59 protein-coding genes and 2 pseudogenes (2 of these 61 running past the window's edge) are annotated in these 53,905 nt (G+C 63.2%); 20 read left to right on the top strand and 41 right to left on the bottom strand.

What is annotated here, in order from left to right:
• Positions 1-679 carry the 3' portion of an inorganic phosphate transporter gene (locus LGQ10_RS27065; protein WP_226523729.1) on the top strand. The gene continues 932 nt to the left of window position 1, outside the view, so the window shows 679 of its 1,611 coding nt (coding positions 933-1,611); the start codon falls outside the window, past its left edge; the stop codon is at positions 677-679.
• 208 nt (positions 680-887) lie between these two features.
• Here LGQ10_RS27065 and LGQ10_RS27060 read toward each other — a convergent pair whose 3' ends face one another.
• From LGQ10_RS27060 to LGQ10_RS27040, 5 genes are all read right to left on the bottom strand, one after another.
• The gene (locus LGQ10_RS27060; protein ID WP_058436241.1) at positions 888-1,862 is read right to left on the bottom strand and encodes a biotin-dependent carboxyltransferase family protein; all 975 of its coding nucleotides are present in this window, start codon (positions 1,860-1,862) and stop codon (positions 888-890) included.
• Complete coding sequence (locus LGQ10_RS27055) at positions 1,859-2,731, bottom strand: 5-oxoprolinase subunit B family protein (protein WP_058436242.1); 873 nt, start codon at positions 2,729-2,731, stop codon at positions 1,859-1,861. The genes LGQ10_RS27060 and LGQ10_RS27055 overlap by 4 nt, the downstream gene beginning before the upstream one ends.
• Positions 2,728-4,101 (bottom strand): acetyl-CoA carboxylase biotin carboxylase subunit, encoded by a 1,374-nt coding sequence (locus LGQ10_RS27050; protein WP_226523728.1) that lies wholly within the window; start codon positions 4,099-4,101, stop codon positions 2,728-2,730. Before LGQ10_RS27050 ends, LGQ10_RS27055 begins: the two co-directional genes overlap by 4 nt.
• A 10-nt stretch (positions 4,102-4,111) precedes the next feature.
• Complete coding sequence (locus LGQ10_RS27045) at positions 4,112-4,354, bottom strand: acetyl-CoA carboxylase (RefSeq protein ID WP_058436244.1); 243 nt, start codon at positions 4,352-4,354, stop codon at positions 4,112-4,114.
• Between the two features lie 91 nt (positions 4,355-4,445).
• Positions 4,446-5,204, bottom strand: coding sequence for a 5-oxoprolinase subunit PxpA (locus LGQ10_RS27040; protein WP_226523727.1), 759 nt, complete (start codon positions 5,202-5,204; stop codon positions 4,446-4,448).
• Positions 5,205-5,322: 118 nt separating this feature from the next.
• On the opposite strand from LGQ10_RS27040, the gene LGQ10_RS27035 reads away from it, so the two are divergent.
• Entirely contained in the window at positions 5,323-6,240 is a 918-nt protein-coding gene (locus LGQ10_RS27035; RefSeq protein WP_058434968.1) for a LysR family transcriptional regulator, read from the top strand.
• Positions 6,241-6,348: 108 nt separating this feature from the next.
• Here LGQ10_RS27035 and LGQ10_RS27030 read toward each other — a convergent pair whose 3' ends face one another.
• Genes LGQ10_RS27030 through LGQ10_RS27015 form a run of 4 tightly spaced genes read right to left on the bottom strand, consistent with a single transcriptional unit; the run spans position 6,349 to position 9,833 of the window.
• On the bottom strand, positions 6,349-6,930 hold the full coding sequence (locus LGQ10_RS27030) for a membrane integrity-associated transporter subunit PqiC (RefSeq protein WP_226523726.1): 582 nt from the start codon (positions 6,928-6,930) through the stop codon (positions 6,349-6,351).
• Entirely contained in the window at positions 6,927-8,618 is a 1,692-nt protein-coding gene (locus LGQ10_RS27025; protein WP_058434970.1) for an intermembrane transport protein PqiB, read from the bottom strand. Before LGQ10_RS27025 ends, LGQ10_RS27030 begins: the two co-directional genes overlap by 4 nt.
• Positions 8,611-9,225: a paraquat-inducible protein A gene (locus LGQ10_RS27020; RefSeq protein WP_058434971.1), complete on the bottom strand. Its 615-nt coding sequence runs from the start codon at positions 9,223-9,225 to the stop codon at positions 8,611-8,613. The genes LGQ10_RS27025 and LGQ10_RS27020 overlap by 8 nt, the downstream gene beginning before the upstream one ends.
• On the bottom strand, positions 9,225-9,833 hold the full coding sequence (locus tag LGQ10_RS27015; RefSeq protein ID WP_058434972.1) for a paraquat-inducible protein A: 609 nt from the start codon (positions 9,831-9,833) through the stop codon (positions 9,225-9,227). Before LGQ10_RS27015 ends, LGQ10_RS27020 begins: the two co-directional genes overlap by 1 nt.
• Before the next feature lie 152 nt (positions 9,834-9,985).
• On the opposite strand from LGQ10_RS27015, the gene LGQ10_RS27010 reads away from it, so the two are divergent.
• Positions 9,986-10,633, top strand: coding sequence for a TetR/AcrR family transcriptional regulator (locus tag LGQ10_RS27010; RefSeq protein WP_058434973.1), 648 nt, complete (start codon positions 9,986-9,988; stop codon positions 10,631-10,633).
• An 8-nt stretch (positions 10,634-10,641) separates the two neighbouring features.
• Here the strand turns inward: LGQ10_RS27010 and LGQ10_RS27005 are convergent, their stop codons facing one another.
• Entirely contained in the window at positions 10,642-11,076 is a 435-nt protein-coding gene (locus LGQ10_RS27005) for a multidrug/biocide efflux PACE transporter (RefSeq protein WP_226523725.1), read from the bottom strand.
• 89 nt (positions 11,077-11,165) lie between these two features.
• On the opposite strand from LGQ10_RS27005, the gene LGQ10_RS27000 reads away from it, so the two are divergent.
• A complete protein-coding gene (locus LGQ10_RS27000) occupies positions 11,166-12,020 on the top strand; it encodes a LysR family transcriptional regulator (RefSeq protein WP_226523724.1) in 855 nt (284 codons plus the stop codon).
• A 6-nt stretch (positions 12,021-12,026) separates the two neighbouring features.
• Here the strand turns inward: LGQ10_RS27000 and LGQ10_RS26995 are convergent, their stop codons facing one another.
• From LGQ10_RS26995 to LGQ10_RS26975, 5 genes are all read right to left on the bottom strand, one after another.
• Entirely contained in the window at positions 12,027-13,268 is a 1,242-nt protein-coding gene (locus tag LGQ10_RS26995) for an RNA polymerase sigma factor (RefSeq protein WP_058433314.1), read from the bottom strand.
• Positions 13,268-13,759 (bottom strand): SRPBCC family protein, encoded by a 492-nt coding sequence (locus LGQ10_RS26990; protein ID WP_058433315.1) that lies wholly within the window; start codon positions 13,757-13,759, stop codon positions 13,268-13,270. The genes LGQ10_RS26995 and LGQ10_RS26990 overlap by 1 nt, the downstream gene beginning before the upstream one ends.
• Before the next feature lie 26 nt (positions 13,760-13,785).
• A complete protein-coding gene (locus tag LGQ10_RS26985) occupies positions 13,786-14,130 on the bottom strand; it encodes a YciI family protein (RefSeq protein WP_058433316.1) in 345 nt (114 codons plus the stop codon).
• A 67-nt stretch (positions 14,131-14,197) separates the two neighbouring features.
• Positions 14,198-14,632: a YybH family protein gene (locus tag LGQ10_RS26980; RefSeq protein WP_226523723.1), complete on the bottom strand. Its 435-nt coding sequence runs from the start codon at positions 14,630-14,632 to the stop codon at positions 14,198-14,200.
• A 238-nt stretch (positions 14,633-14,870) separates the two neighbouring features.
• Positions 14,871-15,368, bottom strand: coding sequence for a GNAT family N-acetyltransferase (locus tag LGQ10_RS26975; protein ID WP_226523722.1), 498 nt, complete (start codon positions 15,366-15,368; stop codon positions 14,871-14,873).
• Between the two features lie 206 nt (positions 15,369-15,574).
• Between LGQ10_RS26975 and LGQ10_RS26970 the strand changes: the two genes are divergently transcribed.
• On the top strand, positions 15,575-15,727 hold the full coding sequence (locus LGQ10_RS26970; RefSeq protein WP_226523721.1) for a hypothetical protein: 153 nt from the start codon (positions 15,575-15,577) through the stop codon (positions 15,725-15,727).
• Between the two features lie 60 nt (positions 15,728-15,787).
• On the opposite strand, the gene LGQ10_RS26965 is transcribed toward LGQ10_RS26970, so the two are convergent.
• A complete protein-coding gene (locus LGQ10_RS26965) occupies positions 15,788-16,276 on the bottom strand; it encodes a GyrI-like domain-containing protein (RefSeq protein WP_058433319.1) in 489 nt (162 codons plus the stop codon).
• Between the two features lie 68 nt (positions 16,277-16,344).
• Positions 16,345-17,007 carry a LysE family translocator gene (locus tag LGQ10_RS26960; RefSeq protein ID WP_226526207.1) on the bottom strand — a complete coding sequence of 221 codons (663 nt, stop codon included), beginning with the start codon at positions 17,005-17,007 and terminating at the stop codon, positions 16,345-16,347.
• 280 nt (positions 17,008-17,287) lie between these two features.
• Between LGQ10_RS26960 and alaC the strand changes: the two genes are divergently transcribed.
• Positions 17,288-18,502: an alanine transaminase gene (gene alaC, locus LGQ10_RS26955; RefSeq protein WP_058433321.1), complete on the top strand. Its 1,215-nt coding sequence runs from the start codon at positions 17,288-17,290 to the stop codon at positions 18,500-18,502.
• Positions 18,503-18,678: 176 nt separating this feature from the next.
• On the opposite strand, the gene LGQ10_RS26950 is transcribed toward alaC, so the two are convergent.
• Together LGQ10_RS26950 and LGQ10_RS26945 are read right to left on the bottom strand one after the other, a co-directional pair.
• A complete protein-coding gene (locus LGQ10_RS26950; protein ID WP_058433322.1) occupies positions 18,679-20,031 on the bottom strand; it encodes a GntP family permease in 1,353 nt (450 codons plus the stop codon).
• An 84-nt stretch (positions 20,032-20,115) separates the two neighbouring features.
• A complete protein-coding gene (locus LGQ10_RS26945) occupies positions 20,116-20,649 on the bottom strand; it encodes a gluconokinase (RefSeq protein ID WP_226523720.1) in 534 nt (177 codons plus the stop codon).
• Between the two features lie 216 nt (positions 20,650-20,865).
• Between LGQ10_RS26945 and LGQ10_RS26940 the strand changes: the two genes are divergently transcribed.
• A complete protein-coding gene (locus tag LGQ10_RS26940) occupies positions 20,866-21,897 on the top strand; it encodes a LacI family DNA-binding transcriptional regulator (RefSeq protein ID WP_058433324.1) in 1,032 nt (343 codons plus the stop codon).
• Positions 21,898-21,903: 6 nt separating this feature from the next.
• Here LGQ10_RS26940 and LGQ10_RS26935 read toward each other — a convergent pair whose 3' ends face one another.
• Positions 21,904-22,524, bottom strand: coding sequence for a LysE family transporter (locus LGQ10_RS26935; RefSeq protein ID WP_226523719.1), 621 nt, complete (start codon positions 22,522-22,524; stop codon positions 21,904-21,906).
• A gap of 66 nt (positions 22,525-22,590) precedes the next feature.
• Here LGQ10_RS26935 and LGQ10_RS26930 point away from each other — a divergent pair, with 66 nt between their 5' ends.
• On the top strand, positions 22,591-23,520 hold the full coding sequence (locus LGQ10_RS26930; protein ID WP_226523718.1) for a LysR family transcriptional regulator: 930 nt from the start codon (positions 22,591-22,593) through the stop codon (positions 23,518-23,520).
• On the opposite strand, the gene LGQ10_RS26925 is transcribed toward LGQ10_RS26930, so the two are convergent.
• A complete protein-coding gene (locus LGQ10_RS26925; RefSeq protein WP_058436496.1) occupies positions 23,497-24,435 on the bottom strand; it encodes a LysR family transcriptional regulator in 939 nt (312 codons plus the stop codon). The two genes, LGQ10_RS26930 and LGQ10_RS26925, sit on opposite strands and share 24 nt — an antisense overlap.
• Positions 24,436-24,555: 120 nt before the next feature.
• Between LGQ10_RS26925 and LGQ10_RS26920 the strand changes: the two genes are divergently transcribed.
• The 4 genes from LGQ10_RS26920 (at position 24,556) to LGQ10_RS26905 (ending at position 27,203) form a co-directional block, all read left to right on the top strand.
• A complete protein-coding gene (locus LGQ10_RS26920) occupies positions 24,556-24,987 on the top strand; it encodes a PACE efflux transporter (RefSeq protein WP_058436495.1) in 432 nt (143 codons plus the stop codon).
• A 98-nt stretch (positions 24,988-25,085) separates the two neighbouring features.
• Positions 25,086-25,718 carry a glutathione S-transferase family protein gene (locus LGQ10_RS26915; RefSeq protein WP_226523717.1) on the top strand — a complete coding sequence of 211 codons (633 nt, stop codon included), beginning with the start codon at positions 25,086-25,088 and terminating at the stop codon, positions 25,716-25,718.
• Between the two features lie 46 nt (positions 25,719-25,764).
• Positions 25,765-26,508 (top strand): NAD-dependent epimerase/dehydratase family protein, encoded by a 744-nt coding sequence (locus LGQ10_RS26910; RefSeq protein WP_058436493.1) that lies wholly within the window; start codon positions 25,765-25,767, stop codon positions 26,506-26,508.
• Positions 26,509-26,687: 179 nt separating this feature from the next.
• Positions 26,688-27,203, top strand: coding sequence for a hypothetical protein (locus tag LGQ10_RS26905; protein WP_226523716.1), 516 nt, complete (start codon positions 26,688-26,690; stop codon positions 27,201-27,203).
• A 63-nt stretch (positions 27,204-27,266) separates the two neighbouring features.
• Here LGQ10_RS26905 and LGQ10_RS31690 read toward each other — a convergent pair.
• The 3 genes and pseudogenes from LGQ10_RS31690 to LGQ10_RS26890 form a co-directional block, all read right to left on the bottom strand.
• Positions 27,267-27,686: pseudogene (locus LGQ10_RS31690) on the bottom strand (methyl-accepting chemotaxis protein); the annotation flags it as partial.
• 126 nt (positions 27,687-27,812) lie between these two features.
• Positions 27,813-28,481 (bottom strand): annotated as a pseudogene (locus LGQ10_RS31685) (PAS domain-containing protein); the annotation flags it as partial.
• A gap of 640 nt (positions 28,482-29,121) precedes the next feature.
• The gene (locus tag LGQ10_RS26890; protein ID WP_226523715.1) at positions 29,122-29,982 is read right to left on the bottom strand and encodes a LysR family transcriptional regulator; all 861 of its coding nucleotides are present in this window, start codon (positions 29,980-29,982) and stop codon (positions 29,122-29,124) included.
• A gap of 97 nt (positions 29,983-30,079) precedes the next feature.
• Between LGQ10_RS26890 and gstA the strand changes: the two genes are divergently transcribed.
• Complete coding sequence (gene gstA, locus LGQ10_RS26885) at positions 30,080-30,682, top strand: glutathione transferase GstA (RefSeq protein WP_058436439.1); 603 nt, start codon at positions 30,080-30,082, stop codon at positions 30,680-30,682.
• A 140-nt stretch (positions 30,683-30,822) separates the two neighbouring features.
• Positions 30,823-31,245 carry a GNAT family N-acetyltransferase gene (locus tag LGQ10_RS26880; protein ID WP_226523714.1) on the top strand — a complete coding sequence of 141 codons (423 nt, stop codon included), beginning with the start codon at positions 30,823-30,825 and terminating at the stop codon, positions 31,243-31,245.
• A 9-nt stretch (positions 31,246-31,254) separates the two neighbouring features.
• Here the strand turns inward: LGQ10_RS26880 and def are convergent, their stop codons facing one another.
• The 3 genes from def to LGQ10_RS26865 all read right to left on the bottom strand — a co-directional run bounded on the left by def (position 31,255) and on the right by LGQ10_RS26865 (position 33,108).
• Entirely contained in the window at positions 31,255-31,794 is a 540-nt protein-coding gene (def, locus tag LGQ10_RS26875; RefSeq protein ID WP_058436441.1) for a peptide deformylase, read from the bottom strand.
• A 2-nt stretch (positions 31,795-31,796) separates the two neighbouring features.
• Positions 31,797-32,741, bottom strand: coding sequence for a YihY/virulence factor BrkB family protein (locus LGQ10_RS26870; protein WP_058436442.1), 945 nt, complete (start codon positions 32,739-32,741; stop codon positions 31,797-31,799).
• A 175-nt stretch (positions 32,742-32,916) separates the two neighbouring features.
• A complete protein-coding gene (locus LGQ10_RS26865; protein WP_058436443.1) occupies positions 32,917-33,108 on the bottom strand; it encodes a CsbD family protein in 192 nt (63 codons plus the stop codon).
• Positions 33,109-33,318: 210 nt separating this feature from the next.
• Between LGQ10_RS26865 and LGQ10_RS26860 the strand changes: the two genes are divergently transcribed.
• Positions 33,319-33,696 (top strand): hypothetical protein, encoded by a 378-nt coding sequence (locus tag LGQ10_RS26860; RefSeq protein WP_058436444.1) that lies wholly within the window; start codon positions 33,319-33,321, stop codon positions 33,694-33,696.
• A 66-nt stretch (positions 33,697-33,762) separates the two neighbouring features.
• Here the strand turns inward: LGQ10_RS26860 and fadD1 are convergent, their stop codons facing one another.
• Together fadD1 and fadD2 are read right to left on the bottom strand one after the other, a co-directional pair.
• A complete protein-coding gene (gene fadD1 / locus LGQ10_RS26855) occupies positions 33,763-35,454 on the bottom strand; it encodes a long-chain-fatty-acid--CoA ligase FadD1 (protein WP_226523713.1) in 1,692 nt (563 codons plus the stop codon).
• 340 nt (positions 35,455-35,794) lie between these two features.
• A complete protein-coding gene (gene fadD2, locus LGQ10_RS26850; RefSeq protein WP_058435115.1) occupies positions 35,795-37,483 on the bottom strand; it encodes a long-chain-fatty-acid--CoA ligase FadD2 in 1,689 nt (562 codons plus the stop codon).
• A gap of 214 nt (positions 37,484-37,697) precedes the next feature.
• On the opposite strand from fadD2, the gene LGQ10_RS26845 reads away from it, so the two are divergent.
• Both LGQ10_RS26845 and LGQ10_RS26840 read left to right on the top strand, forming a co-directional pair.
• On the top strand, positions 37,698-38,642 hold the full coding sequence (locus tag LGQ10_RS26845; protein WP_058435116.1) for an alpha/beta hydrolase: 945 nt from the start codon (positions 37,698-37,700) through the stop codon (positions 38,640-38,642).
• A 45-nt stretch (positions 38,643-38,687) separates the two neighbouring features.
• Entirely contained in the window at positions 38,688-39,158 is a 471-nt protein-coding gene (locus LGQ10_RS26840) for a MaoC family dehydratase (protein ID WP_058435117.1), read from the top strand.
• Positions 39,159-39,224: 66 nt separating this feature from the next.
• Here LGQ10_RS26840 and LGQ10_RS26835 read toward each other — a convergent pair whose 3' ends face one another.
• The 4 genes from LGQ10_RS26835 to LGQ10_RS26820 form a co-directional block, all read right to left on the bottom strand.
• The gene (locus LGQ10_RS26835; RefSeq protein WP_058435118.1) at positions 39,225-40,091 is read right to left on the bottom strand and encodes an HlyD family secretion protein; all 867 of its coding nucleotides are present in this window, start codon (positions 40,089-40,091) and stop codon (positions 39,225-39,227) included.
• A gap of 10 nt (positions 40,092-40,101) precedes the next feature.
• Complete coding sequence (locus LGQ10_RS26830) at positions 40,102-40,308, bottom strand: DUF1656 domain-containing protein (protein ID WP_058435119.1); 207 nt, start codon at positions 40,306-40,308, stop codon at positions 40,102-40,104.
• The gene (locus tag LGQ10_RS26825; protein ID WP_226523712.1) at positions 40,295-42,283 is read right to left on the bottom strand and encodes an FUSC family protein; all 1,989 of its coding nucleotides are present in this window, start codon (positions 42,281-42,283) and stop codon (positions 40,295-40,297) included. Before LGQ10_RS26825 ends, LGQ10_RS26830 begins: the two co-directional genes overlap by 14 nt.
• Positions 42,284-42,440: 157 nt before the next feature.
• The gene (locus tag LGQ10_RS26820) at positions 42,441-42,908 is read right to left on the bottom strand and encodes a ferritin-like domain-containing protein (RefSeq protein WP_058435121.1); all 468 of its coding nucleotides are present in this window, start codon (positions 42,906-42,908) and stop codon (positions 42,441-42,443) included.
• Between the two features lie 230 nt (positions 42,909-43,138).
• On the opposite strand from LGQ10_RS26820, the gene LGQ10_RS26815 reads away from it, so the two are divergent.
• Both LGQ10_RS26815 and LGQ10_RS26810 read left to right on the top strand, forming a co-directional pair.
• Positions 43,139-43,375, top strand: a complete 237-nt coding sequence (locus LGQ10_RS26815) for a DUF3820 family protein (protein ID WP_015636734.1) — start codon at positions 43,139-43,141, stop codon at positions 43,373-43,375.
• Positions 43,376-43,421: 46 nt separating this feature from the next.
• Positions 43,422-44,612: an aminotransferase class V-fold PLP-dependent enzyme gene (locus LGQ10_RS26810; protein WP_058435122.1), complete on the top strand. Its 1,191-nt coding sequence runs from the start codon at positions 43,422-43,424 to the stop codon at positions 44,610-44,612.
• 159 nt (positions 44,613-44,771) lie between these two features.
• On the opposite strand, the gene LGQ10_RS26805 is transcribed toward LGQ10_RS26810, so the two are convergent.
• From LGQ10_RS26805 to zwf, 3 genes are read right to left on the bottom strand one after another with little or no spacing between them, the layout of a single operon-like run.
• Positions 44,772-45,437, bottom strand: coding sequence for a bifunctional 4-hydroxy-2-oxoglutarate aldolase/2-dehydro-3-deoxy-phosphogluconate aldolase (locus LGQ10_RS26805; RefSeq protein ID WP_058435123.1), 666 nt, complete (start codon positions 45,435-45,437; stop codon positions 44,772-44,774).
• 17 nt (positions 45,438-45,454) lie between these two features.
• Complete coding sequence (gene pgl, locus LGQ10_RS26800; protein ID WP_058435124.1) at positions 45,455-46,168, bottom strand: 6-phosphogluconolactonase; 714 nt, start codon at positions 46,166-46,168, stop codon at positions 45,455-45,457.
• Entirely contained in the window at positions 46,155-47,624 is a 1,470-nt protein-coding gene (zwf, locus tag LGQ10_RS26795) for a glucose-6-phosphate dehydrogenase (RefSeq protein WP_226523711.1), read from the bottom strand. The genes pgl and zwf overlap by 14 nt, the downstream gene beginning before the upstream one ends.
• Positions 47,625-47,935: 311 nt before the next feature.
• On the opposite strand from zwf, the gene hexR reads away from it, so the two are divergent.
• Positions 47,936-48,796 (top strand): DNA-binding transcriptional regulator HexR, encoded by an 861-nt coding sequence (hexR, locus tag LGQ10_RS26790; RefSeq protein WP_226526205.1) that lies wholly within the window; start codon positions 47,936-47,938, stop codon positions 48,794-48,796.
• A 50-nt stretch (positions 48,797-48,846) separates the two neighbouring features.
• Here the strand turns inward: hexR and LGQ10_RS26785 are convergent, their stop codons facing one another.
• The 5 genes from LGQ10_RS26785 to LGQ10_RS26765 all read right to left on the bottom strand — a co-directional run.
• The gene (locus LGQ10_RS26785) at positions 48,847-49,701 is read right to left on the bottom strand and encodes a D-hexose-6-phosphate mutarotase (protein ID WP_058435127.1); all 855 of its coding nucleotides are present in this window, start codon (positions 49,699-49,701) and stop codon (positions 48,847-48,849) included.
• Between the two features lie 132 nt (positions 49,702-49,833).
• Positions 49,834-51,183 carry a carbohydrate porin gene (locus tag LGQ10_RS26780; protein WP_226523710.1) on the bottom strand — a complete coding sequence of 450 codons (1,350 nt, stop codon included), beginning with the start codon at positions 51,181-51,183 and terminating at the stop codon, positions 49,834-49,836.
• A gap of 88 nt (positions 51,184-51,271) precedes the next feature.
• A complete protein-coding gene (locus LGQ10_RS26775) occupies positions 51,272-52,432 on the bottom strand; it encodes an ABC transporter ATP-binding protein (protein ID WP_226523709.1) in 1,161 nt (386 codons plus the stop codon).
• Between the two features lie 3 nt (positions 52,433-52,435).
• Positions 52,436-53,281: a carbohydrate ABC transporter permease gene (locus tag LGQ10_RS26770; RefSeq protein ID WP_058435618.1), complete on the bottom strand. Its 846-nt coding sequence runs from the start codon at positions 53,279-53,281 to the stop codon at positions 52,436-52,438.
• Positions 53,274-53,905: the 3' portion of a carbohydrate ABC transporter permease gene (locus LGQ10_RS26765; RefSeq protein WP_226523708.1), read on the bottom strand. It continues 277 nt past the right edge of the window; 632 of the gene's 909 nt are visible here — the last part of the coding sequence; the start codon falls outside the window, past its right edge — the gene reads right to left on this strand; the stop codon is at positions 53,274-53,276. Before LGQ10_RS26765 ends, LGQ10_RS26770 begins: the two co-directional genes overlap by 8 nt.

Raw genomic sequence — 53,905 nt, 5'->3', positions numbered from 1 at the left:
ACAGGCATTGGTCAAGAGCTACCCACAGGCGGCACCGGCCGACCCGCGCGCGGTGCTCTCGGAGTACATGCGCAGCAAGCAGGCGACGCCGGAACTGGTTCCGGCCCTGGCCGCCCTCACCGGCGCCATCGGCACCGAGGTCAAGGGCTACGGTTCGCTGGCCAAGGTGCCAGCCGAAGCCATGGGCAACGTGCGCAATGACATGTACCTGACCAGCGAAGCGATCCGCCTGATGGACAAGAACCAGGTGGGCCACTTCGACCAGGACACCCGGGACAAATTGCAGCTGTTCAAGCAACAGATCGACAACGCCACGCGCTTCATCCCGCTGTGGGTGAAGATCGCCGTGGCCATTGCCCTGGGCCTGGGCACCATGGTCGGCTGGAAACGCATCGTGGTGACCGTTGGTGAGAAGATCGGCAAGACCCACCTGACCTACGCCCAGGGCGCCTCGGCGGAGACCGTGGCGATGCTGACCATCGGCGCGGCGGACATGTTCGGCCTGCCGGTATCCACCACCCATGTGCTGTCCTCGGGGGTGGCCGGCACCATGGTGGCCAACGGCGGCGGCTTGCAGATGCGCACCATCCGCAACCTGGCCATGGCCTGGGTGCTGACCCTGCCAGCGGCAATCCTGCTGTCCGGCAGCCTGTACTGGCTGTTCACCCAACTGTTCTAGCCGGTAATCCCCAGCGGCTCATACCGAGCCGTACGCAGCCTGCGGCAGCGGCTACACGAAGCAGCAGCCCTATCTGCTGTAGCCGCTGTCGAGCACCAGCGAGGCTGCGCACGGGGCGCAGCCCCGCAGAACCTGACGGCGAGTACCGAACCCTGCGCAGCCTGCGGCAGCGGCGACACAGTGCGTGAGCCGCTACGACTGGGGTGGATCAGGAGGGAAACAGCTTGGCCAGGCACGCCTGCTTTTTCTTGTAGGAACGCCGCGCCTCAAGCGCTTCATCCAGGGTCACCGCTACAAAACGCGCCTTCTGGTTGGGCTGCATCTGGCCGATCAGGTCGAGGTCGGCGCTGATCACCGTGCCGATCATCGCGTAGCCGCCCCCGGACACCGCATCCCGGTGCAGGACGATGGGTTCCAGCCCCGCCGGCACCTGGATCGAACCGATGGGGTAGCAGCTGTCGACGATGTTCGACGGATCGGAACCGGCACCGAACGGCTGCTCCCGGGGCTGGAAGCTCAGCGCGCTGCCGCCCTTGAAGCGATAGCCGATACGATCCGCCTCCGAGCCCACGGTCCAAGGTTCGGCGAAGAAGCTGGCCTTGGCCGCCTCGCTCAAGCGCTCGTAGTAAAGGCCCGGGACCACCCGCAAGGTGATTTCGCCCCCCAGGGACTGGCGCAGCGCCATGGGCAGGCTGGCCCCCGGGCGACTCTTGCCGCTGTCCACACCCACCGGCAATTCATCGCCAATGGCCAGGCGCCGCCCCTGGAAACCACCCAGGGCGCCAAGGGCATAGGTGGAACGGCTGCCCAGCACCAGCGGCACGTCGATGCCTCCGGCCACCGCCAGATAGGCCCGCGCCCCGGCCTTGGGAAAGTCGAAGCGCAGCACTTGCCCGGCCTTGACCGCAAAGGCGGTGTCCAGGTGCATGTCGACGCCATCGAGCTTGGGGGTCATGTGGGCACCGCAGACCGCCACCAGAGCATCGGCGCCGAACTCCAGTTCAGGCCCGAGCAAGGTGCACTCCAGCCCCGCCGCCCCCGGCGCGTTGCCCACCAGTTGGTTGGCGGCGCTCAGGGCGTACTGGTCCAGGGCCCCGGACGGCGGGATCCCCAGGTGATAGAAACCTTCGCGGCCCAGGTCCTGTACCGATGTGGCCAAGCCCGGTTTGATGACCTTGATCATGCCAGCACCTCCTGCAGCGACGTGGGATAACCGACCGGGTCGGCGAGAAAGGCATCCAGCGAAAACTCCACCTCGCGGATGCGCAAGTCGAAGCGCCCGGCCTCGACCTCGGCCACGGCCAGGTCATAGGCCTCGCGGTCGATGGGCTTGAACTGCACGATGTCTCCCGGGCGGAAGAACACCATGTGCTGCTTGAGGTAGGCCAGCTGTTGCTGCGGGTCGTAGATGGGCGCCGGGGTAACGCCGAACATCTGGTAGCCGCCGGCACCGCGCACCGAGTAGATGCAGCCAAAGCAGCCGCCGTGGCCCAGGGTCAGCTTCGGCGTGTCGGTACGCGGCCGCAGGTACTTGGGCACCTGCAACTGGCGCTCGCGCTCGACCATCTGGAACATGAACGGCAGGCCGGCGACGAAGCCCACCATGGAGACGAACCAGGGCGCGCCGCTATGGGCAGCGATGAAGGCGTCGACATCCGCCAGGCCGTTGATCCGCGCCGCGTATTCAAGATCGGTGGCGCTGGGGTCCTGGTGCCGGTCGCGAAAGCGCATCAGGGTTTCATGGGTCCAGGGGTCGTTGTAGAGCACCGGGATCTCGATGATCCGGGTGTTCAGGCTGCGCTCGGCCACCGCTCCGGCCTCGGCCTGTCGAACGGCTTCCAGCAGGGCGTGCGGGGCAATGCGGTCCGGGTCGAAACGGATCTGGAACGAAGCGTTGGCCAGGCACACATCCAGCACGCCATCCAGTTCCAGGCGCTCCACGGCGCGGGTCACCGCCATGCCCTTGAAGAAAGCCTCCAGGGACATGCTGTCGCTGACTTCGGCGAACAGGTGCTCGTCGGCACCAAAACTGTAGCGGATCGGCTGGTTCATGCGACACCTCCGGCGCGGCGCTCGGCCAGCCAGGTTTCCAGGGTTCCCGTGTGAAAGTCGGCCTGCTGCAACCAGGGTTCGGCCAACAGTTCGCGGTGCAGCGACAAGGTCGTGGCCATGCCGCTCAGGGTGGTGTGCTCCACGGCGATCCGTGCCCGGGCCAAGGCTTCGCCACGGTCGCGGCCGTGGACGATCAGCTTGGCCAGCAGCGAGTCGTAGTAAGGCGGCACGGCATAGCCCGGGTACAGGTGGCTATCGACTCGCACCCCGGCACCTTGCGGCCAGATCAATTGCTCGACCTTGCCCGGGCTGGGAAAGAAATCCCGCGCCGGATCTTCGGCGTTCAGACGCATCTGCAGGGCCGCGCCGTTGAGCCGGATATCGCTCTGGCACAGCCCCAGCGGTTCGCCGCCAGCGATACGCAGCATGGCCTGGACCAGATCGATGCCAGTGATCAGTTCGCTGATGGGATGCTCCACCTGGATCCGCGTATTCATCTCGATGAAGAAGAACTCGCCGGTACTGTCGTCATACAGGTATTCCAGGGTCCCGGCCCCCTGGTAGCCCAGGGCCTCGGTGAGGCGCACGGCACTGCTGCACAGTTGCTCGCGCTGGACGGCGTCGAGCACCGGCGACGGCGCCTCCTCGAAGATTTTCTGCCGCCGCCGTTGCAGCGAACATTCGCGTTCGAACAAATGCACTGCACGCTTGCCGTCTCCCAGCACCTGGACCTCGATATGCCGGGCCCGGCCGATAAAACGCTCCAGGTACAAGGCGCCATTGCCGAACGCCGCCTGGGCCTCGCGCTGCGCCCGGGGAAACTCCTCCACCAGTTGTGCGACGTCCTCGGCCAGGCGAATACCCCGCCCGCCCCCTCCGGCCGATGCCTTGATCAGCAGCGGGAAACCCACCGTCTCGGCGGCTTGCAGCGCCGCCTGCAGTTCGAACAACTCGCCGGCCGAACCCGGTACCACCGGTACCCCAGCAGCCTGGGCAGTAAGTCGGGCCTCGGCCTTGTCGCCCATGCGGCGGATGGTCCGGGCGTCGGGTCCGACAAAGATGGCGCCAGCCTGGACCACCGCTTCGGCAAACTCGGCATTCTCCGAAAGAAAGCCATACCCCGGGTGCACGGCATTGGCCCCGCTGGCCTTGAGCGCGCCCAGCAGCGCCTCGCTGTTCAGGTAGCTCTTGTCGGCCCGGGCCGGGCCGATGACCTGCACTTCGTCGGCCAGGCGCGCGGCCATGGAGTCGGCGTCCGCCTCGCTGCAGGCAGCGACGGTAGGGATGCCCAGGGCCTTGGCGGCGCGGATGATGCGCACAGCGATCTCGCCACGGTTGGCGACCAGCAGCTTGCGGATGGAATCGGTCATGTCACAGCCCTCATTCGACCAGGATCGCGACGACCTGGCCCGGCTCCACCGGATCCCCGTCCTCGACCAGGAAAGCACCGACCTGGCCGGCGCTGCCGGCGGTCAATTCGGAAAACTGCTTCATGACTTCGATCAGGCCGATCACGGTATCGGCGCTGACACGGTCGCCGACCTCGACGAAGGGGGCCGACTCGGGAGTGGCCTTGCGGTAGAAGGTGCCCGGCAAAGGGGTGATGACGTTGTATTCGGCCATGTCTGTTTCTCTTGGAATAGTTGTCGAAAGGCAGGCAAAAAAGCAAAACCGTGTGAAATCGCGTCTGTGCGCGGTGCTTGGAAAAACCGCCTCAGCGTGGCGCTCGTACCTGGATGCCGGCCAGGTCCAGCGCCGCGCGGGTGGCCTCCACCAGGTCCAGCGCCCCCGGGGTATCGCTGTGCAGGCAGATGGAATCGAACTCGATGGCCAGGTCTTCACCCTCGACCGTGCGAACCACACCGTGCTGGCAGGCGCGCACCACCCTGGCAGCCACCGTATCCGGATCCAGGGCACGAACCTGGCGGGTGAAGACGATTGAACCACTGAGGTCGTAATCGCGATCGGCGTAGAACTCGCGGACCACTGGTTGCCCCAGCTCCTGGGCGATACGGCAGATCACCGAGCCGGGCATGCAGTACAACAACAGCTCGGGCTCGAGTTTCTGCAGATTTTCCACCAGCAAGCGCGCCGCCTCCTCGTCCCGGGCCAGGTGCATGTACAACGCGCCATGGGGCTTGATGTGCTGCAACGCGAGGCCCTGGACCCGGGCCATCTCGCGCAGGGCGCCGAGCTGGTAGAGCATGTCGTCCACCAGCTCCTGGGCAGGGGCGTTGATATGGCGCCGACCGAACCCCACCAGGTCGCGAAACCCCGGATGGGCGCCGATGGCCACGCCGCGCAACCTGGCCTGTTCGATGGTGCGGCGCATGGTGCCGGGGTCACCCGCATGAAAACCGGTGGCGACGTTGGCCGAACTGATGAAGCCCATCAGTTCGTTGTCCACGCCATCGCCGATGGTCCACGGGCCGAAGCTCTCGCCCATGTCCGAATTGAAATCCACTGCCTGCATCACTGTTGCTCCAACGTCCGTGACTCGTGCCATGGACGTTAGAGCGGCCTTGACCCCTTGGGAAGATCTATTATCAGATAGGGGTTGTTCTGAAAAACAGATACCCAAAGGGATAGAAATGTCGTTGACCCTGCGCCAGGTGCGGTACTTCGTGGCCACTGCCGAGATCGGCCAGATCTCCCAGGCAGCGATCCACCTGAACATCTCCCAATCTGCGGTGACCACGGCGATCAAGGAGCTGGAGGCGATGCTCGCCGTACAGTTGTTCGTGCGCTCGGCCCAGGGCATGAGCCTGACCGACGCTGGCCGGCACTTCCTCAACCGCGCCTACGTGATCCTGCGCAGCGTCGATGACGCGCTCAACAGCCCGATGCCCGATTACCGCGCCAGCGGCACCCTGCACCTGGCCGCCAGCTACACCGTGATCGGCTATTTCCTGCCGCACCATCTGCAGCGCCTGGGACACTGGCACCCGGACGTCACCATCGAGTTGCATGAGCAGGAGCGCCAGGCTATCGAACAGGGGCTGTTGGCCGGGCACTTCGACATGGCGGTGGTGCTCACCGCCAACCTGACCCATCCGGACATCGTGTCCGAAACCCTGTTCAACTCCGAGCGCCGGCTGTGGTTGCCGGCTCACCATCCGCTATGCGAACGGGCCAGCATCAGCCTGGCGGACGTGGCGGCAGAGCCTTTCATCCTGCTCACCGTGGATGAGGCGGAACAAAGCGCCATGCGCTATTGGGAACAGGCTGGCCAGCAGCCCAGGGTGCGGGTGCGGACCAGTTCGGTGGAGGCGGTGCGCAGCATGGTGGCCAACGGCAGCGGCGTGGCGATCCTCTCGGACCTGGTGCATCGTCCCTGGTCGCTGGAAGGCAAGCGCATCGAAACCCTGAGCCTGAGCGATGCGGTCACGCCCATGAGCGTCGGCCTGGCCTGGCACCGCGAACGAAGCTTCACCCCGGCGATGCAGGCGCTGCGCGATTACTTTCGCGACGCGTTCCTCGCGCCCCAGCAGTTGTCCGCACGTCGCTGAGCCCAGCCCATGACCTGTAGCCGCTGTCGAGCCCGCGAGGCTGCGACAAGGTCCGCAGGACCTTCAGCGATTGCGGCCGCTACGCGTCCGGGCGCAGCCTGCATTGGCTCAGGGGCAGGTCCAGCGCTGGGCGGCGCCCGCAATCTGCCCGGCCAGTTGGGCGATGGCCTGCTGGTGGGCCTGCACCAGGCTACCGAGCCCGACCCCCGATGGCTGGCGGATCTGGCTGCTGCAAGTCAGGCTGCGCGCCGGCTTGCCCTCGCTGCGCTGGCGCAGGCTCCAGACCACATCGATCAGCGCATAACGCCCAGGCAGGGACTCGAAGCGACGCACATCGGTCTGCAATGACAGGACCGGACGCCCTGGCTGTTTCGGCAGGCCTTCGAGATTGCGGGTGCCCAGCTTCGACTCCAGCTGGCTGGCCAGGGCGTCATGGAACTCATCCACCAGGGGTGCGCTCCAGCGCTGGGTTTCCAGGATCGCCAGGGTGCCACTGTCCTGGCGCACCACCAGTTGCGGCTGGTCCACCTGGACCGGGATCCGCACCGTGGACATCTCGAACTGCAGGCCCGATGCGACGGGTGCGGCGCCTTCGGCCACGGGCGGCATCAGGGTGTAGTAATGGGTCGGCGCGGAGCTGCACGCGGCAAGTCCCAGGGTCAGGCTCAACAACAGGGCACGGGTTTTCATGGCTGGGATTCCGGTACGGATTCGCGAACGGAGGAGGATGAAGACGAGTAGGCATCCGGTTGATTGTCCTTGAGGCGCCCACGAATCAGCGCCTCCGGATGACGACCGAGGAAGTCGGTCAGGACTCGTACCGAGCGCGCCGTGCGCTGCACCTCCTCCATGGCCTGGCCGAGTTTCTGGCGTTGCGGCGAGTCTTCGGAGAAGCTCTCGTTGGCGCTGGCCAGGGTCTTCTTCGACTGCTCCAGGGTCTCGCGCATCTGCGGCAATACCTGGCCGTTGACCTGCTTCAGGGTCTTGTTCATTTCCGCCAGGCTGGCGTCCAGGTTGGCCGCAATGGAGTCGATCGGCAGCTTGCTGATCTTGTCCATGGTCGCCTGCAGCTGCTCCTGCAACTTGTCCAGGCTGCCCGGGACGGTAGGGATCTCCAGCGGCCGGGCGCTGGGGTTGTAGGCCACGGGCTTGGCGTTGGGCACGAAGTCCAAGGAGATGAACAGCTGACCGGTCAGCAGGTTGCCGCTGCGCGCCTGGGCCCGCAGGCCATTGCGGACGAAGGCACCGATCAATTGCGCGGAGCGGGCGTCGTCTTCGCCACCAGCCTGCTTCACCAGTTTTTCATGGGCCTTGCCCAGGCGCTCGGGATAGATCACCGCGCCGACCAGGGTCGGGAAATACTTGCGCTGCTCGTCGTAGTCCAGGTCCATGGAGACCACCTTGCCGATGTTCACCCCGAGGAACTCCACCGGGGCGTTGATGGCCAGGCCACGCAGCGCCTGGTCGAAGCGCATGCGGATGTAGTACGGGGCACCGTCCGGTGGCGCCAGGGCCGTGTCCTGGTCGCCGAACAGGTTGTATTCGGCGTTTTCCTCGGCCGGCTTGGCGTTGGGGCTGTACTTGGGCTCGACGAAGGCAATGCCGCCGGCGAGGATCGACGACACCGACTCGGTGTTGACCTTCAGGCCATTGGCGCCGAGGGTCACATCCACGCCGCTGGCGTTCCAGAACCGGCTGTCGGTGGTCACGTACTTGTCGTTGGGCGCGTTGACGAAAATCTTCACATCCACACCCTTGCCGCTGTTGGCCAACTGGAAGGACACCACCTGGCCAACCTGGATGCGCCGGTAGTAGACCGGCGAGCCGATATCCAGGGACCCCAGGTCATCGGTGTGCAGGGTGAAGCGCTTGCCCTTCTGGCCATAGGTGATGGGCGGCGGGGTTTCCAGGCCCTTGAAGCTGTCCTTGCGCTTGTCCGAGCGGCCGGCATCGGCGCCGATGAAAGCCCCGGACAACAGGGTATCGATGCCGGAAACCCCGCTGGCGCCGATGCGCGGGCGCACCACCCAGAACATCGAGTCCTCGGCGGTGAAAGGCTCGGCGGACTGGTCCAGCTCGACCTTGGCCACCACCTTGCGCCGGTCATCGCTCAAGGCAATGGAGGTCACCTTGCCAATCACCACGTTCTTGTACTTGACCTGGGTCTTGTTGGCTTCCAGGCCCTCGGCGGTCTGGAAGCTGATGCTGATCTCCGGCCCGGCCGACATCGACTTGTGGACCACCATCGACAGCCCCACCAGGGCCGCGACAATGGGCACCAGCCAGACCAGCGAGACGTTGAAGCGCCGTGTACGCAGCGCCGGGGCACCAGGGGCGGGTTGGGGACTTGCTGCGTTGGAACCTGGATGATCAGACATCTTCAACCTCTACATCCCAGATGAGCCGGGGATCGAAACTCATGGCGGCGAACATCGTCAGCACCACCACCAAACCGAAAAACAGGATGCCCATGCGTGGATCGATGGAGCTCAGGGCGCGAAACTGCACCAGGGCCGCCACCAGGGCCACCACCAGCACATCGAGCATCGACCAGTAGCCGATCACCTCGACGAAACGATACAGCTTGGCACGCTCGCGCTGAGCCCAGCGCGAGCGGCGCTGGCAGGTCACCAACAGGATGCCGAGAACAAAGAACTTGATGCCCGGCACCACCACGCTGGCGACGAAGATCAGCAGCGCGATATCCCAGGAGCCGGCTTTCCAGAACTCCACCACGCCACTCATGATGGTGTTTTCGCTGGCGTTGCCAAAGATGTTGGTGTGCATCACCGGCAGCAGGTTGGCCGGGATGTAGAAGATCAGGCTGGCCAGGAGCAGTGCCCAGGTGCGCGACAGGCTGTTGGTCTTGCGCGCATGCACCACCGAGTCGCACCGCGGGCAGTAGTGGTCGGCCTGCTGGCAGACCTGGCCGCAGGTGTGGCACAGCTTGAGCTGGTGGTCCCGGGCATAGGGGGGCGCGCTCATCAGTAGCGACCCTCCAGGTCATCCCAGAGGTGGCGGATGTCCTTGCCGGAAATCAGGATGATCAGCACCGTCAGCATCGACAGGGCCCACAGCCCCAGCCCGGGATGCACGTCGAGCATGCCCGCCAGCTTGACGATGGCCACCAGGATTCCCAGCAGGCAGACCTCGAGCATGCTCCAGGGCCGCAGGTGCTCCAGGGCCCGCATGCTGGCCTTGAAGCCTGGCGCGGCGCGACCGAAATTGGCGAAGCCCAGCACCCAGCACAGCAGGGCGATCTGCAGGCCGGGGGCGAGGATGATGGTCAAGCCAGTGACGGCGGCGATCAGGCTGATGCGCCCCTGGGCCAGGGCTTCCACCGATTGCCAGAGCGTTGCTTCGTTGCTCAGGCCTTCGAGGCTGATCTTGATCACCGGGAAAAAGTTGGCGAAGACGAACAGCAACCCGGCCGTGATCGACAGGGCGAACAGCTGCTGCACGTTCAAGTGCCGGGCGCGGGCCAGCAGCGCTCCACAGCGCGAGCATTGCGCCGCCTGGCCTTTGCCCAGCGGCACGGACTCGTACAGTGAGTCGCAGTGTTCACAGATGATCCAGTTGCGGGAAATAGTCATGGTCTTCAGGACGTCGGAAGATCGGCAAGTACAGAGGCAGGCTCTCGCCGCCAGGTATTTTCAGCAAAAGTAGAGGGTGGTGTCTAGTTTTATCCGAGGACTCGATGCTGCCATCTACGCCATAATAGGCGCCCCGAAAAATTTCGCCGACCATGACCGATTCCACGCCCTCCTCCACCAGGCAACAGCGCACCCCCAAGCAGACTCGTGGCCACCTGCGGGTCACGGCCATCCTCGAGGCCTGCGCCCGGTTGCTGGTCCACCAGGGCGTATCGAACCTGACCATGCACGGCATTGCCCGAGAGGCTGGTACCTCCATCGGCTCGCTCTACCACTTTTTCAGCGACAAGCAGCAAGTGCTCGAAGCCCTGGCCCAGGGCCATGTTGCCGCCATGAGCGCGATTGCCGAACCGCTGGATGCCGTCGATGAGAGTCATTGGCGGAGCCTGAGTTCCCGGCAGGTGATCGAACAGATCGCCCTGCCGCTGCTGCAGTACATCGAGCAGCACCCGGACCTGCTGCAAATGCTCAACCCGGCCTACGCCCTGGGCCAGCTACAGGCCCCGGACCTGCACGCGCAGATGCAGAGCGCCTACGACCGGGTGCTGCGGGTGCGTCTGCCCCGGGCCAGCGTCCGGCAACGGCAAACCCATGTGCAGGCACTGCTCGGCCTGCCCCTGGGCCTGTTCCAGCGGGCCCAGGAACAGCAGGAGCTCAAGCGTGAGTTATTGCTGGAGGAAGTGCCCCGGGCCCTGGAGGCCTACCTGGCGGTCATCGAGGGCCTGTACCGCCAGGCCTGAGGCCGGACTCAATGGGCCAGGCGCGCCTGCAGCCACTTGTCGCGCAGGACGTCGTAGGCCCAGTGGTAGAGGTAGGTGTAGGGCAGGAAGAACAGCAGCACGCCGATGTCGAGGATCAATGCCTGCAACAGGCTGATTCCCAGCCACCAGGCGATCAACGGCACCGCGACCGCCACCAGCCCGCCTTCGAACAGCAGCGCATGCACCACTCGTGTCCAGCCACCATGGGCGATCCGCAGGCGCTTGAGCACCCGATCGAACAGGCTGTTGAACAGTACGTTCCAGGCCAGCGCCAGCAGGCCGATGCCCAGGGTGACCACGCCCATGTCGACCATGGGCCGGTCCATGATCCAGGACAGCAGCGGAGTACAGATCAGCAGCGCGAGCAATTCGAAGGCGACAGCCTGGGCAATGCGTTCGGTGAGGGACTTGTGAAGGCTCATGGCCTGGCTCCTGAAATGAAGACGCTGGCGATCTTCCAGGATACGATCGATACTTCATAACCAATAACCATCGATCATGGCGATACTTCATGGCATCCAACGAAGTGCTCCTGGCATTCGTCCAGGCCGCGACCCAGGGCTCGTTTTCCGCCGCCGCGCGCAAGCTCGGCAAAAGCCAGTCGACCATCAGCGCGGCGGTAGCCAGCCTGGAGATCGACCTTGATGTGCAACTGTTCGACCGCTCCAGCCGCAAGCCCGGCCTGACCCCCGCCGGGCATGTGCTGCTGCAGCGTGCCGAGGAAGTCCTCGCGGCTACCGGCCGCCTGGAAATGGCTGCCAGCCAACTGTCCCAGGGTATCGAGGCGAAACTCACCGTGGCCCTGTCCGACACCTACCAGTCGGATCTTTTCGAGAACTGCCTGAATGCGTTCGAGCAGCGGTACCCGGAACTGGAGCTGGAATGCCTGATCGCCGAATGCGACGACCTGATCGCCCTGGTGCAGGGCGGCCGAGCCCAACTGGGCTTCTCCGAGAGGCGGCCCGACTACCCCGCGGATCTGGAGCACCAGACCATGGACGAACGCGGCGAAGTATCGCTGTTCGTCTCGGGCCAGCACCCCCTGGCGAGGCTCGACCAGGTGGATCAGCAGGCCCTGCGTCAGCACCGCGAACTGCGCCTGGCGACCGTGCTCAACCCCTATGACAACCGGACCCAGGGCCGGGTCTGGTCGGCCCCCAGCTACCTGATGCTGATGGAAATGGCCCAGGGCGGCTTTGGCTGGGCGCCGCTGCCGCGCTGGCTGGTGGACAACTTTGGCGCCGGCAGGCTGCAGGAACTCAAGGTCCGGGGCTGGCCGCGCCCGGTAGTGGTGGATGCGCTCTGGTCGCGCCTGCACCCTCCGGGACCGGCCGGCAGCTGGTTCCTGCAGCGGATGCTCGGCTGATCGAGGCTACAACTCACCCAGGCGGCGTTCGAGAAAACGCCGCTCCGGCGCCTGCCGCACCAGCTCCAGGGCCCGCAGGTAGGACTCGCGGGCCGCCTCGAGCTGCCCCAGCTGACGACAGAAATCGGCACGCGCGGCATGGGCCAGGTGATAGTCCGCCAGATCGCCACGCCGCAGGATCTGTTCCACCTGGGCGAGCCCGGCCGCTGGACCGTCGCGCTTGGCCAGGGCCACGGCGCGGTTGAGCTCGATCACCGGCGAAGGTTGCAGGCGCAGCAGCACATCGTACAGGCCAACGATCTGCGGCCAGTCGGTCTGCCCGGCCACGGGCGCTTCGGCATGCACTGCGGCGATCGCCGCCTGCAGACAATAAGGCCCGCCACGCCCGGTCCGCAGCCCCTGTTCCACCAGTGCACAGCCTTCATCGATCAGCGCTTGCTGCCACAAGGAGCGATCCTGGTCTTCCAGCAGGATCAACTCGCCATCGGCCCCCATGCGTGCCGCCCGCCGCGACTCGTGCAACAGCATCAAGGCCAGCAGCCCCATCACCTCGGCTTCCGGCAGCAGCTCCAGTAACAGGCGCCCCAGCCGGATCGCTTCACGGGTCAGGTCCTCACGGGTGAGTTCGGCCCCCAGGGACGCCGAGTACCCCTCGTTGAACACCAGGTAGACCACCCGCAGGACACTCTCCAGGCGCTCGGGCAGCTCGTTGAGCGCGGGTACCTGGTAGGGAATCGCTGCATCGCGGATCTTCGCCTTGGCGCGCACGATGCGCTGGGCGATGGTGGCCGGTGTCGCCAGGAAGGCCCGGGCGATTTCCTCGGTGCTCAGGTCGCAGATCTCCCGCAGGGTCAGCGGCACCTGGGCATCCGCCGCCAAGGCCGGGTGGCAGCAGGTGAAGATCAGGCGCAGGCGATCGTCTTGCACGTCCTCACCCTTCCAATCCTCCTGCTCCAGTTGCTCCAGCTGGCTGGCCAGGGCCACCTGGGAAGCGGCGAAGCGCGCCCGACGGCGCAACGCATCGATGGCCTTGAAGCGCCCGACGGACACCAGCCAGGCCCGGGGGTTGTCCGGGATGCCGTGATCCTGCCAACGCTCCACGGCCACGAAGAAGGCTTCATGCAAGGCCTCCTCGGCCAGGTCGAAATCCCCCAGCAACCGGATCAGGGTGGCGAGAATGCGCCGCGACTGCTCGCGGTAGACCTGTTCCACCCGTGCCTTCACCGCCACCCCGGACTGGCCCGACATCAGTCCGGCATGCCCCGGGTCACCAAGGTCACCAGGCGTTCCAGGCTCTGCCCCCAGCCCTCATGGAAACCCATGGCCTCATGGGCCTCGCGGTCGGCTTCGCTCCAGTGCATGGCGCGGGCGGTGTAGAGGGTCTTGCCATCCTGCTCCTCGAACGTCACTTCGGCGGTCATGAACGGTTTGCCCGACGGAATCCAGCCCGGCAGGAAGGCATCGGTGAACACCAGTCGCGACGGTGCGTCGATCTCCAGGAACACGCCCATGGTCGGATACTCGCTGCCATCGGGCGCGCGCATCAGGGTGCGAAACTGGCCGCCGACCCACAAGTCCATCTCGCACTCGGGGGTGGTCATGCCATGCGGTCCCCACCATTGCGCCAACAGCGCGGGCTCGGTCCAGGCACGGAACACCTTGCTGCGCGGGGCATCGATCAACTGGCTGATGGACAGCTCATGTTCGGCGGGCGCACGGCCCGCAGTCTGCAAAGTCATCGCCAAATTCCTCAGGTTTGTTTTTATCAAGGGTTGAGCTCGCGCACCGGGCGCACCTCTACGCTGCCGACCCGGGCTGCCGGGATCTGCCCGGCAATCTGCAGTGCATCGTTGAGGTCCCTGGCCTCCACCAGGTAGAAACCGGCCAGTTGCTCCTTGGTTTCGGCGAACGGGCCGTCGGTAATCGACAGCTTGCCGCCACGCATGCGCACGGTGGTGGCGGTCTGCACCGATTGCAGGGCCTCGGCGGCGAGCATCCGCCCGCTGTCGCGCACCGACTCGGCGTACGCCAGGCATTCGGCATCCCGAGGGCTGTCGGGCAAGCTGTGCAGTTGCTGTTCGTCGCTATACACCAGGCATAGATATTTCATGGGACGTCTCCGTGATCGGCCGATCAACTATGGTCGCTGTTTTCACCTTTGGCGAACCCGCCGCCTCTCAGGGTTCAAGGTCGAACAGAGCGGTGCCGGTGGCCATGTCGAAGGGGGCCGACCAGTGCTCGTGCACCACCTGCCATTGGCCGCCCAGGCATTGGTAGGCCGCACTCACCCGCATCCAGCAGGCCTTGCTCACCCCTTCGGCATCGGTACCGCCGCAATGGGCCAGCCAGTGGGCGAACGCCAGCTCATCGCTGGCCCTTACCTGCAACTGGTGGAACTCGAAGATACCCGGCCCGGGGCAGACCTCCATGCAGGCCTGCCAATGCGCCCGGTAGGCCGCCTTGCCTTTGAATTGCAAGGCGCCGACCGCATCGAAGGAAACGATGTCATCGGCGTAGAAGCTGACGATCTGCTCGATATCCCTGGCCATCACTGCTTGTTGCCAGTGCTCGATCAGGCTGCGTACGCGGGCTTCACTGGATGGGTTGGACATGGCGAAATTCCTCGGAACGTGAAATGGATGTCACCGAGCAAGCTGCTCGATTCATCCCTAGTCGCCTGGGATTTCACACAATCGACAATGCACGTGAAAAAAAGGCCGCGACATAGCGTAATGCCGATCAGTCAAGGAAATGGCAAACGCGAGGCTGGCCCGCGATGGACGTCAGAGCGCTGCGTTTACCCAGTCAATGCGCGCTACCGTTGACGAGCATCACGAGCACGCTTCGCTCCTACAGGGCTCGCACCATCTCGTGCCAGGCCATGCCGCCGTGATCCGATGCCGAGGCCTTGAGGTAGACGAAACCGAAGCGCGCGTAGAGCGGCACATGGCGCTCCTTGCACATCAGGTGGATACGCGCCTTGCCGGCTGCGGCCATCCGCGCGATGAACGCCTCCAGCAACTGTCGCGACAGGCCCAGGCCCTGGAAGTCCGGATGCACCACCACCGACATGATCACCACCTCGGAGCCTGCCGGATCGTGGCCGACCAGTTCCTTGAAGGCCTCATCGGCCATCTGCACCTCGAAGGTGGCGCCGGAATTGATGAAACCGGCCACCACGCCCTCGACTTCGGCGACGATGAAGCCCTCGGGCCAGGTGGCGATACGGGTGGCGATCTTGGCCAGGGTCGCCGCTTCGTCGCCTTCATAGGCCTGGGTCTCGATGGCGAAGCAGCGGTCCAGGTCGGCAGGCAGGACTGTGCGAATCAACGGGGTCGGAGCGGTCATGGAACGGCAGCCTGAAGTCAGTTGAGGGTGGCCGATTCTAGCAAGGACCCGGCGTTGTGTATGACCGGCATAGCGTTCGCTGGCCGCAGCGTAAAGCTTTCATATAAGCCCTGGCCAGGCTCGCGCAGAGGGACTATCTATCAGCTCCCCGACGCTTCGCGACCGGCTCCGGTCCGCTTCGCCGCGTCTTGCCAAGGACCTAGACCATGAGCTCTGCCCAGATCGGTTTTTTCATCTTGCTCGCCATCGCCCTCTTCGGCGGTATCACCTTCTACCTCGACTTCCTGCACGAACGCCGTCGCGACAAGCGGGCGCCCAGTGACACTGCCGCCCGCGCCCAGAGCCCCACCAGGCGGTAACCCGCCTGCAGTTCGATCAGCAGTGCCAGGGACGGACAACGCGTGGGCGCCCCACAAGCTTCAAGCCGTGCTGAGGGGCAGCCAGATTTCCAGGGCGCCCTGCCCGGTGTCGGCATTGAAATCAGCACTGTAGCGCTCGAAGCAAGGAGTATCGGCAGCCTGGTGGCCGGATTGCGGTAGCCACGTCTGCCAGATGTAGTCGAAGGTCCGGGGCAATTGCTGCAATGAACCAGTGTGCTCGAACACTGCGTACTGCTGCGGCTGCAGCTCGATCCAGCGATAGTGTTCGGGCAAGTCGTCGAGCTTGCTGATCTGCACCCCGGCGATGTACTCGAAGCCGCCTTGTCCATCAGGATTGCAGCACACGCCGTAGGTCACGTCGTCCACTTGCCCGGGCACCTTGCCGATATGGGGAATGAAACGTTGCCACAGCTGGCCGATCACCTGGGTATTGGCTGGAGTGAAATACTGGCTGAAGCCGGCGACCAGCAGGAAATGCCCTCTTTCGAAGCGTGGCTGCGGGCCTGCACCTTGTTCTTGCTCATCCATGAGTACCACTCCTGCCGCTAAAAAATGGGTTCGCAGGCAAGTATAGAAGCCTGTGGCCAGGGCCTGGATCAGAGCGCCGGAAGGTCGAGCGGCCGAGGCCCGACGATGAATTCGTGGTAACCCGATAGAATCACGTACACCGCGAAATAACAGAAGATCGCTGCAGATGCCAGGTAGGAATAGCGTAGCAGCTTGTCGCCCAGCAGCTTGCCGCCCTGGGTCGCAGCAAGGCACAAGCCCATTGTCCAGGTCAGCCCGGCGCAGAAGAAACCGGCCAGGAACAACGCGGAATCGGCGGTACTGCCGCCTCCGGATCGGGCGATCAGGGTGCCACCCACTGCGGCGAACCAGAGGATTGCGCTGGGCGAGGACATGGCCAGGAAGATCCCCCGCAGGAACTCCTTGCGCGGCGAGCCCGGGTCTACCTCGCCACTGGTGTCGAGCAGCGCATCGTGATGGATCGCGGCGTAGATCATCTTCGCCGCGAAGTACACCAACAGCGCCGAGCCGCCCAGCCACAGCACCCAGCGCACCGTCTCGTACTGCAGCAGCACGGTCATCCCGGCCAGTGCCAACAGCGCGTAGACCAGGTCGCCGACGCAGGTCCCCAGGCCCAGGCAAAAGCCCTGGAAGTAACCACGCTGCATGGCCAGGGTGATCATCGCGATATTGGCCACGCCGATATCCAGGCACAACGAAAGGCTGAGCAAGAAGCCGCTGGTAAATTCCATCATCCATCCCATGTACTGCTGTTGTTCGAAGGCTCGCCGGGGGCGCTTGAGTCCGGGAAAACCCGCCTGGCCCGCCCCTCTCGCGGCCAGAGCCAGCAAGAAGCGTGCACGTTATAGCGACAAAGCCCGGGCTCTCGCAAATGCCCGTGTGGCCTGCAAAATAATTTTTCGCCCCTCTGGACAAGTCGCCGCCGACGCCCTTATCGTCTGCCCCGCAGGCCACCGCAGTGGCCAACGTCGCTCGGACGGTTCCGGGCGCTTACGTACTCTCGAGGCAACAATGGCCGACCAAGGTTCGCCGCGCCGCTTTGCGCGCATCGATCGACTCCCCCCCTACGTTTTCAATATCACTGCCGAGCTGAAGATGGCTGCGCGTCGGCGCGGCGAAGACATCATCGACTTGAGCATGGGTAACCCCGACGGCGCGACTCCACCGCACATCGTCGAGAAGCTGGTGCAGGTTGCCCAGCGCGAAGACACCCACGGCTATTCCACCTCCAAGGGCATCCCACGGCTGCGCCGGGCGATTTCCCGCTGGTACCAGGAGCGTTACCAGGTCGATATCGACCCGGAAAGCGAAGCCATCGTCACCATCGGCTCCAAGGAAGGCCTGGCGCACCTGATGCTCGCGACCCTGGACCAGGGCGACACGGTGCTGGTCCCCAACCCCAGCTACCCGATCCACATCTATGGCGCGGTGATTGCCGGCGCCCAGGTGCGCTCGGTGCCGCTGGTGCCCGGCGTGGACTTCTTCGCCGAGCTGGAACAGGCCATTCGCGGTTCGATCCCCAAGCCGAAGATGATGATCCTCGGCTTCCCGTCCAACCCCACCGCCCAATGCGTGGAGCTGGACTTCTTCGAGCGGGTGATCGCCCTGGCCAAGCAGTACGACGTGCTGGTGATCCATGACCTGGCCTATGCCGACATCGTCTACGACGGCTGGAAGGCCCCGTCGATCATGCAGGTGCCTGGCGCCAAGGACATCGCTGTGGAGTTCTTCACGCTGTCCAAGAGCTACAACATGGCCGGCTGGCGCATCGGCTTCATGGTCGGCAACCCGGAGCTGGTCAGCGCCCTGGCGCGAATCAAGAGCTATCACGACTACGGCACTTTCACGCCACTGCAGGTGGCGGCAATCGCGGCCCTGGAAGGCGACCAGCAGTGTGTGCTGGACATCGCCGAGCAGTACCGGCAGCGGCGCAACGTGCTGGTCAAGGGGCTGCACGAGCTGGGCTGGATGGTGGAGAACCCCAAGGCCTCGATGTACGTCTGGGCCAAGATTCCCGAGGCCTACGCCCACCTGGGCTCGCTGGAGTTCGCCAAGAAACTGCTGGCCGAGGCCAAGGTCTGCGTCTCCCCGGGCGTGGGTTTCGGCGAGTATGGCGACGACCACGTGCGCTTTGCCCTGATCGAGAACCAGGACCGTATCCGCCAGGCCGTGCGCGGCATCCGCGGCATGTTCCGGGCCGATGGCCTGGTGACCAAGGGCGCCTGATCCGGCCGAAGTGGCGCGGATCCCGTAGGCGCGAAGCTTGCTCACGATGAACGATAACGCGGTGAGCCAGCCGGACCGCAGCATCTGTATCGCGGGCAAGCCTCGCTCCTACGGCCGAACAGGCACAAAAAAACCGCAGCGATGCGGTTTTTTTGTGGGCGGCGTAGCGCGGGAAGTCAGACCACCAGCGACAGCAGCAGGATGAAGATCAGCCCCACCACCGACAGGATGGTTTCCATCGCCGTCCAGGTCTTGAACGTCTCGGCCACGGTCATGTTGAAGTACTGCTTGACCAGCCAGAAGCCGGCATCGTTGACGTGGGACAGGATCAGCGACCCGGCACCGGTGGCCAGCACCAGCAACTCGCGATTGACCCCGGGAATCATCCCCACCACCGGCACCACGATGCCGGCACCGGTAATGGTCGCCACGGTGGCCGAACCGGTGGCGATCCGGATCACCGCCGCCACCAGCCAGGCCAGCAGGATCGGCGAGATCTGCGCGTTGACCGCCATGTGGCCGATCACATCACCCACGCCGCTGGTCACCAGCATCTGCTTGAAACCGCCACCGGCACCGATGATCAGGATGATCGCCGCCGTGGGCGCCAGGCTCGCATCCAGCAGCTTGAGCATGCGCTTGGAGTCGATGTTCTGCTTGTAGCCGAAGGTGTACAGCGACAGCAGCAGCGCCAGGAGCAAGGCAGTGATCGGGTGACCGATCATGTCCATCCAGATGCGGAAGAAGTGTCCGTCCGGCAGCGCCACGTCGGCGAAGGTCTTGAGCAGCATCAGGAACACCGGCAGCAGCACGGTCACCAGCGTCACGCCGAAGCTGGGCAACTCGCTGCTCTGGGGTTCACGGGCCAGCTGATCCACCAGCTCCTGGGACGGATTGCCAGGGATGTACTTGGCAATGAAGGTGCCGTAGATCGGCCCGGCGATGATCGCCGTGGGCAGCGCCACGATCAGGCCGTAGAGAATGGTCTTGCCGATATCGGCACCGAACACGCCGATGGCCAGCAACGGACCCGGGTGCGGCGGCACCAGGCCGTGCACCGCCGACAGGCCGGCCAGCAGCGGGATGCCGATCTTGATCAGCGAGACTCCGGTACGCCTTGCAACAATGAACACCAGCGGAATCAGCAGCACGAAGCCGATCTCGAAGAACAGCGGGATGCCCACCAGGAAGGCGGCGAACATCATCGCCCACTGCACCCGCTCCTTGCCGAACGAGCGGATCAGGGTCTGGGCGATCTGATCGGCACCGCCAGACTCGGCCATCATCTTGCCGAGCATGGTGCCCAGGGCCAGGATGATGCCGACGAAACCGAGCACGCCACCGAAACCGTCCTGGAACGCCTTGATGATCTTGTCCACGGGCATGCCCGAAGTCAGGCCGAGGAAACCGGCCGCGATGATCAGGGCGATGAAGGGATGCAGCTTGAAACGGGTGATCAACACGATCAGCCCGATGATGGTGACCACTGCATCAACCAGCAGATAGGTCTCTTGGGACATGCCAAACATGAGTGTGCCTCCGGTTTGTTGTTTTTATTAAAGCGTTAAAAACAAGGGCCGAGTGGGATAGCGCTACCTGTTTCGAGGCAACACTTAGCGTGAAGTTTCGAGGCCGTTTTCCAGCCACCATTGGTTGGCCAGTTCGGCCAGGTGCTGGACGCTCAGGACGCTGGCATCCAGCGCCAGGGTAAGCGGCTCTCCCACCGGGGATTCGAGGGTGGCGAACTGACTGTCGATCAGGGTCGAAGGCATGAAATGCCCTGGCCGGTGCGCCACGCGATCGGCGGCCACTTGCGGCGTCAGTTCGAGAAAGACAAAGCCCAGGCCCGGGGTGGCGGCGCGCAGGCGTTCGCGATACTTGCGCTTGAGTGCCGAACAGGTCAGCACGGGGCGCTGGCCGGCAGCCAGGGCACGACGCAGTTCCTCGCACAGGCTGTCGAGCCAGCCAGCACGATCGTCGTCGTCGAGGGGAATTCCGGCGCTCATCTTGGCGATGTTCGCGGCAGGATGGAACGTATCGCCTTCAATGGCCGTGGCACCGCTGCGCTGGCACAGGGCCTGGCTGACGCTGGATTTGCCACAGCCGGCAACGCCCATGATGACCAGGGCGGTAATAGGTTGACTCATATAAGACCTCAGCGCGCAGACAGCGCTACCTTCGCTAATTCTAGTTCTAGTACAAAAACAGTGTCTGCCGACGCCTTCTTGTCATTTTTGTGGGTTGCCGCGTATATAGTCCGCAAAACCAAAGAGCGAGGAGTCAGGCACACCCCGCTCACGCATTGCAGCTGTTTCAGGACAGCGCTACCTTAGTGACTTGAATTTTGTTTGGCAAGCCGTCTGATGACCACCCAGAAGAACGATAAAAATACCCGCACCACGGGCCGCCCTACCCTCAACGAAGTCGCGCGCCTGGCCGGCGTCAGCCCCATTACCGCATCCCGAGCCCTGCGCGGCGTCAGCAGCGTGGCCACCGAACTGGTGGAGCGGGTGCAGAAGGCGGCGCTGGAGCTCAACTACGTGGTCAACTCCGCAGCCCGCGCCCTGGCTTCGGCCCAGAGCCAGTCGGTGGTGGTGCTGGTGCCGTCGCTGTCGAACCTCTTGTTCATCGAAACCCTGGAGGCCATCCACCAGGTGCTGCGACCCAAGGGCTTCGAAGTGCTGATCGGCAACTATCACTATTCCCGCGACGAAGAAGAGAACCTGCTGCGCAACTACATGACCTACCAGCCGCGCGGCCTGTTGCTGACAGGTTTCGACCGAACCGAAAGTGCTCGGCGGATGATCGAGGCGAACAACATTCCATGCGTCTACATGATGGACCTGGACACCGCCTCCGGGATCAACTGCGTAGGCTTCTCGCAGTTGAGCGCCGGGGAAACCGCCGCCCGCCACCTGATCTCCCGTGGTCGCCGGCACCTGGCCTACATCGGCGCGCAGCTGGACCAGCGGACCCTGCTGCGCGGCGAAGGCTTTCGCCGAGCCCTGCAAGAAGCCGGGCTGTACAACCCCGACCTGGAACTGCTCACCCCACGCCCCTCCTCCGTGGGCCTGGGCGGCGAGATGTTCCTGCACCTGATGCAGAGCCAGCCCCAGGTGGACGCGATCTTCTTCGGCAACGACGACCTGGCCCAGGGTGCATTGCTGGAAGCCATGCGCTGCGGCATCAAGGTCCCCGAGCGAGTGGCAGTGCTGGGTTTCAACGACCTGCCATCCTCGGAGTACATGGTGCCGCGCCTGAGCAGCATCAGTACACCGCGCGAAGCCATCGGCCGCCGCGCCGCCGAACAGATGCTGACCCTGCTGGCCGGCAACAGCGTGGCCGAGCCGGTGGTCGACATGGGTTTTGAACTGCGGATTCGGGAAAGCACCTGAAAGGCCTCAGGGCCTGGCGCCCAGGACACCGAGCAACAGGCCAAAACCCACCAGCACGGCGCCGAACACCTGGTCGATCCGGCGCTTGTAGCCCAGCAGCCGGCCAGCAATGGCCGGCGCCGAGAAAAACAGCGCCACCACCACGAACCACACGACGTGGACCAGAACGATGATCGCGCCGTAGCCCAGTTGCACCGGCAAGGCGGTCCCCGGCTCGATCACCTGCATGAACAGGCTGAGGACAAAAATCATTGTCTTGGGGTTCAGCGCATTGGTCAGCAGGCCACTGCGCAAGGCCGCCGCACCTGACATCACCACCCGCCCAGCAAAGGCGTCCTGCCTACTGGGCACCGGGCTGCGCAGCAACTTGAACCCGAGGTAGATCAGGTACATCGCCCCGGCGATCTTCAGCGCGGTGAACCCCAGCGGCGACTGTTGCAGCAGCACGCCCACCCCCAACAGGCTGTAGCCAACATGCAGCATGACGCCCAGGCCGACCCCAAGCGCGGTGAGCACTCCGTGACGCCGCGAAAGCATCAGGCTGTTGCGGGTGACCAGGGCAAAGTCGGCCCCGGGGCTGAGTACCGCAAAGACGGTAATGGTGATGACAACTAACAGTTCAGTCACGTGGGCTACGCCTTGGCTATAGAATCAGGCGCTACTGTATGGGGACCTTCACGGAAACAGCCAACGATGAAAACTGACATCAACGGTGATAAAAACTCACAATCACTGCGCCGACGCCTACCGCCCCTGGGAGCGTTGCGCTGCTTCGAGGCCGCCGCGCGCCTGGAGAGTTTCACCCGCGCCGGAGACGCCCTGCACCTGACCCACGGCGCCATCAGCCGCGCTGTCCGCGCCCTGGAAGAAGACCTCGGCACGCCGCTGTTCGAACGCCGCAGCCAACGGGTATTTCTCACCCCCGCCGGCAGCGAACTGCTGCACAGCGTGAGCCAGGCGCTGGACCTGATCGAAGGCACTGCCAGCCGCCTGCGTGCTTGCGAGAACAAGGCGCCGCTGGTGCTGTCCTGTGAGCCGACCTTGCTGATGCGCTGGCTGATTCCGCGAATGCCGCAGTTCCACGCGGCACATCCGCAGGTGTCGATCCAGTTGCTGGCGGGCGGTGGGCCGTTTTCCTTCAGTTCCGGGATTGACCTGGCGATCCGCCGCAACGACTTCACCTGGAGCGACCAGACCCAGGCCCACTGGCTGTTCGACGAACGCATCGGCCCGGTCTGTCGCCCACAGCAGCAACCGGACTGGGCACCCCGGGAACAGGACCGACCGCACCTGGCTCGGCACGCCCCGCGCCTGCACAGCGCCACCCGGCCAACGGCCTGGCAGCAGTGGCTGCAATTGCAGCAACTGCCTGACGCCCCGGCACCACAGGAACAGGTCTTCGAGCATTTCTATTTCAGCCTGCAAGCGGCCGTGGCGGGGCTGGGACTGGCGATCGCACCCTGGCAACTGGTGCGCGACGACCTGGCCAGCGGATTGCTGTGTGCGCCCTTCGACTTCATCGATGACGGCAGCGCCTATTACCTGCTGTCGCCACAACCCATCGAGGAGGACTCGGCGTCGGGGCAGTTGCTGCGCTGGCTACAGGAACAGGCCCGGACTTGAACCCTGCGGCGCAGGCAGGTCATCCAGGGCCGGGTCCTGGCCGCTGAGCAATTGCACCAGGGCCAAGGCGCCCTTCTGCAGGGGCTGGTTCTTCAGCCACACCGCATGCACCGGCAGTGTCAGGCCGTTGTCGATGTTCTTGAAGCGCAAGCGCTGCAAACGCCCCGTTGCGAACAGCGGGCGCAGCACCGATAGCGGGAAATTGCCCCAGCCGATACCTGCCTCCACCATGTGCAGGGCCATGGCCAGACTGTCGGTACGCCAGCGGGACTCACCCACCAGGGGTCGGGTATCGCTGATGGGCAGGTCGCGGCTGGCGACCACTACTTGGCGGACCTGGATCAGGTCCTCCAGGTACAGGCTGCCATCGCTGGCCTGAAACAGCGGGTGCCGAGCCGAGATACAGGCAGTCATCTGTTCGCTGCCCACGTACTGGAAATACTCCAGAGCATTGACACTCAACCCGGCGAACGCCATCGCGACACTCACCCGTCCACTGTGCAGCAGCTGCAGCGCGTCGTCCTGGGGTGCACTGAGCACCTCTATCTCCAGCAGCGGATGACGCTCGGCAATCAGCTTGATGGCCGCCAGCAGCCGTTGCTTGTCGATATCGTCCACCACCGCCACCGACAATTTGCTCTCCAGCCCCAGGGAGAGCTCGACGGCGTGCACCTGCAACTGTCGCAACTGATCGGCGATCAATCGCGCATGGGGCGCCAGGGACAGGGCCAGTTGCGTAGGTACCGGCTCGCGATGGCTGCGATCGAACAGGGCATAACCCAGCTCGGCCTCGAGGTTGGCGATGCCCATGCTCACTGCTGAAGGCACCTTGCCCAGCGCCCGGGCCGCGGCGGAAAAGGAGCCACGCTCGAGCACGGCAAGAAACAACTGGATGCTGTCACTGGAAAAATTCATGCAAGCAACCTATCAGATTTACTGAAAGCTTCCGACTTTTTCTGTCACTCCTACTGAACGTATCTTTTACGCCCTTCGCCAGCCCAATGCTGGCCGCCCCTTCAACATCAAGGAATCCCCATGCAAGGCGTGAAGCGCAAACTGGTCTACGTCTCCCTGTTCGAAGTATTCGGCATGACCTTCTCGGCCCTGGGCCTGGCCCTGTTGTCCGGCACCTCGCCCAGCAGTACCGGGCCGCTGGCAGTGATCATCACCAGCATCGCCGTGACCTGGAACTTCATCTACACCAGCCTGTTCGAGCGCTGGGAAAGCCGCCAGGCCTCACGCACCCGCACCGTCAAGCGGCGCATCGCCCATGCCGTGGGGTTCCAGTTGACCCTGATCGTGTTCCTGATCCCGCTGATCGCCTGGTGGATGGACATCAGCCTGGTGCAAGCCTTCCTGCTGGACCTGGCGCTGATCCTGTTCATCCCCTGCTATACCTTTGCCTTCAACTGGCTGTTCGACCGGGTCTTCGGCCTGCCGGCCTCGGCGCTGCCCGACCCGGCCTGAATACCGCGAGCACCACGACAGGCACATTGCCCATCGCGGCAACGATGCGACACTGTTAGATTCCCTGGACCTGCCTATGCCAAGAACAAGGAAGCGTCATGGGAACCCCCTGCAGAATTCTCGGTAAAGCCTCGTCCATCAACGTCAGGAAAGTCTTGTGGACCTGCGAAGAACTCGGCTTGCCCTACCAACAGGAAGACTGGGGCAGCGGCTTTCGCTCGACCCACACCCCTGAATTCATGGCACTGAACCCCAATGCCCAGGTGCCGGTGCTGATCGACGAGGCCGGCGCCCTGTGGGAATCCAACAGCATCTGCCGCTACCTGGCCAACCTGCATCCTGGCAGTGGCCTGCTACCCATCGCCCCACGTGCCCGGGCCCTGGTGGAGCAGTGGATGGACTGGCAAGCCACGGAACTCAACCCGTCCTGGAGCTACGCCTTCATGGGCCTGGTGCGCCAGCATCCCGACTGCCAGGACAGCCGGCGCCTGGGCGCCAGCCTGCTGGCCTGGAATGCCAAGATGGCAATCCTCGAGCAGCAACTGGCGCGCACCCAGGCGTACGTCGTCGGCGCTGACTTCAGCCTGGCCGATATCGTCCTCGGGCTTTCAGTCAACCGCTGGCGCATGACCCCCATGGAGCACCCGGATTTTCCGGCCGTGGCGGCCTACTACGAACGCTTGAGCCAACGCCCGGGCTTTCTCCTCCACGGACGCAACGGCACGCCTTGATCCTGCCACGCCCCCAGACACCCCCCCCGAAAATCGAAGGTACGACATGGATAGACTCAACGTGCTGCTGACCGGCGCCTGCGGCCGGATCGGCAAGGTATTTTTCCAGGGTTCCCTGGAACGCTATCGCTTCACTCTCACCGACCGGCTGGAACCGAGTTTCGAGGTTCCCGCGCCGCACCGCTTCGTGCGCCTGGATCTCAACGACCCACAGGCCCTCGAGGAGCTCCTGGCCGGCATCGACGTCATCGTGCACCTGGCCGGCATTCCCGATGCCAATGCCGGTTTCGACGAACTGCTGCCCAACAACATCCTTGCGACCACCCGCCTGTTCGAAGCGGCGGCGAACGCAGGCTGCCAACGCCTGGTTTTCGCCAGCAGTGCCCAGACCATCGAGGGTTACCCGGTGGACCGGCAGGTCACCTCGACCATGCCGGTGATGCCGGCCAACCTGTATGGCGTCAGCAAATGCTATGGCGAAGCGCTGTGCGCCTTCTACGCCGCCCGAAAAGGCCTGTCCTGTATCGCCCTGCGCATCGGTGCCTTCGAGTTTCCCGAGCGCCATGAACTGACCACCACCCGCGACCTGAGCGCCTGGCTCAGCCCACGGGACGCCGTGCAACTGTTGCAACGGGCGGTGCAAACCCCGGGGGTCCAGCACTTCATCGGTCATGGCATTTCCAACAATCGCTTCAAGCGCCTGGACCTCAGCGAAACGACACGGGTACTGGGCTATGAACCTCTGGACGATGCCTTCCAGGAAGACTTCGGCATTGCAATCACCTACTGAGCCGGCCTGAAACCTCCCAACCCCTGCGGACTGCAATTGCCAGAAAGCGGCAATAGCTCTCCGCTTTCAGCCGACCAGACACTGACGCTCCCGCCAAGCCGTTGATTAAACAGGTAAAAAAATATCGGCATGGAACTTGCTAAACCATCAGCCTAGTTCCCTTACACAGGTTCCCGATCATGTTGGTCAACGCTCAGAACTCCGTTTCGGTGCAGCCCACCTCGCGCACCGATATGGACCCGACCACTGCAGCCGCCAGCGCGCTGTACAGTGGCATGCTGCAACAGGCCCAGAACTCCGTGACCGTTCCGGCCAGCCAGTCCAACCAGCAGCAGGTCAACGGCGTGGACGACAACGTCAACGCTGCTTTCGCCAAGACCCGCGTCCTGCTGCAGCAAGCCACGCCACCCGCTACCAGCACGCCACAGGCCAACAGCCCGACCCAGAGCGACGCTCTGTCCGAATTCAAGGACTACATGAGCAAAAGCCCCGAACAGCGCCTGCGCGACAGCATCCTCAAGGAAATGGGGCTGACCGAGGAAGACCTGAAGAACATGCCGGCCGAGCGCCTCGTGGCGATCAACCAGGAAATCGCCCAGCGCATGCAGGACAGGTTGAAACTGGCCAAGGCCGACCCGCAACTGGCCCGGGACAGCGTGAAGCCGATCGAAGACAAGTTCCTCGCTTCACTGTAAGGCCGGCAATGCAAGACCATGAAGGAGGGTTCCCATCGGGAACCCTTTTTTGTGCCTGGCCGATTACTGCAACTGCAGGGAGGAATTGAACTGGCTGATGGCATCCACCACATGCCGTGAACCTTGCTGGATCTCCAGGATCACCTCCCCTGCCTCATTCGCCAGCTCGACGCCAAGCCCCGTGCGACTCAGGCTCGACTGCATGCTGCTGACCGCGCTCTTGGACAGGTCGTGGTTCTTGCGCACGACCTCGACGATCTCCACCGTCGCCTGGCTGGTACGAGCCGCCAGGCTGCGCACTTCGTCCGCCACCACGGCAAAACCTCGTCCATGCTCGCCGGCCCGGGCGGCCTCGATGGCAGCGTTGAGCGCCAGCAGGTTGGTCTGGTCTGCAATCCCGCGGATGGTCTGGACGATGGTGCCGATGATCTCCGACTGCTTGCTCACCGCATCGATGCTGAGCGCTGCCTCGTTGAGGTCGTGGGAAATCTGCTGGATGATCTCCACGGTCTGCTGCACGACCTCCGAGCCCTTCTGCGCACAGGCATCGTTCTGCACCGAAGTGCTGTGGGCCGACTCGGCGGCAGACTGCAAGGTGGTCATCTGCTGGGTGATGTCACTGGCGAACTTGACCACCTTGTACAAGCGGCCCTTGGCATCGAACAACGGGTTGTAGGAGGCTTCGAGGAATACGGTCTCGCCGTACTTGTTCTCCCGTTCGAACCGGTGGGAGTGATACTCGCCGCGATTGAGCGAGGCCCAGAACTGCTTGTACTCGGCAGACTCGGCCTCGGCCCGGTGGCAGAACATGCTGTGGTGCTGGCCCATGATCTCGTTGAGCGAGTACTGCATGGTCTTGAGGAAATTGTCATTGGCCATGACGATCCTGCCGTCCGGGCTGAACTCGATGATCGCCATGGAGCGCCCGATGGCGTTCAGCAGGCTCTGGTTCTCATGCTCCAGGTGGATACGGTCGGAAATGTCCGCGGCCACCTTGATCACGCTCCTGACCTGGCGATTGGCATCGAGCACCGGCATGTAGCTGGCCTCCAGCCAGATCTCCTCGCCCCGCTTGTTCAAGCGCACGAACGTGCCACTGATGGGCTCGCCACGGGCCAGGTCGCGCCACAACTTGCTGTAGTCCTCGCTGCGATAGAACTCTTCCTCGCAGAAGATCCGGTGATGCTTGCCACGTATCTCGTCGACGGAATACCCCATGACCTGACAGAAATTCTCGTTGGCATCGAGGACGATCCCGTCCGGGGAAAACTCGATCATCGCCATGGAACGACTGATGGCCGCCAACTTGCCATTGGCCTCGCTCAAGGCGCAATTGAAACGCTCGATTTCCAGCAGGTCAGCCTTGTGATGTAGGTTAAACATGGTTGTATCACCTTCAACGCGGTCTTTTGATTGACGGAAGTTCCGAGTCTTTCAACTGATCCACCACAACGTTCATAAAACAGGGCAAGCGTTCCCGGCATAAGTGCAGGGAAGTGTCAGGTGATAAATGATGTTTAATCGGAGAGTCCATGTTGCAACGCTCTTATCAAGCCATCCTTTTCTTGATGACCCATGCCGGGTCGGACCTAACAGGGAAATCAGACTCCATCTAGTTGAACGTTCCTGATCCGGCGGTGCCTCTGGATGCGCACTCTTGCGGCTATTGTCGACGCCGACGCAATGCTTCAGAGAAGAGCGCCGCAAACATCACTTACAAGGACACCCATATCGCGAAGCAGATATTCGAAGGCCAACGAATACGAATTTTCACGCTTGAGCATAGACAGCCGATGACTCTATGCAAGGCCACTAGTCAGGCTTTATTCACAACTTTCGAAGAGCTGCAATTGACTGGCACCATGTAACAAACAAGACATGAATATTGCCTGCTTACTGCTGTTTGCCTGCCGCTGCGTCAGCACTCCTCGAGGGTATCCAGGAAAGCCCGGACCAGCGCACCGGGTTCACCGCCCTTGGTCGGCACCAGGGCAAACACCCGCTCCACCGGGGTACTCAACGGCAGCACGCGCAGCCCCTGGCGCTGCTCGGGCAAGGTGCTGCGCGGCACAAGGGTCACGCCCAACCGTTCACGCACCAGGCTGAAGGCGCTGTTCCACTCCCGCACCTCGATCCGTACATCCGTCATGGGGATCCCCGCCTCGGCCGCCAGGCTGCGCGCATTCACCGAGCAGCCCCCTGTTGCCAGGACAAAGGGCTGCACGAGAAGGCTCGCCAGATCGATACTGGATTCGCGCCAGGCGTGCCCCTCGGGCAGCACGGCCACCCACGAATCACGGCCCAGCAACCATGAACGGCGTCCAGGTTCCGGGTTGAGCACCACACCCAGATCCACCAGTTGCGCATCGAGCAGGGCGTCCACCTCATCGTCGCTGACTTCCAGTTGCACCACCTCGATGCCCGGATACAGCTGGTTGAAACGCCGCAGCAAGGGTGGCATGAAGGTCGCCAGGACCACCGGAAACCCCGCCAGGCGCAAGCTGCCCTGGGGTATCCCGCGGGCGCTGTCCACTTGTCGGCGGATCTGTGCCAGGGCGCCGAGCATCACTCGCGCCTGCTCCAGCACCTGCAGGCCAATCGCCGTGGGCAACGCCCGGCGGTGATCGCGAATGAACAATTGCACACCCAGCATGTCTTCCATCTGTGCCAGTGCCTGGCTGGCACCGGACTGAGTCATGCCCACCTGTTCAGCGGCACGAGTGATGGTGCCGCGCTCGGCAATTGCCACCAACAGGCGCCAGTGCATCAAATTCATCATGACAGTAGCTATCCTTATGGCGTATTTCTGAAAGAGTAATTTTACCCATGCTGCCGGTGTACTCCACACTGGCCTCAACCTTCAAAGGGAATTGCCCATGAAACTCTACTACGCTCCCCAAGCTTGCTCGCTGGCCTCGCACATCATCCTGCGGGAACTGCAAGTGCCGTTCGAACTGGTCCGCGTCGATGTTCACACCAAGCGCACCGCAGACGGCCAGGACTTCTACAGCATCACCCCCAAGGGCTACGTGGTGGCCTTGCAGCTGGACAACGGCGAAGTGCTGACCGAAGGCCCGGCGGTCCTGCAGTACCTCGCCGACCTCAAGCCCGAAGCCGGTCTCGGCGCACCCAACGGCACCTGGCAGCGAGTGCGCCTGCAGGAAAGCCTGAACTACGTCACCACCGAAGTGCACGGCATCCTGAACTGGCTGTTCAATCCCGACTTCGACGATAAGGCTAGAGAAATATTCCGGCAGAAACTGGCCAAACGCCTGGTTATCCTGGACAAGCAGCTGGAACGCCAGGATTACCTGCAAGGTGCGCAGTTCGGGGTAGCCGACGCCTACCTGTTCACCGTGCTGCGCTGGACCGCGCTGTTCGACATCGACCTGGCAACCTGGCCGGCACTGGTGAAGTTCCAGGCGCGAGTGGAACAGCGCCCGGCAGTGCGCGCCGCACTGGAAGTCGAACTGGCCTGAACCGGCTCTTGACGATCCGCCGGTAGTCATACGACACCGGCCCCGACCCTGCATCCATCACCGGCGGCGTGTACCGAGGCCTGTGATGGGCGCAGGGTTTGCTTATAATCCGCGCTTCCCGCCAGCCACCCGCCCAACCCATGCCCCACTACCGCATCAGCCAGCTTGCCGACGACTCTCGCCCCCTGCTGAACAAATTCTATCGCCAGCACCGATCGCCGATGCGCGCCAGTGGCGATGGCCTGTTGTGGGTCGTGCGCGATAGCGAGATCGTGGCGGGAATGAGCCTGACACCGGTGGCCCGGGGGTATTGGCTAACGGGTTTGTACGTTGCCCCGAAGCTGCGCGGCCAGGGCCTGGCCAGACGACTGCTGGAAGACGCCCGGCACGAGCTCGAGGGACCGGTCTGGCTGTTCTGCCATCCGGAGCTTGTTCCCTTGTACCGGCACCTGGGGTTTGCCGCCGACCCGCCACTACCGCAACCCCTGGTCGAGCGGCTGGCTCGCTATCAGCGCAGCAAGCCCCTGTTAGCCATGGGCCGCGAGGAGCGGACTCTCGCCTGAACCACGGAGTTATTCGTCGGCATTGGGATCGAGATCGGGGAACAGCACCTCGGTGAAACCGAACTTGCGAAAATCGCTGATGCGCGACGGATACAGGCGACCGATCAAGTGGTCGCATTCATGCTGGACCACCCGGGCGTGGAACCCCGAGGCCACGCGAACAACCGGCTCACCCTTGGGGTCGAAGCCTTCGTAGCGGATATGGCGATGGCGCTCCACCACACCGCGCAAGCCCGGCACCGAAAGACAACCCTCCCAGCCCTCTTCCAGCTCAGGGCTCAATGGGGTGATCAGCGGGTTGATGAGGATGGTCTGGGGCACGGCCTCGGCGTCCGGATAACGCTCGCTGTGCTCGAAACCGAAGATCACCAGTTGCAGGTCGACGCCGATCTGTGGCGCCGCAAGCCCCACTCCCCCCACGCTTTCCATGGTCTGGAACATATCGTCGATCAGCTCCCACAACGCCGGGCTATCGAACATCTCGGGCGGTACCGCAGGCGCGACGCGCAGCAGGCGTTCGTCACCCATCTTGAGAATTTCACGGATCATGATCAGGCTTCGTCAGTGCTCGGCTGGAGCGAGTGATCCCGGCCCAGTCCCGAAAGGTGTTTTTTGTCGCCAGGCCCGTCAAAGTCCTTTTCACCAGGGTCCTTGCCTTCGGCCGACATGTGTTCGATCACCGCGTTCATTTCCGCCCCCAGCAACAGCACTGCGGCAGAGATGTAGAAGTACAGCAGCAGCACGATGATCGCACCGATACTGCCATACATCGCATTGTAGTTAGCGAAGGTTTTCACGTAGTAGGCAAACCCCAAGGAGGCAACGATCCAAACCACTACCGCCAGCACCGAGCCGGGGGTGATGAAGCGAAACTTCTGCTTCACATCGGGCATCACGTAGTACATCAGGGCCACGGCCACCATCATCAACAGCACGATCACCGGCCAACGCAGGATGGTCCACAAGGTGACGATGAAATCCTCCAGGCCCACCTGCCCTGCCAGCCAGGCCATCACCTGTGGGCCCAGCACCATCAACGCCGCCGCAGCCAGCAGCATGCCGGCGATGCCCACGGTGTAGAAAATCGACAGCGGGAAACGCTTCCAGATCGGACGCCCTTCCACCACGTCGTAGGCGGCATTCATGGCGCTCATCATCAGCCGCACGCCTGCCGAAGCAGTCCACAGGGCGATGACGATACCCACGGACAACAAGCCGCCCTTGGATTGCTGCAACTGGTCGATCACCGGGTTCACCTGCTCCAGGGCCTCGTGGGGCAGCACCAGCTCGGCCTGCATGCGCAGCCAGGAGAAAAAATCCGGCAGGTGCAGGAAACCGATCAGGGCGATGAGAAACAGGATGAAAGGGAACAGCGAGAACAGCATCTGGTAGGCCAGGGCTGACGCGTAGGTGGACATTTCGTCCTCTACGAACTCGTTGACCGTGCGGATCAATACACGGTGCAAGGGCAAACCTTTGAGGTCCGGAAAAATCATAGCGTCTCCTTTCGCCGCAAAAAGGTTGAAGTCGCTGGCGACTCAGGGGGCGTTTTCTACAACAAATTAGCCTAGTTGGCGAACCACAACCACGGTGGCTGCCGATCATGGCTATCGCAGACATGAAAACGGCCATCCGAGGATGGCCGCCTGGACAACTCTCGAGCCAGCCGCATCAGGCCTTGTCGATTGTCTTCTTCACCGCATCCTTGGCATTGCCAAGCGCTTGCTGGGCTTCGCCTTTCTTTTCCTGCACCTTGCCCTCGGTCTGCAGCTTGGTGTTGTCGGTGGCCTTGCCAACACCTTGTTTGATGTTACCGACGGCTTCGTTGACCAGACCTTTTGCCTTATCAGCTGTGCTACCCATGGTATTTCTCCGTGAGACGATGATGGCTCGAATAAAAAGCAAATGCGTTGCTACCCTGGGTTGACCTGCGGCCGTTGCGCAGAGTTTCAATTATTTTGCCCTGGCCTTTGATCGTCGATCTGCGGTTGCGCTTTATGTTTGCCGGACAACCCGGGAGAATGCCCGGCTGTTCAGGCCGAGCCCTGAAGATCCCATTTGCGTAGGAAGTTTATGAAACTCGATAAAAAGCAGGCCATCGCCCGTAGAAACCAGGAATTGGGCGGTGCGGTGCTGGACGTCAATAACTGCCAATTCGCGGAGCTCAACCGCAACCGCAATATCTGGTGGTTCGACATCCTGATCGCCCGCCTGGCTGTCGGGCAGCACGAATGGGTGCACCTGTTGCTGCACACTCCGAGCACCGACCGGTTGATCCACCTGAAGGTGCCGACCGCGTTCCTGCGCAAGCGGCGCGAGGCCTTGGTGGTACGCAACGAAGGCAAGCGCAAGAGCACCCTGAGCCTGGAGCTGAGTGCCGACAAGGATTCCTTCCTCAAGGACGTGCGCCCCGCAGGCACTGGATTGGGTTTCGCCCAGTTCCAGCAGTAACCGGCCGGTATCCCCGCTGCCACAAAAAAACCCCGCACTGCGGGGCTTTTTCATGGAGGCTGCGGCTTACTTCTTGACGCCGAGCTTCTTCAACTCTTCATCCCGCAGCTCGCGGCGCAGGATCTTGCCGACGTTGGTGGTCGGCAGGGCATCACGGAACTCCACGGCCTTGGGCACCTTGTAGCCGGTGACATTGGCGCGCATGTGGGTCATCACCTGCTCCTTGGTCAGGGTCACACCTGGCTTGGCGACGATGAAGATCTTGATGGTCTCGCCGGACTTCTCGTCCGGCACGCCGATCGCCGCGCACTGCAGCACACCCGGCAGCGACACCAGCACATCTTCCAGCTCGTTGGGGTACACGTTGAAACCCGAGACCAGGATCATGTCCTTCTTGCGATCGACGATGCGGATGTAGCCGTTGGGCTGAATCAGGGCGATATCACCAGTCTTCAGCCAGCCTGCGCTGTCGAGGACCTCGTCGGTGGCGTCCTGGCGCTGCCAGTAGCCCTTCATCACTTGCGGCCCCTTCACGCACAGCTCGCCGGTTTCACCCAGCGGCAGTTCTTCACCGGCATCGTTGATGACGCGGCACAGGGTCGACGGTACCGGAATGCCGATGGTGCCGATCTGGATGTTCTGGATCGGGTTCACCGTGGCCACCGGGCTGGTCTCGGTCATGCCATAACCTTCACAGATCGGGCAGTTGGTCACTTCCTTCCAACGCTCGGCGGCCGCCAGTTGCAGGGCCATGCCGCCGGACAAGGTGACCTTCAGTGCAGAGAAGTCCAGCTTGCGGAACGCCTCGTTGTTGCACAGGGCGACGAACAGGGTGTTGAGACCGACGAAACCGCTGAACTTCCACTTCGACAGTTCCTTGACCATCGCCGGCAAGTCCCGCGGGTTGCTGATCAGGACGTTGTGGTTGCCCAAAAGCATGATGGCCATGCAATGGAAGGTGAACGCATAGATGTGGTACAGCGGCAGCGGAGTGATCAGGATCTCGCAGCCTTCATTGAGGTTCGAACCCATCAGCGCCTTGCACTGCAGCATGTTGGCCACCAGGTTGCGATGGGTCAGCATCGCGCCCTTGGCCACGCCGGTGGTGCCTCCGGTGTACTGCAGTACCGCCACGTCGCCACTGGCCGGGTTGGCCTCATGGACAGGCTGGCCCTGGCCCTTGCGCAGCACGTCATTGAACTTGACGGCCTGAGGCAGGTGGTAAGCCGGCACCATCTTCTTCACGTACTTGACCACGCTGTTGATCACCAGGCGCTTGAGCGGGGGCAGCAGGTCAGCCACCTCGGTGATGATCACGTGCTTGACGCCGGTCTTGGGCACCACGCTCTCTGCCAGGTGGGCCATGTTGGCCAGGCAGACCAGGGCCTTTGCTCCGGAGTCGTTGAACTGGTGCTCCATTTCACGCGCGGTGTACAGCGGGTTGGTGTTGACCACGATCAGCCCGGCGCGAATCGCACCGAACACGGCGATCGGGTATTGCAGCAGGTTGGGCAGTTGCAAGGCGATTCGATCGCCGGGCTGCAAATCGGTATGCTGTTGCAGGTACGCGGCAAAGGCCCCGGACAGCTCGTACAGCTCACCATAGGTGATTGTCTTGCCGAGGTTGCTAAAGGCCGGTTTGTCAGCGAAACGTTGGCAGGACTGCTTCAACACCGCCTGAATATTCGGATACTCGTCTGGATTGATATCGGCAGCAATCCCAGCTGGGTACTTATCCTTCCAAAAGTCTTCGATCATGGAAGCCCACTCCTCAGCAACGCGAATTCATCACCGCATTCAATGCGATTTTTATTGGGTGTGTGTTTTTATTGGTGTCTTTTTTGTGGTGAGTCTGGCTTTTTACTAGGCCGAGAAGTCACAAAGCGCGCCGAGAGTAGCAGCTTTGGAAAAGGCCGCCTAGAGCCAGATAAGGCCTGAATAGTCACAAAAATGACTAAAGACCATTCAATAGTCATTTTTAGAGTAAAAATTCTACATCCTGCACTTCCGCTCTGGCCCGCGGCTTTGCGCCTGGAAAAAGCAACGCGGGCAAGCCGCTGCACCCACCGGCTTGCCCGCAAGGCCGAACCGACGGGGCTCAGGCGATGTCGCGCAGCTCGCGACGCAGGATCTTGCCAACCGGCGTCATTGGCAGCGATTCACGCAGGACGATGTGCTTGGGCACCTTGTAACCGGTGAAATTCTCCTTGCAGTAGGCCTTGAGTTCTTCGAGGCTGACCCCCGTTTCCCGGGGCACGACAAACAGCTTCACGGCCTCGCCGGAACGCTCGTCCGGCACTCCGATCACCGCGCAGTTGGCGACCTTCGGGTGAGCCATGACCACGTCCTCGATCTCGTTCGGATACACGTTGAAACCCGAGACGATGATCATGTCCTTCTTGCGGTCGACGATCCGCACGAAACCGTCCGGGTCGATCACCGCGATGTCGCCGGACTTGAACCAGCCCTCGGCATCCAGCACTTCTGCCGTGGCCTCGGGTTTGTTCCAGTAGCCCTTCATGATCTGCGGCCCCTTGATGCACAGTTCGCCGCGTTCGCCCAGCGCCAGTTCGACGCCCTGGTCGTCGATGACCTTGACGAGAGTGCCAGGCACCGGCAAGCCGACGGTCCCCAGGCGAGAGCGGTCGCCATAGGGGTTGGTGCAGGCCACCGGCGACGTCTCGGTCAGGCCGTAGCCTTCGGTGATCCGGCATCCGGTGAGCTTTTGCCAGCGCTCGGCCGTGGCCTTGACCAATGCCGTGCCACCGGAATTGGTCAGCTTGAGATGGGAGAAATCCAGGTTCTTGAACTCCGGGTGTTCCATCAGCGCCACGAACAGCGTGTTGAGCCCCAGCAGCGCCGAGAAACGCCAGTTCTTCAACTCCTTGATGAAGCCACCGATGTCCCGCGGGTTGGTGATCAGCACGTTATGGTTGCCGGTGACCATCATGCACATGCAGTTCGCGGTGAAGGCATAGATGTGATAAAGCGGCAGCGGCGCCACCATGACCTCCTGGCCTTCGCGCCACTGGGTGTGACCATCGGGTCCGTGCTGGCCCAGGCAGGCGCGGGCCTGCTGCATGTTGGCCACCAGGTTGCCATGGGTCAGCATCGCCCCTTTGGCCAGGCCGGTAGTGCCACCGGTGTATTGCAGCACCGCTACATCGTCGAGCCCCGCCGCCAGCGGCTTGATCCCCTGGCCACGCCCCAGGCGCAGGGCACTCTTGAAGGAAATGGCCTGGGGCAACCGATAGGCCGGCACCATCTTCTTGACCTTGTCCACCACGGTATTGACCAGCCAACCCTTGGCGGCGGGCATCAGGTCGCCCATGCGGGCCTCGATCAGGAACTGGATGTCGGTGTCCCCCAGTACTTCCTGGACCTTCTGCCCGAACATGTTCAGGTAGACCAGGGCCCGGGCACCGGAGTCCTTGAACTGGTGGCGCATCTCGCGCGCGGTGTACAGCGGGTTGGTGTTGACCACTATCAGTCCGGCGCGCAAGGCGCCGAACACGGCGATCGGATATTGCAGGACGTTGGGCATCTGCACCGCGATGCGATCCCCGGGTGCCAGGTCGGTCCGGCTTTGCAGGTAGCCGGCGAACGCCGCGCTGTAGCGCTCCAGCTCGGCGTAGGTCAGTGTCACCCCCATGTTGCTGAAGGCCGGGCGATCGGCAAATTTCTTGCAGGAACGCTCAAACACCTCGATCACCGATTTGTAGGCCCCCAAGTCGATATCGTTGGGGACGCCGGCAGGGCGTTTATCATTCCAGAAATCAGGTTGCATTCTTGTTGTCCTCTTATTTGCCTGAGCGATCCTGGCCGCCTCTGCGACGCGATCAGCGGCGGGGCTCCTCGGACGTTAGCAGCTATGGCGATTCAGGCAAATATGCGCAAGTGTGTCATTAATTGTGTGAATCTTGCCTCCAACAGGCGTGCGAATCAGACGAGCCCATGACGATGCGCTATAAAGTGCAGCGTCTTCGAGCAAAGGAATAGCCATGACCCATGACATGTTCTGGTTGACCACAAGTGACCACCACCGCCTGTTCGTCAACCAGTGGATGCCCGCCAGCCCACCCAGGGCAATCATCCTGCTGTCCCATGGGATGGCCGAACATGGCGGTCGGTATGCCCGCCTGGCCCAGGCCCTGTGCGATGCAGGTCATGGCGTCTGCGCCCCGGACCAGCGTGGCCATGGCCGCACCGCCGAACACGGGGTGCTCGGCCACTACGCGGACCACGGGGGCTGGAGCAAGGTAGTGGGCGACCTCGCCAGCCTCAACCAGCACCTCGGCCAGCAACACCCCGGCACCCCCATCGTGCTGCTGGGCCACAGCATGGGCAGCTACATCGCCCAGGCCTACCTGCTGCACCACAGCGCCAGCCTGCACGGGGCGATACTCAGCGGTTCGAACTTCCAACCCGTAGCCCTGTACCGCGCCGCCCGCCTGATTGCCCGCTTCGAACGCTGGCGCCAGGGTGGCCAGGGCCGCAGCGCACTGATCGAGTGGCTGTCCTTCGGTTCGTTCAACAAGGCGTTCAAGCCCAATCGCACGGCCTTCGACTGGCTCAGCCGGGACCCGGCGGAAGTCGACAAGTACGTCAACGATCCGCTGTGCGGTTACCGCTGCACCAACCAATTGTGGATCGACCTGCTGGGCGGCCTGCAGCAGATCAGCAAGATTGCCAACCTGGAGCAGATCGATCCGGGCCTGCCGCTGCTGGTCATTGGCGGGGAATGTGATCCGGTCAGCGATGGCAAGCGTCTCAAGGATCTGGCCGGCGCCTTGCGCGAGGCCGGCAACCAGTGCCTGCAGCTCAATGTCTATTCGCAGGCGCGTCATGAGCTGTTCAACGAAAGCAATCGTGACCAAGTGACCCAAGACGTACTGGCCTGGCTGGAGCAGGCCTTGCAACACCGCAGGCCTGCGCGCTCGGAGTAAGCCGCGGCCAGTACGCTCATTTATCTGCCAGAGGATTTCCACAAGATGACCCAGGTTACCAACACCCCTTACGACGCCCTGGAAGTCGGCCAGACCGCCCAGTACAGCAAGACCGTCGAGGAGCGTGACATTCAGCTGTTCGCCGCCATGTCCGGCGACCACAACCCGGTGCACCTGGACCCCGAGTTCGCCGCAGCCACCTCTTTCAAGGAACGCATTGCCCACGGCATGTTCAGCGGTGCGCTGATCAGCGCCGCAGTCGCTTGCGAGCTGCCCGGCCCGGGCACCATCTATATCGGTCAGCAGATGACCTTCCAGAAGTCCGTGAAGATTGGCGACACCCTGACCGTACGCCTGGAAATCCTGGAAAAACTGCCCAAGTTCCGCGTGCGCATCGCTACTCGCGTGTTCAACCAGCACGATGAACTGGTCGTGGATGGCGAAGCCGAGATCGCAGCCCCACGTCGCAAGCAGACCGTGACCCTGACCACGCTGCCAGCCATCACCATCGGCTGAGCCTCCTTCCGTAACCCGCGCTTGCCATTGGAACTCCATGTGGAGCTATTCGCTGGCAAGCAGCGCCTACCGCTTGCCTTCCTCCTCCACCTGGACGCTGGCAGTCATGCCGGCGCTCAGGTTGATACCTTGCGGCAGCTTGTCGAGCTGGATCCGCACCGGAATCCGCTGGGCCAGGCGCACCCAATTGAAGGTCGGTTCCACCTCCGCCAGCAATTGCCCGTCGGGCGTGGCATTGCGGTCGGTAATGCCCCGGCTGATGCTCTGTACATGGCCCTGCAAGGCATCGCCGGCACTCATCAGCCAGACCTTGACCGGGTCGCCGACCCTGATCCGCGGCAGCTTGGTTTCCTCGAAATAGGCCTGGACATAAAAGGTCGAGTCATCCACCAGGGCCATCACCGACTGCCCGGCATTGACGTAGTTGCCTTCAGCCAGGCGCAGGTTGGTGATATGCCCATCGCGCGGGGCACGCACCTGACTGCGAGCCAGGTTCAACTCGGCGACCTTGGCTTCGGCCTGGGCCTGGCGCAGTTCGCCCCGGGCGATACCGGCATTGATCTGGGCATTCTCCCGCAGCTCGGCGCTGATGGCCTGCGGGCCCAGGGCCGCGCGGCGGCTGGCTTCATGCTCGCGCAGGCTCAGCTGTTGCTGGCGGGTCTGCACCACCGCCTGGGCCTTATCCAGAGCGGCTTCGAAGCGGTCGCGATCGATGCTCAGCAGCAACTCCCCGGCCTTGACCTGCTGGTTGTCCACCACCTTGAGCTCGCGCACCCAACCGGAGACATCGGGGGCCACGATCACCACGTCGGCACGAATCCGCGCATCGCGGGTCCAGGGGGTGAGCATGTAGTACTGCCACAGGTGATAACCGGCGAAGATCGCCACCGCCACCAGGCACAGGGTAAACAGGACACGTACGGGTGTACGCATGATCAACTCCTTATAAAGGTCCGAGGACGACCGTGACTGCCGTCAGCACACAGACATACAACGCACAATCGAACAATGCTTCGTGCCAGATCCAGTTTCCCAGCCCGCAGACCCGCACCAGCAGGCGCAGCACACCGGTGAGCACCAGCGCCAATACCACATAGATCAAGAACGGACTGAGCAGCACTCCGCCCAGCGACCACTCACGCAACCCCATGACTGTCCTCCTGCTGCCGGCACCAGCTGCGCCAGCTGTTTTGCAATTGCAGCACCGCGCCCTTGGCCAGCTTCAGGGCATCACTGGATGGCTGTTGCTCCAGGGCTGCGAGCAAGGCCGCGCTGGGCTCCACCAGGGCATCCTGGCGACTGCCCGCCGGCCCCTGCTCCAGGGTTCGTTGCAGCTGTTCGAAATACCTGCGCTGCGCCGGGCTCACCGGCACCTGGGCCACCGCCAGGCTCAAGCGCAGGTGCATCAGTTCATCGCCGATGTCCAGGCCCAGCAGGCCATCATCCCAGCGACTGCGGGCCGGCTCGGGCAATTCCGGATAATGCCGGGCCAACTGCAGCAAGCGGTCGGCCATGCGTCCGCCGAACCAGCTTTCGGCCCCCCGCAGGTTGCGCCGGGTCAGGCGCACCAGATCGCTCAGGGTCGCTGCGAGCAGGCGCCGGCCGTGCCAGGCCGGATCCCGCAGAATCAGCAGGTGGAAAGCCAGCACTGCAGCCCCTACCCCCAGCACCATGGCCTGGGCGCTATTGAGGAAGTTGGCCACATCGAAGGTCATCCGGTTCATCGGCGAGATCAGCACGATGAAATGCAGGCAGAACGAGGTGGCGGTAGCCCCTATCTGCGGCTTCGCCATCCCCAGGGCCCCGAGGAACAGCGGCAGCCCCATGGCCATCGCCAGCATCGGGAAGCCACTCCACTGGGGCAACAGGATCTGCCCCACGACAAAGGCTGCGGGTACGGCGAGGAAGATGCCACGCATGAAGCTCATGCCGATCTGTGCGCCGTTCTCGCGGCTGGCGAACAGGCCGCAGACCACACAGGTCAACAGCATGGCCCCGGAGGCGGCAGGCCAGGCGGTGGCCAGCCAGAAACTCGCCACCGTCAGGAAAGCCAACGCACTGCGGGCGCCGAAGACCAGGGCCAGCGACAAGTCGCGGTGGGGTGTCAGGGTCGCCGGTTGCTCCACCGGTGCCCGCCCCTGTTGCACCGCATCCAGGGCCTGGCCGGCGGCCAGGGCGGTCTCGAGCAACAAGGCCAAGCGTGCCAGGCAGAAACCTTGCGCCGGGCTCAGGCGTTCTTCATGGGAAGCCTCCAGCAAGCGCGGGCGCAGTGCCTGCAAATCACCCTGGTCCGCGACGGTCAGGGCCTGTTGCACCTCGTCCATCCAGGGCTGCAATTGCCCGGCCTCATCGGCGTCCAGCTGTTTCCACTGGCGCCGCACCGAGCGGGAGATACGCAGCAGCTTCAGCAGTTTCTGGCTCAGGCCACTGATGGCCCGGGCCCGCTGGCGTCCCGAAGGCCCTTCGAACCAGGCATGTTCACGCTGAGAGTCCACCGCAACGATCCGGCCGAGTATCTCCAGCAGCCCCTTGCGGGCCAAGGCATCGCCGGCCAGGGTGGCACGTGCCGCCTGCATCCCGCTCTGCCAGGCTGCCCGGGCCTGCTCCGCCAGCTGGCGCTCCACGCGCATTGGCCAGATCAGGGCGCTGCTGGCGGTGGCGCAGATGATCCCCAGGGAGATCTCCGTACAACGGGCCACCGCCTGGTCGAAGATGCTCAAGGGATGATTGAGGGCGGGCAAGGCGATGATCGCCACGGTATAACCGGCCAGCACGAAGGAATAGGACCAGGCGCTGCGCAGCAAGGTGGAACTGGCGGTGCACAGCCCCAGCCACAACGCCAGGGCCAGCAGGAACAACCAGGGCGTCTGGGCGAACAGCCCCATGAACACCACTGACATGATGGTGCCAACCAGGGTCCCCAGCAGCCGGGCCAGGCCCTTTTGCAGCACCATTCCAGACAACGGCTGGGCGACGATGAACGCCGTCATCAGTGCCCAGGATGGCTGTTCCAGGCCCCAGCGTAACGCCAGCCACAACGCCAACCCGCCACCCAGCAGGGTCTTGATCGCGAATTGCAGCGCGGGGAGGCTCGGAGCAAGCAATGCCTGCAGGGTAATGGGCACGGACAAGGACTCTTGGAGGTATGGGTTAAACATAGTAGGGAACGCCCGGCAGCGGGCGTGAGCTAATTATTAGCAAGCTAACTAAATCCCGTCCAGCACTAAATCCCAGGCACAAAAAAACGCCAGACTGGCTGGCGTTTTTGACAGGTTTTTGCGCTTAAGAGCGGGCGCGAGCCTGGTTGCGCAGAGCCTTCACCTGATCGTGATTGCGTTGCGCACCATGGTACTGGCGCTCCACCACGTCACGAATACCCACCAGGTTGTGCTTGCCGATTTTCTCCATGGCGTCCTTGTAGGCTTTCAGGGCGTGGTCTTCTCCGCGTTCGGCTTCGTTGAGCACGGCCTCTTCGTCCTTGCCGGTCACCAGCGACTTGAGGTCCACCCAGCGCCGATGCAGGTCGCCGCTGACACTGGTGGAAGTCTCCGGATCGCCGCCCATCGAACGCACCACGGACTGCAACTCGGCCGCGGCGGCGGCACAGTCGGTCGAACGCTTGATGAACAGCGCCTTGAGCTCCGGATGCTTGATGTCTTCGGCGCAGGTCTTGAAGCCTTCCTGGCCGTCCTTGCTGGTCTCGATCAGGCTGTTGAGTACCGAAATCGCTTCTTTGTTCAAGTCAGTCATTTTCAGGTTCCTTGCAGGTTACGAGAATGGGATCGGCCATGGCCGACCGTCCTGCATCTCCTGTTGCATTGGCCGTGCCAGACTTTTCAATAAAAATTAATACTTATTTTTCAATGACTTGAATAAAAGCACAGGATCTGTATCCGCGTTATTTGCATGATCTGTCATTTGGCCTGCATGCAGAATGCCTGTATTTTCCGAGACTCTCGAATCACGCCACGGTGGCCACCATGACCCCTGAGACACTCGAACTCCTGGTCACCCGGGAAATGCCCTTCGGCAAGTACAAGGGACGCATCCTCGCCGACCTGCCCGGCCCCTATCTCAACTGGTTCGCCCGTGAAGGCTTCCCCAAGGGCGAACTTGGCGGCCTGCTGGCCCTGATGCAGGAAATCGACCATAACGGCCTGTCCGACCTGCTCGATCCGCTGCGCGCAAAACACGGCAAGCCAAAGCCCCGCCATTGACCTGAATCTCTTCAGCACAAGCCCCTCACCGGATAACGAGCCCACCATGCCAAGGACTGTCACCACGCTGGCCCGCGACGAAGAACATTGGCGGGGCATCGCCCGGCAATTCGACCTTGAGTCCGGACCGGTCAACCTCGAGAACGGCTATTTCGGGCGCATGACCCGCAAGGTGGCCGAAGACTACCAACGCAATATCCTGTGGGTGAACAGCAGCAATTCGATACACGTGCGCCAACGCTTCGAGCAGGTCGAAGCGCTACAGATCCGCCATCAGCTGGCTCAATTACTGGAGGTTGCGGACAACGCCGTGGCCATTACCCGCTGCGCTTCGGACGCCCTGCAATCACTGATCCGCAACTACAATCGCCTGCAACCCGGAGACCAGGTGCTGCTCAGCGACCTGGAGTACGACACGGTGAAGAGCGCCATACGCTGGCTCGCCCGGCACCGCGGGGTGGAAGTGATAGAAATCCAGCACCAGCACCCTGCCAGTTTTGACAGCCTTGTAGCGACCTACAAGGATGCATTCGAGCGCCATCCGCGCCTCAAGTTGATGCCCCTGACCCACGTCACCCATCGCAGCGGTCTGGTAATGCCGGTCCAGGCCATCGCCGACCTGGCCAGGGAACACGGGGTCGACATCATCCTCGACGGCGCCCATGCCCTGGGCCAGATCGATTTCAACCTGCAGCAACTGGGCATCGCCTTTGCCGGCTTCAACCTGCACAAATGGATTGGCGCACCGCTGAGCCTGGGCTTTCTCTATATCCAGCCCGAGCGACTGGAGGACATCGATCCGGACATGGGCGAATTCCACTTTCCAGCACACGACATACGTGCCCGCACGCCCTACAGCACGCCCAACATCCCGGCCCTGATGACCTTGCCGCTGGTGTTCGAGGAACACCGGGCCATGGGCGGCGCGGCAGCCAAGGGCGCACGCCTGAACTACCTACGCGAAACCTGGACTGAAGCCGTGCGCGAGTTGCCGGGCATCGAGATCATGACGCCTGCGGACCCTCGCCTGTGCTGCGCCATCAGCGCCCTGCGCTTCACTCGCCACCAGGACCAGCAAGCCCTGGTGGACCGCCTGCTGCGCGACTACGACCTGTTCACGGTGCTCCGCACTGGCGCAGGCTTCGGCCCCTGCATTCGCATCACCCCGGGGCTGGTGACACCGCTGGAGCATATCCAGCGACTGCTCGAGGCCCTCACGGAACTGGCCACCCGCTGAAACCTTCCGGCACCGCTGCCACAGGGCCGCCACCAGCCTTTCGCGCCAGCGGTTCCTGGGAGTTCAGGCCGGCTGGCACTTTTTTCCGGGCAAAAAAAAGGTGCGCCGACCAAGCGCACCATAAAGCCGTAGAACACACCAACGAATAGGATTGGAGCTTCAGTCCAGCAGGGCCAGGGCCTGGGCCGTGCACTCCTGGATACGGGACCAGTCGCCGTCCTTGATCCACTGCGGATCGAGCATCCAGCTACCGCCCACGCACATCACGTTTTTCAACGCCATGTAGCTCTTGATATTGGCCGGACCGACGCCGCCAGTCGGGCAGAACTTCACCTCACCGAACGGACCGCCCAGGGCCTTGATTGCCGCCACGCCACCGCTGACCTCAGCCGGAAACAGCTTGAACCGGCGATAACCCAGGGCATAGCCCTCCATGATCCCGGAAGCGTTGCTGATCCCGGGCAACAGCGGGATCGGGCTGGCGACGCTGGCTTGCAGCAGCTCGCGGGTAATCCCCGGGGTGACGATGAACTGCGAGCCCGCCGCTTGCGCTGCCTCCAGCATCTGCGGGTCGAGCACGGTGCCGGCGCCGGTCACCAGTTCCGGCCGCTGCTCACGCAGGATCTGGATGGCCTTGAGGCCGAACTGCGAGCGCAGGGTCACTTCCAGGGCCGTCAGGCCACCTGCAGCCAGGGCATCGGCCAGCGGCAGCACGTCCTGCTCCCGGGCGATGGTGATCACCGGCAGGATCCGCGCCTTGGCACAGAGGCTGTCGAGCAGGGCTACTTTGTCCGCCATGGAAACGGTCGGGGGTAGGTTTGTCATAGCGGCTGATCCTTGGCTCATGGGCACCAGTAAATCTCTAACGGGGTTTGCAGGAAGGCGCGAATCGGCATGTCGGCGATCACGTCGCCAGCCAGTGCGGCACTCAGGGTGGTCAGCTTGGACTGACCGGAAATCGATAGCAGGCTGTTGCGGGCCGACGCCAGCAACGCCCGGCTCATGCTCAGACGTTGATGGGGTACGGTCGGCGCCAGCATCGGCCAGCAGCGGCGGCTGCCATTGGCATCGAGCGCCTCGGCCAGGTTCGGACTGCCCGGGAACAGCGAGGCGGTATGGCCGTCATCGCCCATGCCGAGCACCAGCACATCGATCCCCGGCAGCTCGGCCAGGGCTTGGTCGGCTTGGCGCGCCGCCTCATCCAGGCTGGTTGCCGCACTGTAGAGCCCGAGAAAACGCGCCTTGGCCACCGGCCCCACCAGCAGATGCTGCCTGAGCAGGCCGGCATTGCTGTCGGCATGCTCAACCGGGACCCAGCGCTCGTCGGCCAGGGTGATCAGTACCCGGGACCAGTCCAGTTCCTGCTTGACCAGGGCCTGGAAGAACGCCACCGGGCTGCGGCCGCCGGACACCACCAGGGTCGCATTGCCCCGGGCACTGATCGCCTCGCGCAGTTGTTCGGCAACCTTCAGGGCCAGGCCAGCAGCCAGCAAGGTCGAGCTGCGAAATTCCTGGGCGCGCACGCCCGCCGGCAGTTGCAAATCAGATATCGCCATACCAAGACCTCCCGTCCCGCGTGATCAAGGCGATGGAACTCATCGGCCCCCAGGACCCGGCTGCATAAGGCTTGGGGGCATCGCCGGATTTCTTCCAGCCGGCAATCAGTTGATCGCACCACTTCCACGCGGCTTCGATTTCATCTTTGCGCACAAACAGGTTCTGGTTGCCACGCATCACTTCCAGCAACAACCGCTCGTAGGCATCGGGGATCCGCGCACTGCGATAGGTATCGGAGAAATTCAGTTGCAGCGGTCCGCTGCGCAGTTGCATGCCCTTGTCCAGGCCCTGCTCCTTGGTCATCACCCGCAGCGAGATGCCCTCGTCCGGTTGCAGGCGGATGATCAGCTTGTTGCTGATCTGCAGGCGCTGCTCGGGAGCGAAGATGTAGTGCGAGGGTTCCTTGAAGTGGATGACGATCTGCGACAGCTTCTGCGGCATGCGCTTGCCGGTGCGCAGGTAGAACGGCACCCCGGCCCAGCGCCAGTTGCGGATATCGGCACGCAGGGCCACGAAGGTCTCGGTGTCGCTCTGGGTGTTGGAGTTTTCTTCCTCCAGGTAACCCGGCACCGACTGGCCTTCGCTATGGCCGGCGATGTACTGGCCGCGCACCACCTGGGTGGTCAGGCCTTCCGGGCTGATGGGCGCCAGGGCCTTGAGCACCTTGACCTTCTCGTCACGGATACTGTCGGCCGAAAGGTCGGCCGGCGGGTCCATGGCGATCAGGCAGAGCAGCTGCAACAGGTGATTCTGGATCATGTCCCGCAGCTGGCCGGCCTTGTCGAAGTAACCCCAGCGACCCTCGATGCCGACCTTTTCGGCCACGGTGATTTCCACGTGGGAAATGTAGTTCTGGTTCCACTGGGTTTCGAACAGGCTGTTGGCGAACCGCAGGGCGATCAGGTTCTGTACCGTTTCCTTGCCCAGGTAGTGGTCGATCCGATAGATGCGGTTTTCCGGGAAGAACTGCGCCACGGCGTCGTTGACCTTGCGCGAGGACTCCAGGTCCGAGCCGATGGGCTTCTCCAGGACCACCCGGGTGTGCTGGTTGAGCCCGACCCGCGAGAGGTTCTCGCAGATCGCGCCATACACCGCCGCCGGGGTGGCGAAGTAGGCGATCAGGCGCTGCTCGCTGCCCACGCGTTCGGCCAGGGCCACGTAGTCCTCGGCCTTGAGGAAGTCCACGTGCAGGTAGCTCAGGCGGGCCAGGAAGCGCTGCAGGACCTCGGCATTGAGGTCCTTGTCGCCAACGTACCCCCGCAATTCGGCTTCGATATTGGCCAGGTGTTCCTGCTCGCTACCCGCCTCCCGAGCCAGGGCCAGGATGCGCGTGTCCTCATGCAGGAGGCCGGCGGCATCGAGTTGATACAAGGCAGGAAACAGCTTGCGCAGCGCCAGATCGCCCAGCGCGCCGAACAAGGCAAAGGTGCACGGTTCAACCGTAATCGAAGGCATGATGTTTGTTCTTTTATCAAGTTAAGCTACAAATACCCTTTTTCAGGGGATCACTCAAGGAAAAATGTAGTAATAAACACAACATTTTTACAAAATACCGATTCCAGGTGGTGGTCGTTCCGGGCCACCAGTAGGATAGGCCACCTCTCAACTTCGCATTGCAGGCGCGGCAGGCCCGGCGCGCAGGATAATCCCAGGAAGCCTGGCGACAGCAACAGCGCCACGATCACCCATGCCCTTCCCTGGATTGACCGCCTCCCGGCCTCGCCGTTTCACCTGTCTAGCCGATCTAGGAAACCTGAATGGACCGAGTGCGAAATCTACTGGAGCAGATCCAGAACCGCCTTGAAGAACTGAACAAGGCGGAACGCAAAGTCGCCGAAGTCATCCTGCTCAACCCGCAGCAGGCCACCCGCTTCAGCATCGCCGCCCTGGCCCAGGCCGCGTCGGTCAGCGAACCGACGGTCAACCGCTTCTGCCGCTCGTTCGGCGTCAGCGGCTACCCGGAACTCAAGCTGCAGCTGGCCCAGAGCCTGGCCAGCGGTGCTGCCTACGTCAGCCGCGCAGTGGAAGCCGACGATGACCCGGCAGCCTACACCCAGAAGATCTTCGCCAGCGCCATCGCCTCGCTGGACAGTGCCTGCCAGCAGATCGATCCGCAGCAGGTCAGCCGCGCCGTGGACATGATGATCCAGGCCCGGCAGATCCACTTCTTCGGCCTCGGCGCCTCCGCCCCGGTGGCCATGGACGCCCAGCACAAGTTCTTCCGCTTCAACCTCGCGGTGTCGGCCCACCCCGACGTGTTGATGCAACGCATGCTCGCGTCAGTGGCGCATACCGGCGACCTGTTCGTGATCATCTCCTACACCGGCCGCACCCGCGAGCTGGTGGAAGTCGCGCGCCAGGCCCGGGAAAACGGCGCCTCGGTGCTCGGTATCACCGCCGCCGGCTCGCCGCTGGCCAAGGCGTGCAGCCTGAGCGTGCACCTGCCGCTGCCGGAGGACACCGACATCTACATGCCAATGACCTCGCGGATCATCCAGCTCACGGTGCTCGACGTGCTCGCCACCGGCATGACCCTGCGCCGTGGCGTGGACTTCCAGCCGCACCTGCGCAAGATCAAGGAAAGCCTCAATGCCAGCCGTTACCCGGCAGGCGACGAGTTCGACTGACAGCCTCCATGACCGGCTCCTGCGGCAAACCGCCGGAGCCAAGGTCCCCCCTACCCCGCCATCCGTGCCTGCAAGCTCAGGTGCGCGCGCTGCCCCGGCGCCAGGCGCAAGCGGTCGGTGCCTCCGGCAGCCGCTTCGACACAGACGAAACGCGATACCTCGCTCCAGCTCACCCCCAGCAATGGCCGGGTCCCGGGATGCCAGACCACGGTGTCGGCGTCCTCGCCAGTATCGATGCACAACGCACGCTGCCAGGCACGGTCCTCGATCTGCAATTCACCCTCGTGCTGGAACACCCGCTGGCAGCCACCATCGACCCGCAACTCGCCCTGCTGCCGGCAAGCCTGGCGACTCAAATGGTCGTAACCCTCGGCGCCATCGAGCCCAGACAGCGCTACCTCACCAACGTCACCAATACGCCAGTAGGCGTGCAAAGCCTGGCTCAACTGGCAGGGTTCGCTGTCCTGGTGCTCGGTACTCAGGCGCAGGTCCATGCCCTGGCCCAGGTGCGCATGCAGGTCGACCTTCCAGTCGCACAGCTGCAATTGCCAATGCAGGCGCACACCGTCTTCATCGCTGTCGCTGTCCAGCAGCTTCCAGTCCAGCAGCCGCGCCCAACCATGGGAAGGCCAGGCATTCTCGCTCGGATGGCGGCCATACCAGGGCCAGCACACCGGCACGCCGCCGCGAATCGCGCCTACCTGCGGCCACTTCGCGGCGCACCAGAGCCAGGGCTTCTGCCCGACAGGCTGGAAGTGCAGCAACTGCGCACCCTGGCGACTGAATACCGCCTGGCACAGCGGGTGGTCAATCACCAGCACATCGCGCATCTGGTAGCGCTCCCAGGCAAACACCGGGCGCTCGCGCAGGGTCTTGAAAAAGCGTTGCAGGGGATGCTCATGCATGTGCCGCGGTCCTGAAAATCATGGGGGTAGTCGTACAGCTAGCGGCTGTAGCGAGAGCGCCTGGCAAAAAAAAGCGGATAGCCAGGGCCATCCGCAATATGCGCACAGAGAAAGGAGCTTATCGCAACAGCGTCAGAACACCGACTGAATTTTCAGGCCGGCCACCAGGGCATTGTCGACCTGATCCACACCGCCCGGATGGGTGATGTACTGCAGGTTTGGCCGCACGGTCAGCCAGTTGGTCACATGGAAACCGTAGTTGATTTCGTAGTTGTATTCGGTCTCGCGCAGGGGTGAGTACAGCGGGTTGTCATAGTCGCTGATACCAATGGCGGCATTGGCCAGCTGAGCGTTCTTCTTCACGTCATCGTTGACATGAATACGGGCGAAACCAATGCCCACGTCATCTTTGGGCCGGGCATCGAACGGCCCCTTGTAGACGAACATCAGCGACTGGTAGTTGTCGACGACGTTGGTGTCCTTGTCATGGAAGGTGGCGTTGGCGGCGATGTTCAGACCACGGGAAGCGTCACCGTTGTGCGTGGTGAGTTGCTGCTGGGCGACGAACCAGTAGCCGTGCTTGCTGTTGTGCACGCGATAGGCGCTGCCAGTGCTGGCGGCATCCAGGCCATTGACGTCCTCGCGCACGTCATTGGCGTCGGCAGTGCTCTTGTAGTAACCCACGCGGTACTCGCCAGGCAGGTTGTTGACCTTCGGCGACCACACCAGCTCCACCGGCAGCACGGTGCCCTTGGTGCCGCTGCCGCTGAGCTTGAAGCCGTTGCCATGCTCCAGTTGCGACGGATTCTGGTTGTAGGCGCCGATCTGCGCATAGAGCTCGGGGGTGATGTGGTACTTGATGCGCAGTGCCGCCTGGCTGACCGGCCAGTTGTACCAGATGCCGGTGGCCCAGTTGCCCACTTGGGAGCCACAGAACGCCAGGTTCTGGAAGTCGCAGGGGAAGGTGTTGAAGTCTTCGCCTTCGCCGAAGTAACCCGCCTTGACGTCCAGCTTGCCGTCCAGGAACTGGTGCTGGATCCACAACTGGGTCAGGCGGACCATGTGCCCGCGACCGTAGACTTCCTGGGAAGAACTGAGGGTGCCGGCACGGGGATCGCCAATGCGATCGTTGGAGATGTTCTGGCCATTGCGGTTGGTCAGCTGGACCTTGGCCTGGGTATTGTCCCAGCCCAAAAGCTTCTGCAGGTCGAACGCCACGCCCAGGCCGAACTGATCGCTGTAGCGCCCGGTCTTGTCGTCGTTGTAGCCGCCATGCAGGTTGGCGCCCATTTCCCCGACGTAGTCGGCCTTGATGTCGATCCCCTGCTCGATCAGCTTGGTGCGTTCGCCGCCCCAGTCGCCGGTCATCCACTTGGAGTCGGCGCTGAAGGCTTCATCGGCCATCGCATGGCCGGACAGGACCAGCGCCGCCACTGCCGACAGCTGGCAGAGCAGGCGGGTGTTGCCATGTTGCTTTTTCATCCCTACATCCTCGTCTTTATTGTTATTAACGATTTATCCAACGCGGTTTACAGTCCTTGCGACAGATGACAGGCCATCTGCCACGGATTCAACGTCCCTTGAATTGCGCCACATTGCCGCCGTGCCCTTGGGTCACGGCAGGCCTCGCCGCCCCCAGGCGCTCGCCGCTCTGGGCATCGAACAGCAGGACCCGGGCCGGGTCGAACTGCAAGGTCAGGGTCTGCCCGGCCTCGGGCGCCTGGTCCGGGGCCAGGCGGCAGCAGACCTTGGTGCCATTGAGGGTGACGAACACCAGGGTGTCGGGGCCGGTGGGCTCGATCACCTGGACTTCAGCCCGGATGCTCGGCAGGCCGTTGGCCTCGACAGATGCCAGACTGATCTGCTCGGGACGGATACCGAGGATCACTTCACGGTCCTCGAGCCCGGCATCCTGGGGCCCCAGGGGCAGCTCGCAGCGAGCCTGGCCACTGTCCAGCAGGGCCAGCAGGCGCCCATCCTTGCGCTGCAGGCGCAGGGGAATGAAGTTCATCGGCGGCGAGCCGATGAAGCTCGCCACGAACAGGTTGGCCGGGTCGTTGTAGATCTGCTTCGGCGTGCCGAACTGCTGGATGATCCCATCCTTCATCACCGCCACCTTGTCCCCCAGGGTCATGGCTTCGATCTGGTCATGGGTGACGTAGACCGTGGTGGTCTTCAGGCGCTGGTGCATCAGTTTCATTTCGGTGCGCATCTCCACCCGCAGCTTGGCGTCGAGGTTGGACAGCGGCTCGTCGAACAGATAGATCTTCGGCCGCCGTGCCAGGGCGCGCCCCATGGCCACGCGCTGCTGCTGGCCGCCGGAGAGCTGGCCCGGCTTGCGGGTCAGCAGGTGCTCGATCTGCAGCAGCTTGGCCACCCGCGCCACCTCCGCATCGATCTCGGCGGTGGGCATCTTGCGGATCTTCAGGCCGAAGGCGATGTTGTCGCGCACGCTCATGGTCGGGTACAGCGCGTAGGACTGGAACACCATGGCGATGTCCCGGTCCTTGGGGCTCATGCCGCTGATGTCGGCGTCGTCCACCAGGATCGCCCCGCCACTGATGTTTTCAAGGCCGGCGATGCAGTTCATCAGGGTCGACTTGCCGCAACCGGAGGGGCCGACCAGGATCAGGAACTCACCGTCATCGATCTTCAGTTCGATGTTCTTCAGGGTGTCCGGCAGGCCGGCACCGTAGGTCTTGTTGACGTTGCGTAATTCGAGAGTTGCCATGCCTTACCCCTTGACCGCGCCGGACGTCAGCCCGCGCAGGAAATACTTGCCGGCGAAGATGTACACCAGCAGTGTCGGCAGCCCGGCGATCATCGCCGCCGCCATGTCAACGTTGTATTCCTTGACCCCGGTGCTGGTGTTGACCAGGTTGTTCAGGGCCACGGTGATCGGTTGCGCGTCGCCGCTGGCAAACACCACGCCGAACAGGAAATCGTTCCAGATCTGGGTGAACTGCCAGATCAGGCACACCATGATGATCGGCACCGACATCGGCAGCAGGATCTTGCCGAAGATGGTGAAGAACCCCGCTCCGTCCAGGCGCGCCGCCTTGACCAGGGCATCCGGCACGCTGACGTAGTAGTTGCGAAAGAACAGTGTGGTGAAGGCCAGGCCGTAGACCACATGCACCAGCACCAGGCCGGTGGTGGTGTTGGCCAGGCCGAACTGACCGAGGGTGAACGAGGCCGGCAGCAGCACGGTCTGGAACGGCAGGAAACAGCCGAACAGCAGCAGGCCGAAGAACAGCTGCGAGCCGCGAAAGCGCCACATCGACAGCACGTAGCCGTTCATGGCACCGATGAAGGTGGAGATCAGCACCGCCGGCACGGTGATCTTCACCGAATTCCAGAAGTAGCCGCCCACGGTGTCCCAGGCCTTGATCCAGCCGATGCCGTCGACCACCTGGGGCCAGCTCAAAAGGTTGCCGGTGCGGATGTCCTCGGGCGTCTTGAAGCTGGTGAGTAGCATCACCACCAGCGGTATCAGGTACACCGCCGCCGCCAGCAGCAGCGTGGCGTAGATGGCGAGCCGGCTGAAATTCAGGCGCGGCCGGGCGAGCGAATCAGTCATGGCGTTTGCCCCGCAGTTCGGAATACAGGTACGGCACCAGGATGATCAGCACGGCGCCCAGCATCAGCATGGCGCTGGCCGAACCGATGCCCATCTGGCCACGGCTGAAGGTGAAGGAATACATGAACATCGCCGGCAGGTCGGAAGAGTAGCCAGGGCCACCGGCGGTCATCGCCGCCACCAGGTCGAAGCTCTTGATCGCGATATGCGCCAGGATCATGAAGGCGCTGAAGAACACCGGACGCAGGCTCGGCAGGACGATCTTCAGGTAGATGGTCGGCAGGCTCGCGCCGTCGACCTGGGCCGCGCGAATGATCGACTGGTCGACACCGCGCAAGCCCGCCAGGAACATCGCCATGACGAACCCCGAGGCCTGCCACACGGCGGCGATCACCAGGCAGTAGACCACCCGGTCCTGGTCCACCAGCCAATCCAGGCGGAAGCCTTCCCAGCCCCAGTCGCGCAGCATCTTGTCCAGCCCCAGGCCCGGGTTGAGCAGCCATTTCCAGGCGGTGCCGGTAACGATCATCGACAGCGCCATGGGGTACAGGTAGACGGTGCGGATAAAGCCTTCCTTGCGAATGCGCTGGTCCAGCAGCACGGCGAGGAATACCCCCAGCACCA

Source organism: Pseudomonas sp. L5B5, from assembly GCF_020520285.1.
Taxonomy (GTDB): Bacteria; Pseudomonadota; Gammaproteobacteria; order Pseudomonadales; family Pseudomonadaceae; genus Aquipseudomonas.
Note: the sequence above shows the minus strand (reverse complement) of the source record. Positions and strands in the feature narration are given on the sequence as shown.

Excerpts from the sequence above, each read along its gene's own strand:
- LGQ10_RS26985 (WP_058433316.1), bottom strand. The coding sequence starts at position 14,130 with ATGAAATATCTATGCCTGGTGTATAGCGACGAACAGCAACTGCACAGC.
- LGQ10_RS26770 (WP_058435618.1), bottom strand. The coding sequence starts at position 53,281 with ATGACTGATTCGCTCGCCCGGCCGCGCCTGAATTTCAGCCGGCTCGCC.
- LGQ10_RS27010 (WP_058434973.1), top strand. The coding sequence starts at position 9,986 with ATGACCGATTCCACGCCCTCCTCCACCAGGCAACAGCGCACCCCCAAG.
- fadD1 (WP_226523713.1), bottom strand. The coding sequence starts at position 35,454 with ATGATCGAAGACTTTTGGAAGGATAAGTACCCAGCTGGGATTGCTGCC.
- LGQ10_RS26835 (WP_058435118.1), bottom strand. The coding sequence starts at position 40,091 with ATGCGTACACCCGTACGTGTCCTGTTTACCCTGTGCCTGGTGGCGGTG.
- LGQ10_RS26815 (WP_015636734.1), top strand. The coding sequence starts at position 43,139 with ATGACCCCTGAGACACTCGAACTCCTGGTCACCCGGGAAATGCCCTTC.
- LGQ10_RS26780 (WP_226523710.1), bottom strand. The coding sequence starts at position 51,183 with ATGAAAAAGCAACATGGCAACACCCGCCTGCTCTGCCAGCTGTCGGCA.
- LGQ10_RS26845 (WP_058435116.1), top strand. The coding sequence starts at position 37,698 with ATGACCCATGACATGTTCTGGTTGACCACAAGTGACCACCACCGCCTG.
- LGQ10_RS27035 (WP_058434968.1), top strand. The coding sequence starts at position 5,323 with ATGTCGTTGACCCTGCGCCAGGTGCGGTACTTCGTGGCCACTGCCGAG.
- LGQ10_RS26950 (WP_058433322.1), bottom strand. The coding sequence starts at position 20,031 with ATGTTTGGCATGTCCCAAGAGACCTATCTGCTGGTTGATGCAGTGGTC.
- zwf (WP_226523711.1), bottom strand. The coding sequence starts at position 47,624 with ATGCCTTCGATTACGGTTGAACCGTGCACCTTTGCCTTGTTCGGCGCG.
- LGQ10_RS26940 (WP_058433324.1), top strand. The coding sequence starts at position 20,866 with ATGACCACCCAGAAGAACGATAAAAATACCCGCACCACGGGCCGCCCT.
- LGQ10_RS27005 (WP_226523725.1), bottom strand. The coding sequence starts at position 11,076 with ATGAGCCTTCACAAGTCCCTCACCGAACGCATTGCCCAGGCTGTCGCC.
- LGQ10_RS26930 (WP_226523718.1), top strand. The coding sequence starts at position 22,591 with ATGAAAACTGACATCAACGGTGATAAAAACTCACAATCACTGCGCCGA.
- LGQ10_RS26880 (WP_226523714.1), top strand. The coding sequence starts at position 30,823 with ATGCCCCACTACCGCATCAGCCAGCTTGCCGACGACTCTCGCCCCCTG.
- LGQ10_RS27045 (WP_058436244.1), bottom strand. The coding sequence starts at position 4,354 with ATGGCCGAATACAACGTCATCACCCCTTTGCCGGGCACCTTCTACCGC.
- LGQ10_RS27000 (WP_226523724.1), top strand. The coding sequence starts at position 11,166 with ATGGCATCCAACGAAGTGCTCCTGGCATTCGTCCAGGCCGCGACCCAG.
- alaC (WP_058433321.1), top strand. The coding sequence starts at position 17,288 with ATGGCCGACCAAGGTTCGCCGCGCCGCTTTGCGCGCATCGATCGACTC.
- LGQ10_RS27040 (WP_226523727.1), bottom strand. The coding sequence starts at position 5,204 with ATGCAGGCAGTGGATTTCAATTCGGACATGGGCGAGAGCTTCGGCCCG.
- LGQ10_RS26995 (WP_058433314.1), bottom strand. The coding sequence starts at position 13,268 with ATGTCGGGCCAGTCCGGGGTGGCGGTGAAGGCACGGGTGGAACAGGTC.
- LGQ10_RS26810 (WP_058435122.1), top strand. The coding sequence starts at position 43,422 with ATGCCAAGGACTGTCACCACGCTGGCCCGCGACGAAGAACATTGGCGG.
- LGQ10_RS26915 (WP_226523717.1), top strand. The coding sequence starts at position 25,086 with ATGGGAACCCCCTGCAGAATTCTCGGTAAAGCCTCGTCCATCAACGTC.
- LGQ10_RS26910 (WP_058436493.1), top strand. The coding sequence starts at position 25,765 with ATGGATAGACTCAACGTGCTGCTGACCGGCGCCTGCGGCCGGATCGGC.
- LGQ10_RS26975 (WP_226523722.1), bottom strand. The coding sequence starts at position 15,368 with ATGACCGCTCCGACCCCGTTGATTCGCACAGTCCTGCCTGCCGACCTG.
- LGQ10_RS26990 (WP_058433315.1), bottom strand. The coding sequence starts at position 13,759 with ATGACTTTGCAGACTGCGGGCCGTGCGCCCGCCGAACATGAGCTGTCC.
- LGQ10_RS26865 (WP_058436443.1), bottom strand. The coding sequence starts at position 33,108 with ATGGGTAGCACAGCTGATAAGGCAAAAGGTCTGGTCAACGAAGCCGTC.
- LGQ10_RS26830 (WP_058435119.1), bottom strand. The coding sequence starts at position 40,308 with ATGGGGTTGCGTGAGTGGTCGCTGGGCGGAGTGCTGCTCAGTCCGTTC.
- LGQ10_RS27060 (WP_058436241.1), bottom strand. The coding sequence starts at position 1,862 with ATGATCAAGGTCATCAAACCGGGCTTGGCCACATCGGTACAGGACCTG.
- gstA (WP_058436439.1), top strand. The coding sequence starts at position 30,080 with ATGAAACTCTACTACGCTCCCCAAGCTTGCTCGCTGGCCTCGCACATC.
- LGQ10_RS26775 (WP_226523709.1), bottom strand. The coding sequence starts at position 52,432 with ATGGCAACTCTCGAATTACGCAACGTCAACAAGACCTACGGTGCCGGC.
- LGQ10_RS27055 (WP_058436242.1), bottom strand. The coding sequence starts at position 2,731 with ATGAACCAGCCGATCCGCTACAGTTTTGGTGCCGACGAGCACCTGTTC.
- LGQ10_RS26945 (WP_226523720.1), bottom strand. The coding sequence starts at position 20,649 with ATGAGTCAACCTATTACCGCCCTGGTCATCATGGGCGTTGCCGGCTGT.
- LGQ10_RS27025 (WP_058434970.1), bottom strand. The coding sequence starts at position 8,618 with ATGTCTGATCATCCAGGTTCCAACGCAGCAAGTCCCCAACCCGCCCCT.
- LGQ10_RS26890 (WP_226523715.1), bottom strand. The coding sequence starts at position 29,982 with ATGATGAATTTGATGCACTGGCGCCTGTTGGTGGCAATTGCCGAGCGC.
- LGQ10_RS26920 (WP_058436495.1), top strand. The coding sequence starts at position 24,556 with ATGCAAGGCGTGAAGCGCAAACTGGTCTACGTCTCCCTGTTCGAAGTA.
- LGQ10_RS27050 (WP_226523728.1), bottom strand. The coding sequence starts at position 4,101 with ATGACCGATTCCATCCGCAAGCTGCTGGTCGCCAACCGTGGCGAGATC.
- LGQ10_RS26905 (WP_226523716.1), top strand. The coding sequence starts at position 26,688 with ATGTTGGTCAACGCTCAGAACTCCGTTTCGGTGCAGCCCACCTCGCGC.
- LGQ10_RS27030 (WP_226523726.1), bottom strand. The coding sequence starts at position 6,930 with ATGAAAACCCGTGCCCTGTTGTTGAGCCTGACCCTGGGACTTGCCGCG.
- LGQ10_RS26960 (WP_226526207.1), bottom strand. The coding sequence starts at position 17,007 with ATGGAATTTACCAGCGGCTTCTTGCTCAGCCTTTCGTTGTGCCTGGAT.
- LGQ10_RS26925 (WP_058436496.1), bottom strand. The coding sequence starts at position 24,435 with ATGAATTTTTCCAGTGACAGCATCCAGTTGTTTCTTGCCGTGCTCGAG.
- LGQ10_RS27015 (WP_058434972.1), bottom strand. The coding sequence starts at position 9,833 with ATGACTATTTCCCGCAACTGGATCATCTGTGAACACTGCGACTCACTG.
- LGQ10_RS26965 (WP_058433319.1), bottom strand. The coding sequence starts at position 16,276 with ATGGATGAGCAAGAACAAGGTGCAGGCCCGCAGCCACGCTTCGAAAGA.
- LGQ10_RS26980 (WP_226523723.1), bottom strand. The coding sequence starts at position 14,632 with ATGTCCAACCCATCCAGTGAAGCCCGCGTACGCAGCCTGATCGAGCAC.
- LGQ10_RS26785 (WP_058435127.1), bottom strand. The coding sequence starts at position 49,701 with ATGCATGAGCATCCCCTGCAACGCTTTTTCAAGACCCTGCGCGAGCGC.
- LGQ10_RS26840 (WP_058435117.1), top strand. The coding sequence starts at position 38,688 with ATGACCCAGGTTACCAACACCCCTTACGACGCCCTGGAAGTCGGCCAG.
- LGQ10_RS26870 (WP_058436442.1), bottom strand. The coding sequence starts at position 32,741 with ATGATTTTTCCGGACCTCAAAGGTTTGCCCTTGCACCGTGTATTGATC.
- pgl (WP_058435124.1), bottom strand. The coding sequence starts at position 46,168 with ATGGCGATATCTGATTTGCAACTGCCGGCGGGCGTGCGCGCCCAGGAA.
- def (WP_058436441.1), bottom strand. The coding sequence starts at position 31,794 with ATGATCCGTGAAATTCTCAAGATGGGTGACGAACGCCTGCTGCGCGTC.
- LGQ10_RS26860 (WP_058436444.1), top strand. The coding sequence starts at position 33,319 with ATGAAACTCGATAAAAAGCAGGCCATCGCCCGTAGAAACCAGGAATTG.
- LGQ10_RS26970 (WP_226523721.1), top strand. The coding sequence starts at position 15,575 with ATGAGCTCTGCCCAGATCGGTTTTTTCATCTTGCTCGCCATCGCCCTC.
- LGQ10_RS27020 (WP_058434971.1), bottom strand. The coding sequence starts at position 9,225 with ATGAGCGCGCCCCCCTATGCCCGGGACCACCAGCTCAAGCTGTGCCAC.
- fadD2 (WP_058435115.1), bottom strand. The coding sequence starts at position 37,483 with ATGCAACCTGATTTCTGGAATGATAAACGCCCTGCCGGCGTCCCCAAC.
- LGQ10_RS26820 (WP_058435121.1), bottom strand. The coding sequence starts at position 42,908 with ATGACTGACTTGAACAAAGAAGCGATTTCGGTACTCAACAGCCTGATC.
- LGQ10_RS26805 (WP_058435123.1), bottom strand. The coding sequence starts at position 45,437 with ATGACAAACCTACCCCCGACCGTTTCCATGGCGGACAAAGTAGCCCTG.